Origin of the sequence: Pseudomonas sp. R37(2017) (genome assembly GCF_002113375.1) — a bacterium.
Classification (GTDB): domain Bacteria; phylum Pseudomonadota; class Gammaproteobacteria; order Pseudomonadales; family Pseudomonadaceae; genus Aquipseudomonas.
The window spans coordinates 285,492-341,072 of the sequence record NZ_NEHO01000005.1 but is presented as its reverse complement, the minus strand read 5'-3'; the positions used below and the strand labels follow the sequence as shown (position 1 = coordinate 341,072).

General features: G+C 59.0%; 57 protein-coding genes and 1 pseudogene (2 of these 58 running past the window's edge). 29 read left to right on the top strand and 29 right to left on the bottom strand.

From position 1 onward, the window contains the following. From CAG47_RS11720 to CAG47_RS11705, 4 genes are all read right to left on the bottom strand, one after another. Positions 1-101, bottom strand: partial view of a pseudouridine synthase gene (locus tag CAG47_RS11720; protein WP_085725006.1) — the beginning only. Its footprint begins 790 nt before the window's first position; the window shows 101 of its 891 coding nt (coding positions 1-101); the start codon lies at positions 99-101; its stop codon lies off the left edge, out of view. Between the two features lie 70 nt (positions 102-171). Next, entirely contained in the window at positions 172-489 is a 318-nt protein-coding gene (locus CAG47_RS11715) for a transcriptional regulator (RefSeq protein WP_085725005.1), read from the bottom strand. A 172-nt stretch (positions 490-661) separates the two neighbouring features. After that, positions 662-898 carry a glutaredoxin family protein gene (locus CAG47_RS11710; RefSeq protein WP_085725004.1) on the bottom strand — a complete coding sequence of 79 codons (237 nt, stop codon included), beginning with the start codon at positions 896-898 and terminating at the stop codon, positions 662-664. A 104-nt stretch (positions 899-1,002) separates the two neighbouring features. After that, positions 1,003-2,211 (bottom strand): ammonium transporter, encoded by a 1,209-nt coding sequence (locus CAG47_RS11705; RefSeq protein WP_085725003.1) that lies wholly within the window; start codon positions 2,209-2,211, stop codon positions 1,003-1,005. A 327-nt stretch (positions 2,212-2,538) separates the two neighbouring features. On the opposite strand from CAG47_RS11705, the gene CAG47_RS11700 reads away from it, so the two are divergent. The 8 genes from CAG47_RS11700 to CAG47_RS11665 all read left to right on the top strand — a co-directional run bounded on the left by CAG47_RS11700 (position 2,539) and on the right by CAG47_RS11665 (position 13,177). Beyond that, positions 2,539-2,853: a YqjD family protein gene (locus CAG47_RS11700; RefSeq protein WP_085725002.1), complete on the top strand. Its 315-nt coding sequence runs from the start codon at positions 2,539-2,541 to the stop codon at positions 2,851-2,853. Position 2,854: 1 nt separating this feature from the next. Then, positions 2,855-3,244 (top strand): phage holin family protein, encoded by a 390-nt coding sequence (locus tag CAG47_RS11695; protein ID WP_085725001.1) that lies wholly within the window; start codon positions 2,855-2,857, stop codon positions 3,242-3,244. Beyond that, entirely contained in the window at positions 3,241-3,585 is a 345-nt protein-coding gene (locus CAG47_RS11690) for a hypothetical protein (RefSeq protein WP_085725000.1), read from the top strand. The genes CAG47_RS11695 and CAG47_RS11690 overlap by 4 nt, the downstream gene beginning before the upstream one ends. Before the next feature lie 175 nt (positions 3,586-3,760). Further along, a complete protein-coding gene (locus CAG47_RS11685; protein WP_085724999.1) occupies positions 3,761-5,089 on the top strand; it encodes a deoxyguanosinetriphosphate triphosphohydrolase in 1,329 nt (442 codons plus the stop codon). A 178-nt stretch (positions 5,090-5,267) separates the two neighbouring features. Continuing rightward, complete coding sequence (locus CAG47_RS11680) at positions 5,268-5,654, top strand: response regulator (protein ID WP_085724998.1); 387 nt, start codon at positions 5,268-5,270, stop codon at positions 5,652-5,654. Positions 5,655-5,905: 251 nt separating this feature from the next. Continuing rightward, complete coding sequence (locus CAG47_RS11675; RefSeq protein WP_008002663.1) at positions 5,906-6,532, top strand: response regulator transcription factor; 627 nt, start codon at positions 5,906-5,908, stop codon at positions 6,530-6,532. An 8-nt stretch (positions 6,533-6,540) separates the two neighbouring features. Further along, a complete protein-coding gene (locus CAG47_RS11670) occupies positions 6,541-10,182 on the top strand; it encodes a transporter substrate-binding domain-containing protein (protein WP_085724997.1) in 3,642 nt (1,213 codons plus the stop codon). Positions 10,183-10,231: 49 nt separating this feature from the next. Next, on the top strand, positions 10,232-13,177 hold the full coding sequence (locus CAG47_RS11665) for an HD domain-containing phosphohydrolase (RefSeq protein WP_085724996.1): 2,946 nt from the start codon (positions 10,232-10,234) through the stop codon (positions 13,175-13,177). Here CAG47_RS11665 and CAG47_RS11660 read toward each other — a convergent pair whose 3' ends face one another. Together CAG47_RS11660 and CAG47_RS11655 are read right to left on the bottom strand one after the other, a co-directional pair. Further along, entirely contained in the window at positions 13,178-13,660 is a 483-nt protein-coding gene (locus tag CAG47_RS11660; protein ID WP_085724995.1) for a GAF domain-containing protein, read from the bottom strand. It abuts the gene before it with no gap. Continuing rightward, positions 13,657-14,547, bottom strand: a complete 891-nt coding sequence (locus CAG47_RS11655) for an ATP-binding protein (RefSeq protein ID WP_085724994.1) — start codon at positions 14,545-14,547, stop codon at positions 13,657-13,659. Before CAG47_RS11655 ends, CAG47_RS11660 begins: the two co-directional genes overlap by 4 nt. A gap of 123 nt (positions 14,548-14,670) precedes the next feature. Here CAG47_RS11655 and CAG47_RS11650 point away from each other — a divergent pair, with 123 nt between their 5' ends. Further along, positions 14,671-17,034 carry a response regulator gene (locus CAG47_RS11650; protein WP_085724993.1) on the top strand — a complete coding sequence of 788 codons (2,364 nt, stop codon included), beginning with the start codon at positions 14,671-14,673 and terminating at the stop codon, positions 17,032-17,034. Here CAG47_RS11650 and CAG47_RS11645 read toward each other — a convergent pair. The 3 genes from CAG47_RS11645 to msrB all read right to left on the bottom strand — a co-directional run bounded on the left by CAG47_RS11645 (position 17,018) and on the right by msrB (position 18,461). Further along, positions 17,018-17,479 (bottom strand): MarR family winged helix-turn-helix transcriptional regulator, encoded by a 462-nt coding sequence (locus CAG47_RS11645; RefSeq protein ID WP_085724992.1) that lies wholly within the window; start codon positions 17,477-17,479, stop codon positions 17,018-17,020. The two genes, CAG47_RS11650 and CAG47_RS11645, sit on opposite strands and share 17 nt — an antisense overlap. Beyond that, on the bottom strand, positions 17,476-17,961 hold the full coding sequence (locus tag CAG47_RS11640; protein WP_085724991.1) for a glutathione peroxidase: 486 nt from the start codon (positions 17,959-17,961) through the stop codon (positions 17,476-17,478). Before CAG47_RS11640 ends, CAG47_RS11645 begins: the two co-directional genes overlap by 4 nt. A 104-nt stretch (positions 17,962-18,065) precedes the next feature. Then, positions 18,066-18,461: a peptide-methionine (R)-S-oxide reductase MsrB gene (gene msrB / locus CAG47_RS11635; RefSeq protein WP_085725072.1), complete on the bottom strand. Its 396-nt coding sequence runs from the start codon at positions 18,459-18,461 to the stop codon at positions 18,066-18,068. Between the two features lie 226 nt (positions 18,462-18,687). Between msrB and CAG47_RS11630 the strand changes: the two genes are divergently transcribed. Next, positions 18,688-19,899, top strand: a complete 1,212-nt coding sequence (locus tag CAG47_RS11630; protein WP_008017190.1) for a pyridoxal phosphate-dependent aminotransferase — start codon at positions 18,688-18,690, stop codon at positions 19,897-19,899. Positions 19,900-20,214: 315 nt separating this feature from the next. Beyond that, positions 20,215-21,105 carry a protease HtpX gene (gene htpX / locus CAG47_RS11625; protein WP_007973520.1) on the top strand — a complete coding sequence of 297 codons (891 nt, stop codon included), beginning with the start codon at positions 20,215-20,217 and terminating at the stop codon, positions 21,103-21,105. Between the two features lie 72 nt (positions 21,106-21,177). Here the strand turns inward: htpX and CAG47_RS11620 are convergent, their stop codons facing one another. Further along, complete coding sequence (locus CAG47_RS11620; protein ID WP_085724990.1) at positions 21,178-21,834, bottom strand: thiopurine S-methyltransferase; 657 nt, start codon at positions 21,832-21,834, stop codon at positions 21,178-21,180. A 102-nt stretch (positions 21,835-21,936) separates the two neighbouring features. Here CAG47_RS11620 and CAG47_RS11615 point away from each other — a divergent pair, with 102 nt between their 5' ends. Then, on the top strand, positions 21,937-22,704 hold the full coding sequence (locus CAG47_RS11615; protein WP_085724989.1) for a class III extradiol ring-cleavage dioxygenase: 768 nt from the start codon (positions 21,937-21,939) through the stop codon (positions 22,702-22,704). 207 nt (positions 22,705-22,911) lie between these two features. Here CAG47_RS11615 and CAG47_RS11610 read toward each other — a convergent pair whose 3' ends face one another. Further along, positions 22,912-24,585: a DEAD/DEAH box helicase gene (locus CAG47_RS11610; protein ID WP_085724988.1), complete on the bottom strand. Its 1,674-nt coding sequence runs from the start codon at positions 24,583-24,585 to the stop codon at positions 22,912-22,914. Between the two features lie 422 nt (positions 24,586-25,007). Here CAG47_RS11610 and CAG47_RS11600 point away from each other — a divergent pair, with 422 nt between their 5' ends. Beyond that, complete coding sequence (locus CAG47_RS11600; protein ID WP_085724987.1) at positions 25,008-25,796, top strand: crotonase/enoyl-CoA hydratase family protein; 789 nt, start codon at positions 25,008-25,010, stop codon at positions 25,794-25,796. Positions 25,797-25,943: 147 nt separating this feature from the next. Here the strand turns inward: CAG47_RS11600 and CAG47_RS11595 are convergent, their stop codons facing one another. Then, positions 25,944-26,699 carry a spermidine synthase gene (locus CAG47_RS11595; protein ID WP_085724986.1) on the bottom strand — a complete coding sequence of 252 codons (756 nt, stop codon included), beginning with the start codon at positions 26,697-26,699 and terminating at the stop codon, positions 25,944-25,946. Between the two features lie 151 nt (positions 26,700-26,850). On the opposite strand from CAG47_RS11595, the gene CAG47_RS11590 reads away from it, so the two are divergent. Continuing rightward, on the top strand, positions 26,851-28,197 hold the full coding sequence (locus CAG47_RS11590) for a class II 3-deoxy-7-phosphoheptulonate synthase (protein ID WP_085725071.1): 1,347 nt from the start codon (positions 26,851-26,853) through the stop codon (positions 28,195-28,197). Positions 28,198-28,309: 112 nt separating this feature from the next. Here CAG47_RS11590 and CAG47_RS11585 read toward each other — a convergent pair whose 3' ends face one another. After that, a complete protein-coding gene (locus CAG47_RS11585; protein ID WP_085724985.1) occupies positions 28,310-29,539 on the bottom strand; it encodes a winged helix-turn-helix domain-containing protein in 1,230 nt (409 codons plus the stop codon). Positions 29,540-29,618: 79 nt separating this feature from the next. Next, the gene (locus tag CAG47_RS11580; protein WP_007973532.1) at positions 29,619-29,834 is read right to left on the bottom strand and encodes a DUF1127 domain-containing protein; all 216 of its coding nucleotides are present in this window, start codon (positions 29,832-29,834) and stop codon (positions 29,619-29,621) included. 95 nt (positions 29,835-29,929) lie between these two features. On the opposite strand from CAG47_RS11580, the gene CAG47_RS11575 reads away from it, so the two are divergent. Continuing rightward, a complete protein-coding gene (locus tag CAG47_RS11575) occupies positions 29,930-30,784 on the top strand; it encodes a LysR substrate-binding domain-containing protein (RefSeq protein ID WP_085724984.1) in 855 nt (284 codons plus the stop codon). On the opposite strand, the gene CAG47_RS11570 is transcribed toward CAG47_RS11575, so the two are convergent. Next, a complete protein-coding gene (locus CAG47_RS11570) occupies positions 30,774-31,508 on the bottom strand; it encodes a sulfite exporter TauE/SafE family protein (protein WP_177408964.1) in 735 nt (244 codons plus the stop codon). The genes CAG47_RS11575 and CAG47_RS11570 overlap by 11 nt on opposite strands. A 126-nt stretch (positions 31,509-31,634) precedes the next feature. Between CAG47_RS11570 and CAG47_RS11565 the strand changes: the two genes are divergently transcribed. The 4 genes from CAG47_RS11565 (at position 31,635) to CAG47_RS11550 (ending at position 34,866) form a co-directional block, all read left to right on the top strand. Beyond that, the gene (locus tag CAG47_RS11565) at positions 31,635-32,591 is read left to right on the top strand and encodes a LysR family transcriptional regulator (protein ID WP_085725070.1); all 957 of its coding nucleotides are present in this window, start codon (positions 31,635-31,637) and stop codon (positions 32,589-32,591) included. 67 nt (positions 32,592-32,658) lie between these two features. Next, positions 32,659-33,123 (top strand): MarR family winged helix-turn-helix transcriptional regulator, encoded by a 465-nt coding sequence (locus tag CAG47_RS11560; RefSeq protein WP_085724982.1) that lies wholly within the window; start codon positions 32,659-32,661, stop codon positions 33,121-33,123. 275 nt (positions 33,124-33,398) lie between these two features. Beyond that, on the top strand, positions 33,399-33,818 hold the full coding sequence (locus CAG47_RS11555; RefSeq protein WP_085724981.1) for an organic hydroperoxide resistance protein: 420 nt from the start codon (positions 33,399-33,401) through the stop codon (positions 33,816-33,818). Positions 33,819-33,852: 34 nt separating this feature from the next. Next, entirely contained in the window at positions 33,853-34,866 is a 1,014-nt protein-coding gene (locus CAG47_RS11550; RefSeq protein ID WP_085724980.1) for an alpha/beta hydrolase, read from the top strand. A gap of 167 nt (positions 34,867-35,033) precedes the next feature. On the opposite strand, the gene CAG47_RS11545 is transcribed toward CAG47_RS11550, so the two are convergent. Then, complete coding sequence (locus tag CAG47_RS11545) at positions 35,034-35,603, bottom strand: elongation factor P (RefSeq protein WP_085724979.1); 570 nt, start codon at positions 35,601-35,603, stop codon at positions 35,034-35,036. 48 nt (positions 35,604-35,651) lie between these two features. Beyond that, positions 35,652-36,794, bottom strand: a complete 1,143-nt coding sequence (gene earP / locus CAG47_RS11540; protein WP_085724978.1) for an elongation factor P maturation arginine rhamnosyltransferase EarP — start codon at positions 36,792-36,794, stop codon at positions 35,652-35,654. A 124-nt stretch (positions 36,795-36,918) separates the two neighbouring features. Here earP and CAG47_RS11535 point away from each other — a divergent pair, with 124 nt between their 5' ends. Next, a complete protein-coding gene (locus CAG47_RS11535; RefSeq protein WP_085724977.1) occupies positions 36,919-37,329 on the top strand; it encodes a hypothetical protein in 411 nt (136 codons plus the stop codon). 2 nt (positions 37,330-37,331) lie between these two features. Then, a complete protein-coding gene (locus CAG47_RS11530) occupies positions 37,332-37,814 on the top strand; it encodes a transcription elongation factor GreAB (RefSeq protein WP_085724976.1) in 483 nt (160 codons plus the stop codon). Positions 37,815-37,830: 16 nt separating this feature from the next. Here CAG47_RS11530 and cysB read toward each other — a convergent pair whose 3' ends face one another. The 5 genes from cysB to CAG47_RS11505 all read right to left on the bottom strand — a co-directional run bounded on the left by cysB (position 37,831) and on the right by CAG47_RS11505 (position 41,788). Then, positions 37,831-38,805 carry an HTH-type transcriptional regulator CysB gene (cysB, locus tag CAG47_RS11525; protein ID WP_046043380.1) on the bottom strand — a complete coding sequence of 325 codons (975 nt, stop codon included), beginning with the start codon at positions 38,803-38,805 and terminating at the stop codon, positions 37,831-37,833. A gap of 113 nt (positions 38,806-38,918) precedes the next feature. Further along, entirely contained in the window at positions 38,919-39,422 is a 504-nt protein-coding gene (locus tag CAG47_RS11520; RefSeq protein WP_085724975.1) for a universal stress protein, read from the bottom strand. Positions 39,423-39,517: 95 nt separating this feature from the next. Next, positions 39,518-40,423, bottom strand: a complete 906-nt coding sequence (locus CAG47_RS11515) for a 5'-nucleotidase (RefSeq protein ID WP_085724974.1) — start codon at positions 40,421-40,423, stop codon at positions 39,518-39,520. A gap of 25 nt (positions 40,424-40,448) precedes the next feature. After that, positions 40,449-41,405 (bottom strand): putative 2-dehydropantoate 2-reductase, encoded by a 957-nt coding sequence (locus CAG47_RS11510; RefSeq protein WP_085724973.1) that lies wholly within the window; start codon positions 41,403-41,405, stop codon positions 40,449-40,451. Beyond that, on the bottom strand, positions 41,402-41,788 hold the full coding sequence (locus CAG47_RS11505; RefSeq protein ID WP_085724972.1) for a co-chaperone YbbN: 387 nt from the start codon (positions 41,786-41,788) through the stop codon (positions 41,402-41,404). The genes CAG47_RS11510 and CAG47_RS11505 overlap by 4 nt, the downstream gene beginning before the upstream one ends. Between CAG47_RS11505 and CAG47_RS11500 the strand changes: the two genes are divergently transcribed. Continuing rightward, positions 41,787-42,230, top strand: a complete 444-nt coding sequence (locus CAG47_RS11500; protein WP_085724971.1) for a PilZ domain-containing protein — start codon at positions 41,787-41,789, stop codon at positions 42,228-42,230. The genes CAG47_RS11505 and CAG47_RS11500 overlap by 2 nt on opposite strands. A 187-nt stretch (positions 42,231-42,417) precedes the next feature. Further along, complete coding sequence (locus tag CAG47_RS11495) at positions 42,418-43,494, top strand: 3-deoxy-7-phosphoheptulonate synthase (protein ID WP_007973561.1); 1,077 nt, start codon at positions 42,418-42,420, stop codon at positions 43,492-43,494. Positions 43,495-43,566: 72 nt separating this feature from the next. Here the strand turns inward: CAG47_RS11495 and CAG47_RS11490 are convergent, their stop codons facing one another. After that, complete coding sequence (locus tag CAG47_RS11490; protein ID WP_007973562.1) at positions 43,567-43,854, bottom strand: GNAT family N-acetyltransferase; 288 nt, start codon at positions 43,852-43,854, stop codon at positions 43,567-43,569. A 640-nt stretch (positions 43,855-44,494) separates the two neighbouring features. Between CAG47_RS11490 and oprI the strand changes: the two genes are divergently transcribed. Next, positions 44,495-44,746, top strand: a complete 252-nt coding sequence (oprI, locus tag CAG47_RS11485; protein WP_003199355.1) for an outer membrane lipoprotei OprI — start codon at positions 44,495-44,497, stop codon at positions 44,744-44,746. A 123-nt stretch (positions 44,747-44,869) separates the two neighbouring features. Here the strand turns inward: oprI and CAG47_RS11480 are convergent, their stop codons facing one another. The 3 genes from CAG47_RS11480 to CAG47_RS11470 form a co-directional block, all read right to left on the bottom strand. Then, positions 44,870-45,844 (bottom strand): L,D-transpeptidase family protein, encoded by a 975-nt coding sequence (locus CAG47_RS11480; protein ID WP_085724970.1) that lies wholly within the window; start codon positions 45,842-45,844, stop codon positions 44,870-44,872. Between the two features lie 102 nt (positions 45,845-45,946). After that, a complete protein-coding gene (locus CAG47_RS11475) occupies positions 45,947-46,240 on the bottom strand; it encodes a hypothetical protein (RefSeq protein ID WP_003226812.1) in 294 nt (97 codons plus the stop codon). Between the two features lie 56 nt (positions 46,241-46,296). Beyond that, complete coding sequence (locus CAG47_RS11470; RefSeq protein ID WP_085724969.1) at positions 46,297-46,902, bottom strand: arylesterase; 606 nt, start codon at positions 46,900-46,902, stop codon at positions 46,297-46,299. 10 nt (positions 46,903-46,912) lie between these two features. Here CAG47_RS11470 and CAG47_RS11465 point away from each other — a divergent pair, with 10 nt between their 5' ends. The 5 genes and pseudogenes from CAG47_RS11465 (at position 46,913) to CAG47_RS11445 (ending at position 52,689) form a co-directional block, all read left to right on the top strand. Further along, positions 46,913-47,596 (top strand): ABC transporter ATP-binding protein, encoded by a 684-nt coding sequence (locus CAG47_RS11465; protein ID WP_085724968.1) that lies wholly within the window; start codon positions 46,913-46,915, stop codon positions 47,594-47,596. Further along, positions 47,596-50,100: an ABC transporter permease gene (locus CAG47_RS11460; RefSeq protein WP_085724967.1), complete on the top strand. Its 2,505-nt coding sequence runs from the start codon at positions 47,596-47,598 to the stop codon at positions 50,098-50,100. Before CAG47_RS11465 ends, CAG47_RS11460 begins: the two co-directional genes overlap by 1 nt. Positions 50,101-50,546: 446 nt before the next feature. After that, positions 50,547-51,059 carry a transcription elongation factor GreB gene (gene greB, locus CAG47_RS11450; RefSeq protein ID WP_085724966.1) on the top strand — a complete coding sequence of 171 codons (513 nt, stop codon included), beginning with the start codon at positions 50,547-50,549 and terminating at the stop codon, positions 51,057-51,059. Between the two features lie 231 nt (positions 51,060-51,290). Beyond that, positions 51,291-51,404: pseudogene (locus tag CAG47_RS28670) on the top strand (transposase domain-containing protein); the annotation flags it as partial. Between the two features lie 112 nt (positions 51,405-51,516). Continuing rightward, positions 51,517-52,689, top strand: a complete 1,173-nt coding sequence (locus tag CAG47_RS11445; RefSeq protein WP_085724965.1) for a DUF1624 domain-containing protein — start codon at positions 51,517-51,519, stop codon at positions 52,687-52,689. 136 nt (positions 52,690-52,825) lie between these two features. Here the strand turns inward: CAG47_RS11445 and CAG47_RS11440 are convergent, their stop codons facing one another. The 3 genes in view from CAG47_RS11440 to CAG47_RS11430 are tightly spaced (at most 35 nt apart) and all read right to left on the bottom strand, a layout consistent with a single transcriptional unit that may run on beyond the window. Then, on the bottom strand, positions 52,826-54,208 hold the full coding sequence (locus CAG47_RS11440) for an LLM class flavin-dependent oxidoreductase (RefSeq protein WP_085724964.1): 1,383 nt from the start codon (positions 54,206-54,208) through the stop codon (positions 52,826-52,828). A 35-nt stretch (positions 54,209-54,243) separates the two neighbouring features. Beyond that, entirely contained in the window at positions 54,244-55,089 is an 846-nt protein-coding gene (locus tag CAG47_RS11435; RefSeq protein WP_085724963.1) for an amino acid ABC transporter permease, read from the bottom strand. Continuing rightward, positions 55,086-55,581, bottom strand: the 3' portion of a protein-coding gene (locus CAG47_RS11430; protein ID WP_085724962.1) for an ABC transporter substrate-binding protein. 326 nt of this gene lie beyond the right edge of the window; the window shows 496 of its 822 coding nt (coding positions 327-822); its start codon lies beyond the right edge, outside the window; the stop codon is at positions 55,086-55,088. The genes CAG47_RS11435 and CAG47_RS11430 overlap by 4 nt, the downstream gene beginning before the upstream one ends.

The window sequence follows — 55,581 nt, the reverse complement described above, 5'->3', positions numbered from 1 at the left end:
AAATGCTCACACAGGCAATCGACAACGGTGTGCCACGGGCCAGGTGGCAAGTAGAGCGTACTGGCCTGACTGTGTGCCGCGGAAAAAGAAGAAGTGGACATACGAATGCTTTAACCCTCAGTGCAGGGCGCCATTATCCAACAGTATGGGGAATGAACCTAGGGGGCGTTCTCAAGCCGGGATCAGGGTACGCGCCGCCGCTTCGGTGTACTCCTTGAGCCAGCGCAGTACATCGACCGCTTCCCAGCGAGCGGGGTCATACAGGGCGTACAACAATCCCTGATAGCCCACCACATCGAGTTGCCGGTGATAACCGGCGCGTTGGAACAGGGCTTCGATTTCTGCGAAACAGGTGTTGAAATGCGTTTTGTTGAAGGGCGTTTTCCCCTCGGTCACCAGACCGTCCAGACGCAACTCGTGCACGGCCTCGCGCACGACGTCCGCGGACATCCGGTTCACGCTGTTCTTCAACTGTTCGACATTGACCACGATTCGACCCTCTCACGCCCGGGCTCGCCTGATCTCTCCCGAAAATCAGGACGACAAGGCAGGCACCGCGAATAACTGTATGCGCATACAGTATCCGATCAGCACCGATTAAGCCAAGGGGATCAATCGCAAAGTTCGACAGGCGGGGGCATGCCGCCCGCGCAAAAAGCACTTAACGCAGGAACGCCACCACGTCCTCGGCACTGAACGGCCAGCCCAGTTCAGCGCCAGTGTCGACCCGCCGCAACACGGGAATACGCAGGCTGTAAGCGGCGTACCAGCTTTCATCCTCAGCGATATCCACCAGTTCCACCAGCAGACCGCGCTCGACAAACTCCATCAGCATGGCTTCGGCTACTTCACAGAGATGGCATCCAAGGGTGCCGAACAGCCGACATTCGGGAGGCATGAGTGCTCAACCAAAAAATGAAATGATCATTCTAGGCCGGCCCCGAAAAACCGTCGAGCCATTGCGTCCCTGCCCTGACTCCACCGACGATGAAAAGACCCGAGTCAGTCCTGGCTTACGGCACCGATCTTGTGAATCGACAGGTCCGCGCCGTAATACTCCTCTTCCTGGCTCAGGCGCAATCCATGCAGCGCCTTGATCAATCCATACACGGCAAAACCGCCGATCAGTGCCACGGTCACGCCCAATGCGGTGCCGATCATCTGGCTGATCAGACTGACTCCGCCCAGACCGCCAAAGACACTCTGGCCGAAGATGCCGCAGGCAATGCCGCCCCATGCGCCGCACAAGCCATGCAACGGCCACACACCCAAGACATCGTCGATGCGCCATTTTCCCTGGGCCGCGGTAAAGCACCAGACAAACAGTGCCCCTGCGATGGCACCGGTGACCAGCGCGCCCACGGGATGCATCAGGTCGGACCCGGCACAGATTGCCACGAGCCCCGCCAACGGGCCGTTGTGCAGAAAGCCAGGGTCGTTGCGCCCGACAATCAGTGCCGCGACCGTACCGCCAACCATGGCCATCAGCGAGTTCACTGCCACCAGCCCGCTCACGCCTTGCAGGGTTTGCGCGCTCATGACGTTGAAGCCGAACCAGCCGACGATCAGGATCCACGAGCCCAACGCAAGAAACGGAATGCTCGATGGTGCGAACGCGACCAGTCGACCGTCGCGATACCGACCGTTACGCGGCCCGAGCAACAGCACTGCCGCCAGTGCCAGCCAACCGCCCATCCCATGCACCACCACCGAGCCTGCGAAGTCATGGAAACCGGCGCCAAAGCGCTCGAGCAACCAGGCTTGCATACCCAGGTTGCCATTCCAGACCATGCCTTCGAAGAAGGGATAGATGAACGCGACAATCAAAGCCGTTGCGCACAATTGCGGGACAAACCGGGCGCGTTCGGCAATCCCTCCGGAAATGATCGCCGGGATCGCCGCGGCAAAGGTCAGCAGAAAGAAAAACTTCACCAGTCCATAGCCATGGTCGGCATTGAGCACGGCCGCTGGCTGCATGAACGTCACACCATAGGAAATCCAATAGCCTATAAAGAAATAGGCCAGTGTCGACACGGCGAAGTCGCTGAGGATTTTCGACAATGCATTGACCTGGTTTTTCTGTCGCACGGTTCCGACTTCGAGAAAGGCAAAACCGGCGTGCATGGCCAGAACCATGACCGCACCGATCAGAATGAACAGCGTGTTGGAGCTATGGACCAGGGTGTCCACAGCGCTTTGCAGGTTTTCCATGGGATGGCAGACCTTATGGCAGAAAAAAGCACCAAAGCAGTTCGCTATTTGCATCCATGCACCAAGTTGCGGCCTCGAAAAATCAGCGCACTGATCTTGTTGAACCGCTTTGGGGCACGAACACCGTCCAGGAAAAACGCGCCCGGGACGTCTACGCGAGTTTTTGATTGTTGGTCCTACGGTTTTACTGAAATCATGCCCGGCTGTAGCGCAATGGTGCAGACCGGTGCACCACGACACAGCAAAAGTTGTACCAGTCATTTGTACTGAACCTTCGCCGAAGGCTCATACTCGAACGCATCAGAAAGCCACTAATGGAGATCCACCATGGCCCGCAACCAGGCAAAGACTGCTCAAGAAATCCTGATGAACGACTTTCAGACACTGGTCAGTGACACCGAACGATTGCTGGAGCACACCGCGACCCTGGCCGGGGACCAGGCCGACGAGTTGCGCGAGCAGATCCACGACAGTCTCTTGCGTGCCCGTGAAACCCTGAAACTGACCGAAGACGCCCTGCGCGAACACGGCAAGGCCGCCGTTACCGCCACTGAAGACTATGTCCAGGCCAATCCCTGGCAGTCCGTCGGGATCGCGGCCGGCGTGGGTTTCCTGATTGGCCTGCTGGCCAGCCGGCGCTGATATGGCAATCGGTGAATCCGACCCGTCCGAAGCGGGAACCAGCTCCTCATCGCGGCGCCTGGGCGCCGCCTTCCTTGGGTTGCTGCACAGCCATGTCGAATTGTTCGGCATCGAATTGCAGGAGCAGAAAGCCCGTACCGTCAGCCTGTTGCTGTTTGCCGGCCTGGCGCTGGTGTTTGCGTTGCTGCTGTTGGTGGGGCTGTCGACACTGGTGCTTATCGTGTTCTGGGACACCTATCGCCTGACCGCCATCATCGGGCTCTGTGTGTTCTATACCCTCGCCGCCATCTTCTGTGGAATGCGCTTGAGAGCGGCGATTTTCGATGAGTCCTCGCCCTTCCACGGCACACTGGAAGAGCTGGCCAACGATAGGGAGCGCCTGCTGCCATGAGCCTGCCTGAACTGCCACACAACAGCTCGCGCACGGAAATGCGCAAGGCCCTGATCCGCCTGCGCATGGAAATGCATCGCCAGGAAATCCGCCACGAATCCGCGCAACTGCTGCAGCCTTTGCAACGGGTACGTGGAATGACGCAAAACCTGCAGGACGGTTTCGGCATCAAACACGCACCACTCTGGGGCGTGGCCGCTGTCACCTTGCTGGGTTTTCTGACCGGCAAGGGGGCAAAAAACGGTGGTGGCCTCAGCAGCCTGACCCGACTGATCCGGCTCGGCACCACATTGGGGCCGCTGATCAAACTGATCATGCAAGGCTCTTCACGCAAAGACTGATCAGTTTCTTTCTGGCTGCATTCTCGCGGCGTCTACAGGATGTGCCTCTCAATCGAGGGGCGCGATCCTGTGCGCCTGCCCGGTCAACAGTCACGGCGGAACTGTAGTTCCGCTTGCAGGTCATGGCGCGAAACGGGAAGCTAGGCCATCAGTCACCTGACGGAGGGACCCCGCCTTGGATTGGCACACACTGCTTACCCGCGAACGCCTCGGAAAGCCTCTGCACAGCCCTGAAGAGCTCGGCCGCAGCCCTTTCCACAAAGACCACGACCGCATCATTTTCTCGGGTGCTTTCCGCCGCCTCGGGCGCAAGACCCAGGTCCATCCGGTGTCCAGCAATGATCACATTCACACGCGCCTGACCCACTCGCTGGAAGTCAGTTGCGTGGGTCGCTCACTGGGCATGCGGGTCGGTGAAACCATCCGCAACGCCCTGCCCGACTGGTGCGAACCCAGCGACCTGGGGATGGTGGTGCAATCGGCCTGCCTGGCACACGACATCGGCAACCCCCCTTTCGGCCACTCCGGTGAAGACGCGATCCGTCACTGGTTCCAGCAAGCCGCCGGCCGTGGCTGGCTGGATGCAATGAGTGAAGCCGAGCGCAATGATTTCCTGAACTTCGAAGGCAATGCCCAGGGCTTTCGCGTACTGACTCAACTGGAGTATCACCAGTTCGACGGTGGCACCCGACTGACCTATGCAACGCTGGGCACTTACCTGAAGTATCCATGGACGGCCAGGCACGCCGACTCGCTGGGCTACAAGAAACACAAGTTCGGCTGCTATCAGAGCGAGCTTGCGCTACTGGAGCAGATCGCCCAAAAACTCGGCCTGCCACAACTGGAGGAGCAACGCTGGGCACGGCATCCGCTGGTGTATCTGATGGAGGCCGCCGACGACATCTGCTATGGGCTGATCGACCTGGAAGACGGCCTGGAAATGGAGTTGCTGGAATACGCTGAAGTCGAGTCCCTGCTGCTGGACCTGGTAGGCGATGACTTGCCGGAGACCTATCGCCAGCTCGGTCCCGGCGATTCACGCCGACGCAAACTGGCGATCCTGCGCGGTAAAGCCATCGAGCATTTGACCAATGCCGCGGCCCGCGCCTTCGTCGAGCAACAGGACGCGCTGTTGGCCGGTAGCTTGCCCGGCGATCTGGTGGAACACATGCACGGGCCAGCCAAGCGTTGTGTGCTGAACGCGAAGGATATGGCCCGCAAGAAAATCTTCCAGGACAAGCGCAAGACCCTGCACGAGATCGGCGCGTACACCACGCTGGAAATCCTGCTCAACGCCTTTTGTGGCGCAGCGCTGGAGCAACACAACGGGCGTACACCGTCGTTCAAAAGCCGTCGCATCCTTGATCTGCTTGGCAACAATGCACCCGATCCTCACGGCCCGTTGCACACCTCGTTTTTACGCATGATCGATTTCATCGCGGGAATGACCGACAGCTATGCAAGCGACATGGCCCTGGAAATGACCGGACGCACCAGCCACTGAAGAGTATCGATTGGTCAGCCATTACGGCATACGTTATGGCTGATCCCCCCTTCAACATCCAACAGCGCTCAAGTTTCGTCGAATCGCCCTACAGCACATGACGCGCAAACTGATCGCTTGTCCGACACTCTCGCGAAACAATCGTCCTCCCTTCTGTTAGACAGATGAAGTGCGCCCCATGGTCGAAGACGATCTACGAATCCTCGTGGTGGAGGACCACCCTTTCCAACTGATAGCCACTCAATGTCTGCTGGAAAGTTATGGCTTCACCCGGCTGACGACCACCGACAGCGCCAAAAGCGCCATACAGCAGATGCTCGTGGCCGACCGGCCATTCGATATCCTTTTATGCGATCAATGCCTGCCCGATCTGACAGGATTCGATCTGGTCCGGTTCGCCAGCCAGCGAGGGCTGATCAGACAGGCGATCATTCTGAGCAGCCTGACCATGTCTGAATTGGATGAACTTGTAAAAATGGCCACTGAACACCGGCTGCCATTATTAGGCTACTTGATTAAACCTCTGAAACAATCCGAACTCAGAAGCTTATTGACTTCAGTTTAAATTCAGGGAGAAGACATATGTAAAAGCCAAAAAATACACTACAAACCTTACAAACAACCTCCTGCCAAACTGCATCCGAGCACCGAACTTTCTTAGCCTTCCTAACCGAAAACCCAACTACTGCGTAGTCCTATTCCTTTTAACTTGTAGGATTTCTCCTATATTGCTGCTACAGCTCAGTCAGTTCATGCGCCCCTTCAAATATCTGAGCTAAGGTGCGCGCTTTATTTGAGCTCGCATGGGATTTTATTATGAACTCCGTTTTTATTGTGGACGATCACCCAGTCATACGCCTTGCCGTTCGAATGTTACTGGAACATGAAGGTTACAAAGTCGTCGGTGAAACTGATAATGGGGTCGACGCCATGCAGATGGTTCGCGAATGCATGCCAGACCTGGTCATTCTCGACATCAGCATTCCAAAACTTGACGGCCTGGAAGTACTATCCCGATTCAACGCAATGAGCACCCCTCTTAAAACGCTGGTACTGACAGCACAATGCCCGACACTTTTCGGCATTCGCTGCATGCAGTCCGGAGCATCGGGCTATGTCTGCAAACAAGAGGACATCAGTGAACTGGTCAGCGCCATAAAAGCAGTATTTGCAGGTTACAACTATTTCCCGAGCGAGGCCCTGAACCCGGTTCGGGGAGATGAAACACGCTGTATCGAACTCGAACTGTTCAAATCCGTCAACGACCGGGAGCTGATGGTCTTGCAACTTTTTGCCCAAGGCCGCACAAACAAGGAAATCGCCAAGGGCATGTTTCTGAGCAACAAGACTGTAAGCACCTACAAAAAGCGCCTGATGCAGAAACTCAAAGCCAAGTCCCTGGTTGAACTGATTGAGATGGCAAAACGTAACGCACTCGTGTGAGAACCTGGATGCCCAGCCGTTTGAAGGTCTATCTGATTCAAGTGACCGCAGGTCTATGCGTGAGCACGTCGTTGTTCGGGGCACCGGACAATGAACACTACACGCTGCTCAGCCGTTCGAAGGCCGGGACCCTGGAAATTCGACTGGATGAATCCCAGCGACAATGGATAAAACATAAAAATCAGCTGACGCTCGGTACGTCGGCCCCCGACTACCCCCCTTTCGACCTGACCACCAGCGGTCAGGACTATGAAGGGTTTACCGCCGATTACGCGGGTATTCTGGGAGACGCGATCGGATTACCCGTCAAGGTTCGGCGTTTTGACTCCCGAGGGGCCGCGATCGCCGCGCTGCAGAACGGCGATGTCGATCTGCTCGGCACCGCCAATGGATTCGAAGCGAACAATACCGACATTGCCCTGTCGATACCCTATGCCGTCGACCAACCGGTATTGGTGACCCGCGAAGGAGAAGCCAGATCCCTCACCGATGGCCTCGCAGGATTGCGTCTGAGCATGGTGTATCACTACTTGCCGCTGACGGACGTCAGGGCGTTGTACCCAAAGGCGATCATCACGTCCTATCCGTCCTACCAGAATGCGATCAACGCCGTTGCATTCGATCAGGCGGACGTGTTTCTCGGTGACACCATTTCAACTCACTACATGATCAACAAGGGGTACTTGAACAACATCCGCATGGCCAACTTCGGCAAACATGAGGCCTATGGTTTCAGCTTCGCCGTCAACAGGAACAACCCCGAACTGCTCGGGATCATCAACGCCATGATCAGGGCCATCCCCTCCAGTGAACGAGAAAACATCGCCAAACGCTGGAGCGCCGGCAGCGACATTCTGCTGACCGATCAAAAGTTGCAACTCACTGACCGGGAAGAACGTTGGCTGGCAAACCACCCGATAGTGCGCGTCGTCGTCAACGAAGCCTTTGCGCCACTGACGTTTTTCGATAGCAATGGCAACTTTCGCGGAGTCAGCGCGGACTTGCTCGAGCTGATCAGGTTGCGTACCGGCTTGCGTTTTGACATCCAGCGCAGTCGAAACGATGACGAGATGATCAAACAGATCAAGAATGGACAGGCCGATGTGATCGCGGCGTTGCTCCCCAGCGCCCAACGTCAAACCGAACTGAACTTTACCCGCCCCTTTCTGGAAAACTCCTACGTCCTGCTGACCCGTAAAGCCGCCGACAGCCCGACCAATCTCGAACAGTTGCAAGAAAAACGCCTGGCAATCGCCCGCGGCAATCCACTCATGGATTACCTGCGCAGAGAGTTTCCCCGGATCAGGTTGATTGAAACCCCGGACACTTTCAGAGCCGTAGAGATGCTTGCCGAAGGCCAGGCCGACGGTGCGGTGAGCTCACTGATCATTGCCAACTACTTCATTTCATCGACTCTCATCGAGCACAAGTTGCAAATCAGCACCACCATCGGCACCGAGCAGGCGGCGTTTTCCCTTGCCACCGCCCGGGGTGCCAAGGAGTTGAACGCGATTCTCGACAAGGCGCTTCTGAGTATCTCGCCAGAGGAACTGGGCATCATCAACAGTCGCTGGCGCGGCTATTCGACATCGTCGCAAAGCACCTGGCGCCATTATCAAAGACTGTTCTACCAAATCGTCATCAGTGCTGGTGTGCTGTTGCTGATTTCCGTTGCATGGAACGACTACATGCGACGCCAGATAAAGCAACGCAAGGCTGCCGAACGAGCGTTGAACGATCAGTTCGAGTTCATGCGATCACTGGTCAATGGCACGCCTCATCCGATCTACGTACGTGATCGCCAGGGACTTCTGCAAAGCTGCAATGACAGTTACCTGCAAGCATTCTGCGCCAGGCGTGAAGATGTCATCGGCAAAAGCGTGATGCAGGGATCGATGAGCAATGTGTTCGAAGCCCGGGAGTACCAGGCTGACTACCAGCGCGTGCTGGCCGAGGGCAGACCGCTGATCGTCGATCGCGAACTGCACATTGGTGGCCGACGGATGACGATCTATCACTGGATTCTTCCCTATCGGGATTCCAGCGCAAAGGTGCAAGGCATTATCGGTGGCTGGATCGACATCAGCGAACGGCGGCAACTGCTCGATGATCTGCGTTGCGCGAAAGAACGCGCCGATAACGCCAACCGGGCCAAAAGCACCTTTCTGGCCACGATGAGCCATGAGATCCGCACACCGATGAATGCAATCATTGGCATGCTTGAACTGACGCTCAAGCGTCTCGATCATCAGCACGCTGAGCGACCGGCCATCGATGTCGCCTATAACTCGGCGAAAGGTCTGCTGGAACTGATTGGCGACATCCTCGACATTGCCAGAATCGAATCCGGGCGCTTGAGCCTGAGCCCGGAGCGCGTTAATCCGAACGAACTTGTGGCCTCGGTCGTGCGGATTTTCGATGGTCTGGCTCGACAGAAGGACCTCGAGCTGGTGCTGGCGTTTTCATCGGCCAACCCGGCCTTCGATGTGTTGCTGGACCCTTTGCGCTTCAAACAAGTGCTGTCCAACCTGATCAGCAATGCCATCAAATTTACCGAGCAAGGTCAGGTCCGGGTCATCGTCGACATGCAGCCGGCAACGCAATCCTGTCACGTGCAGATGCGCGTACAGGTTCACGACAGTGGTATCGGGATCAGCGAGCAGGATCAACAGCGCCTGTTCGAACCCTTCGCCCAGGCCGACAACAGCATGCAATCGGCCAGGGGAGGCGCAGGGCTGGGGCTGGTGATCTGCCGCAATCTCTGCGAGATGATGGGCGGCAGCCTGCAATTGCGCAGCGAGCCGGGTGTCGGCACCCAAGTGGAGGTGTTACTGCAACTGGAACGGTTGCCGTTGCAACAGTCAGCCCAGGTGGCCGAAGCGCAAATCGACGTCGCCACAACCCCATTGAATGTACTGGTAGTCGATGATCACTCGGCCAATCGTTTGCTTACCTGCCAGCAACTGGAGTTTCTTGGACATCGATTTGCCGTCGCGGCCGATGGCCAGGAGGGGCTGGAGATATGGAAAGAACAACCATTTGATCTGGTGATTGCCGATTGCAACATGCCACTCATGAATGGTTACGAGCTGGCCCGCGCCATTCGCCAGCATGAACGACACACCCATCGCCCTCCCTGTACCGTTGTCGGCTTTACCGCCAACGCCCAACCGGAAGAGGTTCAACGTTGCAAGCAAGCCGGCATGGACGACTGCCTGTTCAAACCCCTCAGCCTCGGAGCCTTGAGTCTATGGGTAAAAAGCATTGAACCCACCCATGCAACCCCGGCGTTCAGCCTCCGCGGGTTGAAACTGCTGACCGGGGACAACCCGATGTTGAACCGGCGATTGCTCAACGAATTGGTGAACAGCAACCGCCAGGATCTGCAAACGCTGTTGTCTCTATCCGGTTCCGGGGACAGACAGGCACTGCAGGACGTTGCCCACAAAATCAAAGGTGCGGCCCGGATAGTGCAAGCCTCCCGCTTGATCGACCGCTGCGAGGCACTCGAAGCGGCCTGCCATGATGATTTCGATCGCGAAAAAATGGCTGGATGCTGCAAATCCATGGAATCCGCCATGCTTGAGCTGGAGGACGCGTTACTACGCCAGATTGAACATTACGACGACGGCAAAGCGACAGAGCCTTAACTATGCTTGGACCCTCGGCAGTGTGTTGACCACCATGGAGAGACCCGCAATGCCTGGCCCAATGCGCGCTGATCCACGCCGCTTTCCACTGCATGTCCATATCAGCGTGATGTTCACCTTTTTGTTGTTGCTGACCGGCGTAGTGCTGGGGCTTTTCAACTACCGGCAAACCACACAAATCATACTGTCGAGCAGTGAAAAACTCTTCAATCGCATTGAGCAGGATGTCCGACTCGACCTGCAAGCGACCTATGAACCCATTCGTCATCTGTTGAGCCTGCTGGCCCTCAATCCGGCAGGCCAGTCTCCTGATCTGGAACAACGCCTGGCGCTGCTCGAACCGTTCAGCCAATCACTCGAGGACAACCCCAATCTGGCTTCGCTGTACCTGGGTTACGACAATGGGGACTTTTTCATGGTCCGCCCGCTGCGCACCCCGGAAGTCAGAGTCCTGGTCAAGGCGCCGGACACTGCGTCATATCAAGTCTGGAGTATCGAACACGACAGCAGCGGCCAGGTCCGTTCCCGGTCTTTGTTTTTCGACCGCAACCTGGCTCTTGTCAGCCACCAGGACAACCTGAACGACACGTACGACCCGCGCAACCGCGCCTGGTTCATCAGCGCCCGCAGCGACAAAGAACAGATCACGACCGAACCCTATATCTTTTTTTCCACCCACGACATTGGCACGACGCTGGCGCGACGCAGTGGCGACAAGGCAATCCTGGCTGCCGACCTGACCCTGGCCGAACTCAGCGCGACCCTGGCCAAGCACGTAGTGACCCCCCATACCGAAATCGTGCTTTTCGATGCCCAGGGCAACGCCATTGCCTACCCCGACAGCCACAGGCTGATCATCGATGACCAGACATCCCGCCTGATCAAGGCGGCGGATCTCAGCCCCGGCCTGGGTGCGCTGCTCAACAGTCCCCCTCAAGGCAATCGCCTGAATGCCAACGGCCGGCAGTGGATCGTGGCCCGCAGCAGCATGCAGGAAGGCGGCCCCCAAGGCTTGCAACTGGCTCTGCTGGTACCCGAAGACGAGTTGCTCGTCGACGCTTACCGGATGCGCTGGCAAGGCGCGTTCATTACCCTGGCAACGCTGCTGTTATGCATTCCGCTGGGTTGGCTGACGTCAAGAATTCTGGTCAAACCCTTGCGCGCCCTGGTGCAGGAGGCCGATGCGATTCGCAGTTTCGATTTTAACGTCCCGCTTTCCCGTCGCTCGCCGGTGCTTGAAGTCGACCAACTGAGCGTGTCGATGGCTCGAATGAAAGACACGTTGGCCAGCTTCTTCCAGATCACTGACAGCCTCAGCGCCGAAACCCGTTTCGCCCCGCTGCTGGAACGGGTGTTGTTTGAAACCGTGAAAATCGCTCAAGCCCAGGCCGGCCTGATCTATCTGCGCGAAGGTGATGGCCGGCGAATGGATCCCCATGGACTGGTCGTCAACAACACTGCCGAAAACCTGAAATCCTTCGACATCGGCGGGCACTCGCTTGATGATCCGCAAAGCCCCCCATGGCTGCGCCAACTGGCCAAGGTCGACAATGTCGTCAGCGACCTGGGGTTCGAGCAGGCGGGTGATCTGCAGAAAGTCTTGCTCGCGCTGCACAGTCCTCGGGTCCATCTGATCGGAATCCGCCTGCACAATCGTCACAACGAAACCGTGGGCCTGCTGGTGCTGCTGTTGGCCGACAGCGGCGAGCAAAGCGACCTGGACAAACTGCGGCCAGACCGCATCGCGTTTCTCCAGGCGGTGTCCGGCGCGGCGGCCGTGTGCATCGAAAGCCAGCGCCTGCAAGCCCGGCAAAAACAGCTGCTGGACGCCTTCATTCAACTGCTGGCCGGCGCCATCGATGCCAAAAGCCCCTACACCGGCGGTCATTGCCAACGCGTGCCGGAACTGACCCTGATGCTCGCCCGTGCGGCGGCGGCCAGCCAGGAGCCTGCCTTCAGCGCCTATCAGCCGACCGATGATGAATGGGAGGCACTGCACATCGCCGCCTGGCTGCACGATTGCGGCAAGGTCACCACGCCGGAGTACGTGGTCGACAAAGCCACCAAGCTGGAAACCCTGACCGATCGCATCCACGAAATCCGTACCCGCTTCGAGGTACTCAAGCGCGATGTCTGGATCAATTACTGGCAGGCCATTGCCCAGGGCGGTGACGAGCAACCACTGGCAGAGTTGCGCAATGCCAGCCTGGCCGGGCTGGATGAGGATTTCGCCTTCGTTGCCCGCTGCAATCTTGGTGGCGAGGCCATGGCCGACGCGGATCTGCAACGCCTGCGCCGGGTGGCCGAACGTACCTGGATCCGGACCCTGGACGATCGACTGGGCGTGTCCTGGGAAGAAAGCCGGCGTCAGGCCAGAACACCCGCTCCCAACCTGCCCGTCAGTGAACCCTTACTGGCGGACAAACCCGAGCATCTGTTCGAACGCAACGAAAAAGAATGGATACCGCAAGACAATCCCCTGGGCTTCAAACTCGACATTCCACCGCACAAATACAACCGGGGCGAACTGTACAACCTGAGCACTGTCCGGGGAACGCTGACGAGCGAGGAGCGATATGTCATCAATAACCATATCGTCCAGACGATCCTGATGCTCAACCATCTGCCGTTCCCCGCACACTTGCGCAGCGTCGCGGAAATAGCCGGCGGGCATCACGAGAAAATGGACGGCAGCGGTTACCCGAAACGCTTGAAGCGGGAAGAAATGAGTCTGCCGGCGCGGATGATGGCGATCGCCGATATTTTCGAAGCATTGACGGCCGCCGACCGCCCCTACAAGAAAGCCAAGACCTTGAGCGAGGCGCTGGGCATCATGGCGTTCATGTGCCGTGATGCCCACATCGACCCGGAGCTGTTCGGCCTGTTCATCAAGGCACAGATCTATCTGCAGTACGCCAGGCGCTTCCTCGCCCCTGAGCAGATCGATGCGGTGGACGCGTCGGGCCTGCTGGCCAAGGCAGGCCTGGCGTCTTGATCAGCAGTCGGTCAGGCGCAGGAAAATCGCCGCCAGTTGTTCGATTCCGGCCTGGTCCTGCGTGGTAAAACGCGCGAGCTTCGGACTGTCGAGATCGAGCACGCCGATCAATCGTCCATCCTTGACCAGCGGCACCACCAATTCGCTGTTCGATGCACTGTCGCAGGCAATGTGACCGGGGAACGCATGCACATCTTCGACCAACTGAGTCTGCAAGGTGGCGGCCGCTGTTCCGCAGACGCCACGCCCGAACGGAATCCGCACGCAAGCGATCTGCCCCTGGAACGGACCAAGCACCAGTTCCTCATTGCGGTTGAGGTAAAAACCGGCCCAGTTCAAGTCATCGAGCTGATTGAACAGAAACGCCGAGAACTGCGCGGCATTGGCGATGAAATCCCGCTCGTCCGCCAGCAAGGACTCCAGTTGCGCATGCAGCATGCCGTAGCCTTCGAGGCCCTGGCCGCTCTTTTGTAAATCGATCATGCCTTGTGCTCCAACAGTTTCAGCCCGACCCAGTAACGGGCAAATTGATAAGCGCAACGTCCATTGCGATTGCCCCGGCCCGTGGCCCAACGTACCGCCAGAATGTCCAGTTCTTCGCTGCGCTGCCACGCCAGTCCGGCCTTGCCGGCCAACTGGCCTATCCAGTGCTCGACGACGTTGAGGAAGTGCTCCTGGGTAAACGGATAGAACGACAGCCACAAACCGAAGCGGTCCGACAACGCGATCTTGTCTTCCACCGCCTCGCTGGGATGCAATTCGCCGTCGACACGTTTCCAGTTTTCGTTGTCACTTTCCTTCTCCGGCACCAGGTGGCGACGGTTGGACGTGGCGTACAACAAAACGTTGTCCGGTGCTTGCTCCAGCGAGCCATCAAGGACGCTCTTGAGCACTCGGTAATCACCCTCGCCCGATTCAAACGAGAGGTCATCGCAAAACAGCACGAAACGCTGGGGCAGTTTGCCGATCTGTTCGACCACTCGCGGCAGGTCTGCCAGGTGATCGCGTTCAATCTCGATCAAGCGCAATCCGGATTGAGCGTGTTCGGCCAACAAGGCGCGCACCAGCGACGACTTGCCGGTGCCGCGCGAACCCCAGAGCAAGGCGTGGTTGGCGGGCATGCCATCGAGAAACTGTTGGGTATTGCGCCCCAACTGCTCGACTTGCCTGTCGACACCGATCAGGTCAGACAGGCGCATGTCGAGGCTGACCTCCAGCGGCATCAGATAACCGCCGCGCGACTCACGCTGCCAGCGTGCGGCCAGGCAATTGGTCCAGTCGATGGCTGGCCGGGGTGCCGGCAGCAACGGCTCGATACGGGCCAGAACGGCATCGGCGCGTTCAAGAAAAGCATTCAATCGGGAATCCACGACTTCTCCTCGGGCACGTTCACGGTAATGATGGTGATACAGCGACGAAACACAGCGTCAGACTAGTGGCTGCTCCCGCAGTACAGGCCTCACTAGAACATCGGCAGGCAGACATGATCGACTATGCTTGAGCAGCGAAAGGAAACGGAAGTGGTTCACCCCCGCATGGATATCAAATTCACCAACCGGCTGTCATTCAAGCAGGCCCGGCTTACCGTGCTGGTCGGTTTCATTTTGGGCACGCTGCTCAGCCTGCTGCAAATAGGCATCGATTATGCCAGTGAAGACGCCTCCATCAATCGTGAAATCCTTTCATTACTGGAAATCAGCCACAACCCTGCCTCGCGAATCGCCTACAACATCGACGCCGAACTCGCCAAGGAACTGACCCTGGGCCTGCTGCGCTCGCCAGCGATCATCGGCGTAAAACTGACCGACAACAACGGTACCGTACTGGCCAAGGTCAAACGACCCGGCATGCAAAACGACTACCGACTGCTGAGTGACTTCCTGTTCGGCGCCAATCGACAGTTCGAAGACCGACTTTACCTGGATCATTTACCCAACGAGTCCCTGGGAACACTGCGACTGAACGTCGACACTTACGCCTTCGGCAACCGCTTCCTGCGTCGGGCCGAGGTGACCCTGCTCAACGGCTTCGCCCGCAGCCTGCTGCTGTCCGGCATCCTGCTGGCGCTGTTCTATGTGATGCTGACCAAACCCCTGGTGAGGGTTATCCGTGAACTCAGCGGCCGCGACCCGAGCAGTACCGAACCGGCGTCGCTGGAGTGTCCCGCCGGGCACGCCAACGATGAGATCGGCGTGCTGGTCAAGGTTGCCAACCAGCAATTCAAAAACATCGCCACCGAAATCCAGCAGCGACGCAACGCGGAAAACCGCCTGACCGATTACCTCGGCCAACTGGAAAACATCGTCTCGGCCCGCACCGCCGAACTCAAGGCGATCAACGCCCGGCTGAGCCAATCCAATGAAGAACTGGAAGCCGCCCGCAGTACCGCCCTCGACATGGCCGAGGCCCGCTCGGTGTTCCTGGCCAACATGAGCCATGAAATTCGCACGCCCCTCAATGGTTTGCTGGGGATGATCGCGCTGTCCCTCGACGGGCCTCTGAATGCCGAACAACAGCAGCAACTGTCGATCGCCCATGACTCGGGCAAAGTGCTGGTGGAACTGCTCAACGATATTCTCGACCTTTCGAAGTTCGATGCAGGTCAACTGGAACTCGAACACATCCCCTTCGACCTCGGTTCGCTGATCGAGGACACTGCCAACCTGTTATCGCAGAACGCCGCCCCCAGCGTCGAACTGACCTGCCTGATCGATCCGCATTTCCCGGCACTGGTGCTCGGCGATCCGACCCGGGTGCGGCAGATCGTCAGTAATCTGCTGTCCAACGCCCTCAAGTTCACCCGTTTCGGGCGGGTCGACGTGCGCCTGTCGACCTTCGGCGACGGCGTCAGGATCGAGGTCTGCGATACCGGCATTGGCATTCCCCGGGATGCCCAGGTCAAGATTTTCCAGCCTTTCACCCAGGCCGGTGCCGGTATCACCCGCCAATTTGGTGGTACCGGGCTGGGCCTGGCGCTGACCTACAATCTATGCGAAGCCATGCAAGGGCGCCTGACGATCAACTCCGAGCCGGGTTTTGGCAGCCAGTTCTGCGCAGATTTGCCATTACCCAGCCACACCCGCGTAGCCCCCGTCGTTTTGCTCAAGGGCAAAGTCATCGCCATCACGGCCGCCAGCAGTGGCCTGGGCGAATTGTTGAACAGTCTGTTGCCAGGCTGGGGGCTGGACTATGAACGCCGCTCCATGGACGACCCACTGTTTGGCCTGGCAGCCGATGTGCTCATCACTGACTGCCCTGAATGCCTGTTCAATTTGCGCCCGGCCCTCAGCGCGCCGATCCTGCTGATCACCGCTTACGGCAACTTCATGCCCGGCGAAGAGGTCAACACCCTCGCGCCCCTGCAACAACAGGCCCGCCCTCTGGCCCGCAATACGCTGTATCAGTCCTTGCGGCGAATCCTGCAACCGCAAACCCACCCGATCAACGATGCCCCGCCCGACGCGCAATCCCCGCAACGCCACGCGCGCGTGCTGTTGGTGGAAGACAACCCGGTCAACCAGTTGGTGGCAAAGGGCATGCTCGGCAAACTCGGCTGTGAGGTGACCACCGCGGCTCACGGTGGCGAGGCCCTGGATCAACTTGAGCAACGGGATTTCGACCTGGTGCTGATGGACTGCAACATGCCGGTGATGGATGGCTACGAAGCCAGCCGGCAAATCCGCCGCAGCGGTCGCTGGCCCCAGTTGCCGATCGTCGCCCTGACGGCCAACGCCATGTCCGAGGAACGCGAACGCTGTCGTGCCGCCGGCATGAGCGACTACCTGGCCAAACCCTTCCGGCGCGAAGAACTGGCCGCCCTGCTGGATTTGTGGATTCCCTCTACGCCAGCGCCTTGATCTGCCCCAACAGGTGGTCCAGACCGTCGCGCAAGTCGTTGAGACGATTCAGATCGACCCCGCTGTCGCACAACAGACGCGCCTTTAGCGGCCCGACCTGATCGCGCAAGGCCATGCCGGTCGGCGACAGGCTCAAATGCACCTCACGCTCATCACGCGCCGAGCGCTGACGCTGCACCAGTTGCAGTTGTTCGAGGCGCTTGAGCAAGGGTGTCAGCGTGCCGGAATCCAGGGCCAGACGCTCGCCCAGCGCCTTCACGGTCGGTTGTTCCGGGGCTGCTTCCTGCCACTCCCACAGCACCAGCATCGCCAGGTATTGAGGGTACGTCAGGCCCAGTTGATCGAGCATTGGCTTATAGGCGCGAATCACTGCCCGGGAAGCCGCGTACAGCTTGAAACACAGTTGGCTGTCGAGTTTGAGGGAATCGACTGACAAGGTATTCATTTGAGCAGGGCTTCGATCTCGCGGGTCAGGTCCTGGGGTTTGGTCGCCGGGGCGAAGCGCTTGACCAACTGCCCGTCCTTGCCGATCAGGAATTTGGTGAAATTCCATTTGATGCCCTGGGAGCCCAGTACACCCGGAGCGCGTTTTTTCAACTGCACGAACAAAGGATGGGCGCCGGCACCGTTGACCTCGATCTTTTTGAACAGCGGGAAGCTGACACCGAAGTTCAACTCGCAGAATTCCGAGATCGCCCCTTCGTTGCCCGGCTCTTGCTTGCCGAACTGATTGCAGGGAAAACCGAGCACGACCAGGCCCTGGTCCTTGTAGGTCTGCCACAGTTCTTCCAGGCCTTTGTACTGCGGAGTGAAACCACACTTGCTGGCCGTGTTGACCACCAGCACGGCTTTGCCGGCGAAATCCGCCAGAGTCTTTTGCTCTCCCTCGATCGTGGTGCAAGGGATGCTCAGCAGGTTGTCGCTCATATTCGAGGTTCCGAGTGAATGCCAGAGCCAACAAAATAGCGAGCAATTGAATTGTGTGCAATTTAAATATCCGGAAAGCGATCATCGGATCGCTTCGGGGGGACTTACCCGCGGGGCACCAGGTCCAGGCAGACCGAATTGATGCAATAACGCAGGCCCGTCGGCGGTGGACCATCGGGGAAAACGTGACCCAGGTGCGCATCGCATCTGGCGCAGACCACTTCGGTGCGGATCATGCCATGGCTGACATCACGGATTTCGGTCATGGCGCTGTCATCGATCGGCGCGTAGAAGCTCGGCCAGCCGCAGCCGGAATCGAACTTGGTCGTAGAGTCGAACAGCGGCTCGTTACAGCAGATGCAGTGGTAGACACCATCGGTCCTGGTGGCGTTGTACTTGCCGGAAAACGGTCGTTCGGTGCCCTTGAGACGGCACACGTTGTACTGCTCTGGGTCGAGCATCGCCTTCCATTCTTCCAGGGTTTTTTCCAACTTTTCCATCATCACACCTCAGCGGCTGAAAAAGCCCGATCTGTACCTTTTCCACGGATCGGGCGGCACGTATGATTGCGCCTCGTCAAACGCCAGTCTGGCAGCCAGGCCACGCGCATTCAAACGGAAATATGGGTGCTGCATCTCAAGGCGTCAGGCCTGTGTGAATACGCAGGATTCCCAGCACGGCTGCCCAAACGCCGTCTGGATCGTTCATTTTCGGGAACACATCGCCATGCAGGTCAGCAAATCGAACAAGCTCGCCAACGTCTGCTACGACATTCGCGGCCCGGTGCTCAAGCACGCCAAGCGCCTGGAAGAGGAAGGCCATCGCATCCTCAAGCTGAACATCGGCAACCCGGCGCCCTTTGGTTTCGAAGCACCGGATGAAATCCTCCAGGACGTGATCCGCAACCTGCCGACCGCCCAGGGCTATAGCGACTCCAAGGGCCTGTTCAGCGCGCGCAAGGCCGTGATGCAGTATTACCAGCAAAAGCAGGTAGAGGGCGTCGGCATTGAAGACATCTACCTGGGCAACGGCGTTTCCGAACTGATCGTGATGTCGATGCAGGCCCTGCTCAACAATGGCGACGAAGTGCTGGTGCCTGCGCCCGACTATCCGCTGTGGACGGCAGCCGTGAGCCTGTCCGGCGGCAACCCGGTGCACTACCTGTGCGACGAGCAGGCCAACTGGTGGCCGGACCTGGCCGACATCAAGGCCAAGATTACTCCGAACACCAAGGCGCTGGTGATCATCAACCCGAACAACCCGACCGGCGCGGTGTATTCGAAGGAAGTGCTGCTGGGCATGCTGGAACTGGCTCGCCAGCACAATCTGGTGGTGTTCTCCGACGAGATCTACGACAAGATCCTCTACGATGATGCCGTGCATATCTGCACGGCCTCCCTGGCGCCGGACCTGCTGTGCCTGACTTTCAACGGCCTGTCCAAGTCCTATCGCGTGGCCGGCTTCCGTTCCGGCTGGATCGCCATCTCCGGTCCGAAGCACCATGCCCAGAGCTACATCGAAGGCATCGACATGCTGGCGAACATGCGACTGTGCGCCAACGTGCCGAGCCAGCACGCGATCCAGACCGCCCTGGGCGGCTATCAGAGCATCAATGACCTGGTGCTGCCGCCGGGCCGCTTGCTGGAACAGCGCAACCGCACCTGGGAACTGCTCAACGACATTCCGGGCGTGAGCTGCGTCAAGCCAATGGGTGCGCTGTATGCATTCCCGCGGATCGACCCCAAGGTCTGCCCGATCCACAACGACGAAAAATTCGTCCTCGACCTGCTGCTTTCCGAAAAGCTGTTGGTGGTTCAAGGCACCGCATTCAACTGGCCATGGCCGGACCACTTCCGTGTCGTGACCTTGCCACGTGTCGATGACCTTGAGATGGCCATCGGACGCATTGGCGGCTTCCTCAAGTCCTACCGCCAGTAAGCGGCCATTCACCGTGCGACGCTCCTGCACGTCGTACGGTGATTTATCCGGCAACACTTGATTGCATCCATCCCTGGCTGCCGCCTTGCCCGCTGCCGGATAACGCTTTGCCCGCTCGCACCGAACAAAGGCGCGGGTCTTCGACATGATTTGACTACAAACACTTCCCGCAAATTCGTCGGAAAAGCCCTGCAAGCAGCTAGACTGTTGCCGTAGGACACAGTTTGAAATAGTCACCCGGTTGAATCCCCCGGTGCAGCACCTTATATACCCCGCAGTACGCTACATCTTAAGCATGAGGAGATTTCTACAACCATGATGCGCATCCTGCTGTTCTTGGCCACTAACCTGGCGGTCGTGCTGATTGCCAGCATCACCCTGAGCCTTTTCGGCTTCAACGGGTTCATGGCGGCCAACGGGGTTGACCTCAACCTCAATCAGCTGCTGATTTTCTGTGCAGTCTTTGGTTTCGCCGGCTCGCTGTTCTCGCTGTTCATCTCCAAGTGGATGGCGAAGATGAGCACCAGCACCCAGATCATCACCCAGCCACGCACCCGTCACGAGCAATGGCTGCTGCAAACCGTCGAGCAACTGTCCCGCGAAGCCGGGATCAAGATGCCCGAAGTCGGTATCTTCCCGGCCTACGAAGCGAACGCCTTCGCCACCGGCTGGAACAAGAACGACGCGCTGGTCGCCGTGAGCCAGGGCCTGCTCGAGCGTTTCTCTCCGGATGAAGTGAAAGCCGTTCTGGCCCACGAAATCGGCCACGTGGCCAATGGCGACATGGTGACCCTGGCACTGATCCAGGGCGTGGTGAACACCTTCGTGATGTTCTTCGCACGGATCATCGGCAATTTCGTCGACAAGGTGATCTTCAAGAACGAAGAAGGCCAGGGCATTGCCTACTACGTGGCGACCATTTTCGCCGAACTGGTTCTCGGCATCCTGGCCAGCGCCATCGTCATGTGGTTCTCGCGCAAGCGCGAATTCCGTGCCGACGAAGCGGGTGCAAACCTGGCTGGCACCGCTGCGATGATTGGCGCCCTGCAACGCCTGCGGGCGGAACAAGGCCTGCCGGTGCACATGCCCGACACCCTGAACGCCTTCGGCATCAATGGTGGCATCAAGCAAGGGTTCGCTCGCATGTTCATGAGCCACCCGCCACTGGAAGAGCGCATCGACGCACTGGCTCGTCGCCGGGGCTGACAGGCTTCTCGGCAAATCAAAAGGCCCGCAGTGATGCGGGCCTTTTTTGTCTGCGCATGACTGACAACTCAATTATCGACTGGAAACTCGATACACACGCTCCTCAAGCCGCGTTACACCCGCCTCCAGAAACTTCCCGCTCTCATTCAACACATCCTGATCTTCCAGGATCTTCAGCGCCCATGAATCCCCTAACAGCCGCCGCACCTCATCATCGAGAACCGCAAACGGCGGGCCAGGCATTTGCGACTGGTCATAGTCCAGCGTAATCAGCAGTCCAAGGGACTCCTGCGGCAGGATCCGCTTCAAATGGGCGGCATAGCGTTCTCGCATTTCCGCCGGCAGCGCGATCAACGCGGCACGATCATAAAGCGCGGAGCAATCGGCAACATCGCCTGCCGTCAGCTCGAAGAAATCGCCGCACCACAGTTCAATCGAACCTGCCCGATAAACATTGAACGGCCCCTGCTCGCTGACGGCCGGATCAAAGCCATGTTCGCTGAAAAACTCCTCGACAGCTTTTTCCGACAGTTCGACCCCCAGGACTTCATGACCTTGATGGGCGAGCCACAGCAAATCCAGGCTTTTTCCACATAGTGGCACCAGCACGCGTGCGCCGTCTTCAAGGCTCAGCGCTGGCCAGAACCGTTTCAGATGAGGGTTCACTTGCGGCAAATGAAAGCCGATCTGATTCGACGCCCACTTTTTGTGCCAAAACTCCGGCTGCATAAATAACCCCGAAAATTCGATCAAAACGCCCTAAAACTTATATTAGATTTAGATCAATGATCTGACTGAAGATGTTGCATCTTAACCCCCAGGAGCTCATTCATGTTCCCCAGCCTGTACATATCCCACGGCTCCCCCATGCTCGCCCTGGAACCCGGCGCCAGTGGCCCCGCACTCGCGCGCCTGGCCGCCGATATACCCAAGCCCAAGGCCATCGTGATCGTGTCTGCGCACTGGGAAAGCAATGAACTGTTGGTCAGCGCAAATCCACAACCGGAAACCTGGCATGATTTCGGTGGCTTCCCCAAAGCCCTGTTCGAGGTCCAGTACCCGGCTCCCGGCGATCCACGACTCGCCGCAGAGGTTTGCCAGTTATTGAAAGACGATGGCCTTCCTGCCCGTATCGACAGCAACCGGCCTTTCGACCATGGCGTCTGGGTACCCTTGTCACTGATGTATCCGCAAGCGGATGTCCCGATTGTGCAAGTCTCTCTGCCGACTCGTGGCGGCCCTGCCCTGCAGACTCGCGTTGGCCACGCGCTGGCCAGCCTGCGCGAACACGGCACCCTGCTGATCGGTTCCGGCAGCATCACTCACAACCTGCGGGAACTCGACTGGCATGCCGGTCCCGAGAGCGTTGAGCCCTGGGCCATGGCGTTCCGCGACTGGATGATCGAGAAACTCGCAGCGAACGACGAAGCCGCGCTGCACGACTATCGCGCACAAGCACCGAATGCGGTGCGCAATCATCCCAGCGACGAACACTTGCTGCCGCTGTACTTTGCCCGCGCTGCCGGTGGGCAGTTCAGCATTGCCCATCAGGGGTTCACCATGGGTGCGTTGGGCATGGACATCTACCGCTTCGGCTGACAGACAGACCGAGTCGCGCCCTTCGCGAGCAAGCCCGCTCCCACAGACGACCGTGTTCCTTCAGAAGGAATGCGTTCAAATGTGGGAGCGGGCTTGCTCGCGAATGGCAGAGACACAAATCCAACGCCGAACACAAATCAGCAGGCAAAAAAAATCCCCGAACCAGTCGGGGATTTTTCATGTTCGATCAATCAGCCCGAAAGCGGATCAATCTTCGCGGTAGCGACGCAGCTTCAACTGCTTGCCGGCAACGCGAGTGTCCTTCAGCTTGGTCAGCAACTTCTCAAGACCATCTTCCGGCAGCTCGACGAGGCTGAAGCTGTCACGCACCTGGATACGACCGATCGCTTCGCGTGCCAGACCACCTTCGTTGAGGATGGCGCCCAGCAGGTTCTTGGCGGCGATACCGTCACGCGCACCCAGTGCGGTACGGCAACGGGCACGGCCTTCAGCCAGCGGCATCGGAGCACGACGCTCGCGGTCACCACGCTCAGGACGATCACCGGAACGCTCTGGACGATCGCCACGCGGTGCACTGTTCGGCACCAGTGGACGCTCCTTCTCGATAGCGGCCAGGTTCAGCGCTTGACCGTTGGTAGCCTTGCGCAGCAGGGCTGCGGCCAGGGCACGCGGGCTGCAGCCGATGTCGGCAGTCAGGCGATCGAGAAGATCACCGTGAGTCGACTCAGCATCGGCCACCAGTGGCGACAGGCTGTTGGTCAGTTTCTTGATGCGCGCATCCAGAACAGCTTGAGCGTCTGGCAGGCGAACTTCAGCAACCTTTTGACCGGTTACACGCTCGATCACTTGCAGCATGCGGCGCTCACGCGGAGTCACCAGCAGCAGTGCACGACCTTCGCGACCGGCACGGCCGGTACGACCGATACGGTGAACGTAGGACTCCGGATCGTACGGCATGTCAACGTTGAACACGTGAGTGATGCGCGGAACGTCCAGGCCACGAGCGGCAACGTCGGTCGCCACAACGATGTCCAGACGGCCATCCTTGAGGGAGTCGATCACGCGCTCACGCTGGTTCTGGGCGATGTCACCGTTCAGCGCGGCGGCTTTGTAGCCTTTGGCTTCCAGGGCACTGGCCAGATCCAGGGTCGCTTGCTTGGTGCGCACGAACATGATCAGGGCGTCGAAATCTTCCACTTCCAGCAAGCTGAGAACGGCCGAAGTCTTCTGGTCAGCGTGAACCAGCAGGTGAGCCTGCTCGATCGCGGTAACGGTCTGGGTCTTGCTCTGAATCTTGACGTGCTTCGGATCGCGCAGGTGGCGCTCGGCGATGGCACGGATCGATTGAGGCAAGGTTGCCGAGAACAGTACGGTCTGACGGGTTTCCGGCATGGCCTTGAAGATAACTTCCAGGTCGTCCATGAAGCCCAGCTTGAGCATTTCGTCGGCTTCGTCGAGAACCAGGTGGTTCACGGTCGCCAGTACTTTTTCGTCGCGACGCAGGTGGTCGCACAGACGGCCCGGAGTGGCGACAACGATTTGTGCGCCATTACGGATTGCTTTCAGTTGCGGGCCCATCGGCGCGCCGCCGTAGACAGCCACAACAGTCACGCCCGGCATTTGCTTGGCGTAGGTTTCGAAAGCGGTTGCAACTTGTAGCGCCAACTCACGAGTTGGGGCCAGGATCAGAGCTTGCGGCTCGCGCTTGGACGGATCAATGCGGTGCAGAATCGGCAGGGCAAAGGCAGCGGTTTTACCGGTACCGGTTTGCGCCTGACCAATCATATCGTGACCGGCGAGAATGATCGGGATCGACTGCTGCTGAATGGCCGAAGGCTCTTCATAGCCGGTAGCGACTACTGCAGCGACAATGCTTGGATGAAGTTCAAGAGCGGCGAAGCCGCCGATTTCCTGGGTCATGGGTCTGCCTCAAAGTGCATCCGCAAAGACCCATGCTCCAAAGCTGCACATGCCGTGTTGAGACTCAAGAGTCGCCCTGGCAGCTTTGTCGGCGGGGATTTGCGAAAACGAATGAATGAAAAGAATCGTCAAGGAAGAGTCCGCTGGGCGGACATGCAGCCGAAGCTGGCTTCGGGGAATTGCGCTACCTAAACGCGGCCCGGCTAAAGGCCGGCGCGCACTATACCGGAATTCGCCAAAAAAGGGAGCTTTTTTTATCGAAAATCCACCGGGTACACAGTTGTGTCACAGGCTTTGCGAAGAATCGATCAGCCGTCTATTTTTCAAAGGCCCGGCCTTGCGGGTGATGGCGCTAAAACGGTTCACCCTTTACCGTGCAGACCGCAGGTCCGGCACGCCTTTCCCACCCCGAGGATCGCTCCATGAATCAGCCCTGCTCCCGAGTCAGCCGCGAACGGCATGGTCATGTGTTCCTGATCGGTCTGGATCGGGTGGCCAAGCGCAACGCCTTCGATCTCGACCTGCTCAACGCCTTGAGCCTGGCCTATGGCGAATTCGAGGCCGACAGCGAGGCGCGCGTGGCGGTGGTGTTCGCTCATGGCGAGCACTTCACCGCCGGACTCGATCTGGTCAATGCCAGCGTCGCACTTGCAGATGGCTGGCAGGTGCCACCCGGTGGTTGTGATCCGTGGGGGGTGTTCGCTGGCCCCAGGGTCAGCAAACCGGTGATCGTCGCTGCACAAGGTTATTGCCTGACCATTGGCATCGAACTGATGCTGGCCGCCGACATTAACTTGTGTGCCAGCAATACCCGGTTCGCGCAGATGGAAGTGCAACGCGGGCTCTTCCCGTTCGGCGGCGCCACCCTGCGCCTGCATCAGGTATCCGGTTGGGGCAATGCCATGCGCTGGTTGTTGACCGGTGATGAGTTCGACGCCCGCGACGCCTTGCACCTGGGCCTGGTGCAGGAGGTCATGGCCAGCGAGGACTTGCTGCCCCGGGCGATTGAACTGGCCGAGCGGATCGCCCGGCAGGCGCCGCTGGGGGTGCAGGCGACATTGATGTCCGCGCGACAGGCTCGCTACGAAGGGGAAACCGCGGCGGCACAGGCGTTGCCGTCGCTGGTCAAGAAGTTGATGGCTAGCGAGGATGTAAAGGAGGGTGTGCGGTCGATGGTGGAGCGGCGGCCCGGCGTATTCAAAGGGCTTTAGCTTTTGCAGTGGCTTTGAAGGCCCCTTCGCGGGCAAGTCGGATCGCCGCACCGCCGCTCCCACAATGACCGCGTCAGTCACCAATCATGCGTACGACGCGAACCCTGTGGGAGCGGGCTTGCCCGCGAAGGGGCCAGCAGAGACAACTCAGGTCGCCGGGCGAATGCACTTGATCAACGATTCCAGCGAGTACCCCAACCGTGGCGCCAGCGCTTCGGCGCGGGCGGTCAGACCGTCCATGTCCAGTTCCTGGTCCAGCTCCGACGGCACGATCAGAATCACATTGCCCTCCTTCACCGGCAGTTCCCAGTAATGTCGGTGGTACAAACCACGCAACAACGCAGCCCCCAGGGGCTTGCCATCGTCGGTAGCCCACTGATTGATGACCAGCCAGCCACCCGGATTCAATCGCTTCTGGCAGTTTTCCAGAAAGCTCCAGGCCAGATGCCCGACACCCGGCCCGACGTCGGTGTACAGGTCGACGAAAATCAGGTCGGCCGACTCGGCGGTGTCCAACAACTCCAGCGCATCGCCAACGCGGATGTACAGGCGCGGATCGTCATCCAGCCCCAGGTACTCGATGGCCAGGCGCGGCACGTCCGGGCGCAACTCGATGGCTTCGACATCTTCCAGCGGCAGGAACTTGAGGCAGGCCTGGGTCAGTGTCCCGGCACCGAGGCCGAGAAACAGCGCACTTTCCGGTTGCTCGTGGCACAGCGCGCCGATCAGCATCGCCCGGGTGTAGTCGTATTCGAGCCAGCTCGGATCGGCCGTGAACACACAGCTTTGCTCGATGGCATCACCGAACTCGAGAAAACGGTAATCGGCCACTTCCAGCACACGAATCACACCGAACTCGTCCTGCACCTCGGCGAGCAGATGCTCGACGCGCTCCTCAGTCATTTCGTCTCCTGATCGTCACCGGGGGCCGGCAACGCAATAACACCGCGTGTAGAAAGCGGCAAAGGCGAGATTGTCGACGAAGCAACGGGAACAGGTCACGCACTAATTTGCTGATAACATGGACGTCCAAGCGAAAACACTCGAGACCGTGATGAGCCAATCCTGGAGCCCTGACAGCTGGCGTGCCCTGCCGATCCAGCAACAACCCCAATACCCCGACGCCGCACATTTGCAGCAGGTCGAGCAGACCCTGGCCAGCTATCCGCCGCTGGTGTTTGCCGGTGAAGCCCGGGAGTTGCGCCGTCAGTTTGCCGAGGTGACCCAGGGCCGCGCGTTTCTGTTGCAGGGTGGCGACTGCGCCGAAAGCTTCGCCGAATTTTCCGCCGCGAAGATCCGCGACACCTTCAAGGTGTTGTTGCAGATGGCCATCGTGATGACCTTTGCCGCCGGCTGCCCGGTGGTCAAGGTCGGGCGCATGGCCGGGCAGTTCGCCAAGCCGCGCTCGGCCAACGACGAAACCATCGATGGCGTGACCCTGCCCGCCTACCGTGGCGACATCGTCAATGGCATCGGCTTCGACGAAAAAAGCCGCGTGCCGGACCCGGAGCGCCTGCTGCAGTCCTATCACCAGTCCACCGCCACCCTGAATCTGTTGCGCGCGTTCGCCCAGGGCGGTTTTGCCGATCTGCATCAGGTACACAAGTGGAACCTGGATTTCATTGCCAACTCGGCGCTGGCGGAAAAATACAGCCACCTGGCCGACCGCATCGACGAAACCCTGGCGTTCATGCGCGCCTGCGGCATGGACAGTTCGCCGCAGCTACGCGAAACCAGCTTCTTCACCGCCCACGAGGCGCTGCTGCTGAACTACGAAGAAGCTTTCGTGCGTCGCGACAGCCTGACCAACGATTACTACGACTGCTCGGCCCACATGTTGTGGATCGGTGATCGCACCCGCCAGCTCGACGGCGCCCATGTCGAATTCCTGCGCGGTGTGAACAACCCGATCGGGGTCAAGGTTGGCCCGAGCATGAACCCCGACGACCTGATTCGCCTGATCGACATACTCAACCCGGCCAACGACCCGGGTCGCCTGAACCTGATCGCGCGGATGGGCGCGAACAAGGTCGGCGATCACTTGCCGCAACTGATCCGTGCCGTCCAGCGCGAAGGCAAGCAGGTGCTGTGGAGTTCCGACCCGATGCACGGCAACACCATCAAGGCCAGCAGCGGCTACAAGACCCGTGACTTCGCGCAGATTCTCGGCGAGGTGAAGCAGTTCTTCCAGGTGCATGAAGCCGAGGGCAGTTATGCCGGTGGCATCCATATCGAGATGACCGGGCAGAACGTGACCGAGTGCATCGGTGGTGCACGGCCAATCACCGAGGATGGCCTGTCGGATCGCTACCATACCCATTGCGACCCGCGGATGAATGCCGATCAGTCGCTGGAGCTGGCGTTTTTGATTGCTGAAACACTGAAACAGGTTCGGCGCTAGATAGCGTCGCGCCCTTCGTCGGAACGCCGCCCGGAGCAAGCCCGCTCCCACATGGGGTCTGTGTCGTTCACAAATCCAATGTGGGAGCGGGCTTGCCCGCGAAGAGGCCAGGTCAAACACCGCCAATCTGCGAGAATGCCACCCGCAACCTTGCCGCACTCGCCCGCGGGCAATTCAACTGAACCTGCGCCAACCCCAGCCAATCCGCCATCTGACGCAGATTGACCGCCAACGCCAACACGCCTTCGTCATCCAGCCCCCTCTCCTCTTCATGCACCGCATGCACTGCCAATCGTCCAGCCACCCGCTCGGCGCGCAGATCGACCCGTGCGGCAATCCGTTCGTTGTGCAGGAACGGCAGGACGTAATAGCCGTAAACGCGCTTGTCCTGAGGCGTGTAGATCTCCAGCCGATAGCGGAAATCAAACAGCCGCTCGGTCCGGCTGCGCTCCCAGATCAGCGAATCGAATGGCGAGAGCAAGGCACTGGCCGCGACTTTGCGCGGCACCTTTGGTTCGGGCAGACAATAGGCCGGCTGTCGCCAGCCCTGGACTTCACAGGTCAGCAATTCACCGGCCTCGACCAACTCGGCCAATCGCGGACGACTGTCCGCGGGGTTCAAGCGGAAATAGTCGCGCAAGTCCTTCTCCGTACCGACACCCAAGGCCGTGGCTGCATGCAGCAACAGGCCACGCTGGGCGTCGCCTTCACTCAGGCTGGATTGTGCGAGTATCGCGCAGGGAATCACCCGCTCCGGCAAATCGTAGAGCCTTTCAAAACCGCGCCGTCCGGCAACGGTCACTTCACCGGCAGCGAACAACCACTCCAGCGCATGCTTTTCCGCACTCCAGTCCCACCAGGGCCCGGCCCGCTCCCGACGAGTCGACAAGCTCCCAGCGCCAAGCGCGCCCTGTTCCTCGACCGAAGCCAGCACCCGACGAATCGTGTCTTGCTGTTCACGCCCAAAACGCGCCAATTGCTGGTAGATGTCTTCGCCACGACTCGCACGCTGCATGCGCCAACGCATCAACGGGTACAGGGAAAGGGGAAGCAACGAGGCTTCATGGCCCCAATATTCGAATAGTGTTCGTCGGCGGCCCTGACTCCAGGCAGCCTGGTCGAGCAAATCGGAAGAATAGTGACCGAGGCGGGAAAACAGTGGGAGGTAGTGCGATCGCACCAGTGCATTGACCGAATCGATCTGCAAAATGCCCAGCCGCTCGATCATTCGGTTGAGCGCAACAGCCTTGATCGGCGCTGGCCACTGCCGCCCGTTGAACCCTTGGGCGGCCAGCGCCAGACGTCGAGCCTGTTTGAGGGTAAAGGACAATGTTGCGGGCATGGGCATCTCCTTGTCTGCTCGCAACCTACCTCACCGGTAAGGGGTTTGTGTAGCGTGGCATTCATCATTTGCAGATGGGTCATTTATGCATCGGGTCGCTCCAGAACGGCTTGATCGACTCGTTCTCCACATCCGCACGGCTCATGCCGATGTCCTTGAGTGCTTCGTCGCTCAAGCTCGCCAGCAGTTCGCGCTCGCGATGCAGTTCGTACCAGCGACCGACCTTGTGCAGCAGATCGGATATCAGGTGAATCGAGTGTTTTTCCGCACCATGAAACTCATGTTGACCTTTCATCTTGTTGCCCTCCGTTTGGATGGCTCCAGTCTCGCGCCGGGTCTAAGATCAATCCAACGAATGTTTCTGATGTCACATATCTCGGAGATTGATGGATGTCAGCCTACCCGAGCATCGATACCGAAGTGCTGCGCACCTTCGTCGCCATTGCCGACCAGGGCGGCTTTACGCGCGCGGGCGAATTGGTCAACCGTACCCAGTCAGCCGTCAGCATGCAGATGAAACGATTGGAAGAGGACGTGCTGCAGCGTCAGTTGTTCCAGCGCGACGGGCGGCAGGTGCGACTGACGGCCGAAGGCCAGGTGTTGCTTGGCTATGCGCGGCGAATCCTCAAGTTGCACAGTGAGGTTTTCAATACCTTGCGTGAGCCCGACATGGTCGGCACGGTGCGCATCGGTACGCCGGATGATTATGTGATGCGATTCCTCCCGGGAATTCTACGCCGGTTTGCCCAGTCCTACCCGTTGATCCAGATCGAAGTGCACTGCGAATCATCAAAACAACTGCTGATGCGCCAGGATCTGGACCTGTCCATCGTCACCCGCGAACCGGGCAGCGAAGTCGGCCAGTTGTTGCGCAAGGAACGTTTTGTCTGGGCCGAGGCGCAATGCTACAGCGCCCACGAGCAGACGCCGCTGCCGCTGGCAATGTTCAACAGCGATTGCTTCTGCCGCCAGTGGGCCTGCAATGCCCTGGATGCCCAGGGGCGCGATTACCGGGTGGCGTACAACAGCGACAGTCTGTCGGCGATCATGGCGGTAGTGAGCGCCGGGCTGGCGGTCACCGCGCAGCTTGAAAGCCTGATCACCGCGGACATGCGCATCCTCGGCGAGGCCGAAGATCTGCCTCTATTGCCCGAGGCCAGCATCATGCTCGTGCGTAACCTGCATAACCCGTCGCCGATCACCGAGTGCCTGGCCGAGCACATCATTGAAGGTTTCAAACCTTGAGGGCGAGCATCACCGCACAGAACACCAGGAACCCGCAGAACAGCCCACGCAGCAGTCGTTCCGGCAATGCGTGGGCAACCTTCACCCCCCAACTGATGCTCATCAGCCCACCGACCGCCAAGGGCAAGCCGATCACCCAGTCGACCTGATGGTGCATGGCATAAGTCACCAGCGTCACCCCCGTGCTCGGCAGGGCCAGCGCCAACGACAACCCCTGCGCAACCACCTGGCTGGTGCCGAACAGGCTGGTCAGCACCGGTGTCGCCACCACCGCGCCCCCTACGCCGAACAACCCGCCCATTGTGCCTGAGGCAGCGCCGAGCACGCCCAGCCAGGGCCATGGGTAGTTCATCTGCGAAGCCGCCGGGGCGTTGGTGGCGAACAGGCGAACGAGGTTGTACGCCGATAGCGCGATCAGAAACGCGACAAAGCCAATACGCATGGTTTGCGCATCGATGCCTACCGCCCAGATCGATCCGAGCCAGGCGAAGCAGAACCCCATGACGGCCAGCGGTAACGCGTGGCTCAATTCAATCCGGTTGCGCTGATGGTAGCGCCACAGCGCCAGCATCACATTCGGCACCACCATCACCAATGCCGTGCCCTGGGCAATCTGCTGATCGAGCCCGAACAGCACGCCCAACAGCGGAATGGCAATCAGGCCGCCGCCGATGCCAAACAATCCGCCAAGCGTGCCCAAGGCAGCGCCGAACATTAGATACATCAAAAACTCAATCACAGTTTTTTCCCCGTAGCCGCCAGGTCTTTGATCCTACGCAGTTGCTTCTGGCGCGGAAACGCACAGCAACGCACAATGGCTATGCCAAACTCGCACAAGCACAAACCTGCCATGAACCCCAATCAACTGACCGACCAACTGGTTTTGTTCCTCGACGTGCTGGAAACCGGCAGTTTTTCCGCCGCCTCGCGCCGTCATCCGCTGACCCCTTCGGCCGTGGCACGGCGTATCGACAACCTGGAAAACGCGGTCGCCAGTCAGCTGTTCATCCGCAGCACCCATGCGGTACGCGCCACCCCGGCGGGATTGGCCTTTGCCGAACGAGCACGGCGGATCGTCGCCGAACTGCGCCTGGCCCGGGCCGAGGCAGTGTCTTTGAGTAGTGCGCCGGAAGGTCTGATCCGTCTCGATGCGCCTGCCGCCTTCGGGCGCCGGCACCTGGCACCGGTGATCGCCGACTTCCTCATGCTCTATCCGGGACTCGATGTGCAACTGCACCTGATCGACAGCTTCGTCGACATGCAGGGCCAGAACCTCGGCAAGGTCGATCTGGTGTTGCGCGCCGGACAATTGGCCGACACCCGCCTGGTGGCCACGCCACTGGCGAGCATGGTGCGTATCGCCTGCGCCAGCCCTGATTATTTGCGGCGCCGTGGCGTGCCGACCGAGCCGTCACAACTGGCAGAACACGACGGGCTCGACTGGGACGGCCTGGCCCCGCCCTTCGCCTGGCGTTTCGAACAGGATGGGCAAATGCAGTTGCACCGCCCGGCGCGGGTCCGCATGAGCGCCAACAATGCCGAGGCACTGGTATGCGGCGCATTGGCCGGGCTGGGTATCGCGCACCTGCCGACATGGCTGGCCAGCGAGTACCTGTTGCGGGGTGAATTGCTGCCACTGTTCTGCGACAGCGGCCTGCCAAAACCGGAAAGCGCCGGCATCTATGCCTTGCGCCTGGAGCAGCAACCCAACTCCCGCAGTCGTTTACTGCTGGAATACCTGAAAACCCGCTTCAGCCCGGTGCCGCCCTGGGATCTGCTGCTGCAAACGCATTTACAACGGCACTGATCAAAATTATCTGGCGCATTAAAGATTTGCCCGCTAGATTCCAGAGATCACAGATCAAGGCTTCGACATGACCACCGAGCGCAACACCCCGGACTACTGCGACAACCTGCTGCTGGATAACCAGGCCTGCTTCGCCCTGCATTCCACTTCGCTGATGATGACCAAGGTCTACAAACCCTTGCTGCAAGCGCTGGGCCTGACCTACCCGCAATACCTGGCGATGATGGTGTTGTGGGAGCGCGACGGCTTGACCGTAGGTGAAATCAGCACGCGATTGCTGACCGATCCCGGTTCATTGACGCCATTGCTCAAGCGCCTGGAAGCCGAAGGCCTGCTCAGCCGTACCCGCAGCCGCGAGGATGAGCGGGTGGTGATCGTCGAACTCACCGAACAAGGCCGGGCCTTGCGCGACAAGGCCCGGGATATTCCCCAATGTATCCTCGGCGCCAGCGGGATGACCCTGGAGCGCCTGAAAAACCTGCAAATGGAGTTGCAAGCGCTGCGCAGCCATCTGCAAGACAGCCTGATCTGAAATGCATCATCCATTCCTGTGGGAGCGGGCTTGCTCCCACATTTGTTTTGCGGCGTACCGCTTCTCCTGAAAAAAATTTCCGCTGAAAAAAATCCCTCTCGAAAGCTCTAGCTCAGCCCTTTCACCCAAGAAGCTCCTTCCCACCCTGTAGTTTTTCCGAATTTCTTCAGATTTTTATCTTGCGCACTAATTATTTGCGCGATACATTCATCTCGTACTTACTTAGCGCGCAAACATTTAGCGCAAATACACAAACCCGGAACGAGGCTTCCGCCATGCAAACTCTCTACACCGCAATCGCAACTTCCACCGGTGGCCGTGACGGTCGTGCGGTTTCCAACGACAACATCCTCGACGTCAAGCTCGCCACACCGAAAGAACTCGGCGGTGCTGGCGGTGCAGCCACCAACCCTGAGCAACTGTTTGCCGCCGGTTACTCCGCCTGCTTCATCGGCGCCCTGAAATTCGTGGCCAGCCAGACCAAACGCAGCATTCCCAACGACGCTTCGATCACCGCCCATGTCGGCATCGGTCAGATCCCTGGCGGTTTTGGTCTGGATATCGACCTGCACATCAGCCTGCCGGGTCTTGAACAAGCCGATGCACAAGCGCTGGTCGACGCGGCCCACCAGGTGTGCCCGTACTCCAACGCCACCCGTGGCAACGTCGATGTGCGTCTGCACGTAACCGTCTAAGCGCTGACTACTCAGGCCCGAACAGGAAACGAACATGAACACTTTCAGCAAAGTCTTGACCGGCACCCTTCTCGCCTTGTCCATCAGCAACGCGTTTGCAGGAACCGGGGTTGAACACAACACCCAGGCATTCCTCGACGTTCTGAACGCCGGTACCGGCAAGCCGATGGAACAAATGACACCCGCCGAGGCCCGCGCTGTTCTGGCAGGCGCCCAGGCCGGGGTGAAGCTGACGCTGCCAAAAGCCGATGTCAGCCAGAAGACCATTGAAGTGGATGGCCAGCCGATCAGCCTGACCATCGTCCGGCCGGCGGGGGTCAAGGGCGAGCTGCCGGTGTTCATGTTCTTCCACGGCGGTGGCTGGGTGCTGGGGGACTTCCCGACCCACGAGCGGCTGGTGCGTGACCTGGTGACGGGTTCGGGTGCCGCGGCGGTGTTCGTGAACTACACGCCGTCGCCGGAGGCGCATTACCCGGTGGCGATCAACCAGGCTTATGCCGCAACCCGATGGGTGGCCGAGCACGGTAAAGAGATCAACGTCGACGGCAAGCGTCTGGCGGTAGCCGGCAACAGTGTCGGCGGCAACATGGCGGCAGTGGTTGCGCTGATGGCCAAGAACAAGGGCACACCGGCGATCAGGCTCCAGGTGCTGTTGTGGCCGGTGACTGATGCCAACTTCGAAACGGCGTCCTACAACCAGTTCGCCGAAGGACACTTCCTCACCAAAAACATGATGAAGTGGTTCTGGGACAACTACACCACCGACGCCAATCAGCGCAACGAGATCTACGCCTCGCCCCTGCGTGCGACCACCGCCCAGTTGAAAGGATTGCCTCCGGCGCTGGTGCAGACCGCCAGTGCCGACGTGCTGCGCGATGAAGGCGAAGCCTACGCCCGCAAACTGGATGAGGCCGGTGTGCCGGTGACCTCGGTTCGCTACAACGGCATGATCCACGACTACGGTTTGCTCAACGTGGTGAGCCAGGTGCCAGCGGTGCGCTCGGCGATGTTGCAGGCTTCCGAAGAGCTCAAGCAACACCTGAAATAACATCAACCCCTCCCTGTAGGAGCGAGCATGCTCGCGATGGGCGTCAACGATAACGCGGGCAGTCTGAATGCCAGCGTTGTCCGGACCTCCATCGCGAGCATGCTCGCTCCTACAGGCACAAAAAAGCCCGACTCAATGGTCGGGCTTTTTCATTCCTCAAGCAGTGCTTATTTGGCACGGCCTTTGTAGGAACCGCCATCGCGGGTATCGATTTCGATCATGTCGTCGATTTCGATGAAGTCGGCAACCGACAGCTCGGTACCGTTCTTCAGTTTGGCAGGCTTCATCACCTTGCCGGAAGTGTCACCGCGAGCGGAACCTTCGGTGTAGGCAACCTGACGCACGATGGTGGTCGGCAGCTCTACGGAAACCAGGCGGCCTTCGAAGAACACGGCTTCGCAAACGTCGGTCATGCCTTCTTCGATGAACGGCAGAACGGCTTCGATGTCTTCAGCGTTCAGCTCGTACATGGTGTAGTCGGTGGTGTCCATGAACGTGTAGGAGTCACCGCTGATGAACGACAGGGTCGCTTCTTTGCGATCCAGGATCACGTCGTCCAGCTTGTCGTCCGCACCGTATACGGTTTCGGTCTTGTAGCCGGTCAGCAGGTTCTTCAGCTTGGTCTTCATGATCGCGCTGTTACGGCCCGACTTGGTGAATTCAGCTTTCTGAACCAGCCAAGGATCGTTGTCGATACGCAGCACGGTACCGGGTTTGAGTTCTTTACCAGTTTTCATTGCGAATATCCGAATTTGGATGGGATTTACAAAAATCTAGGCCGCGTATCATATCCAATTTCCATAAAACTGTACCAGCGCCGTGGCAAGATCGGCCTGCAAGGCCTGTTCCAGACACCACGTCTCGGCGTGTTTTTCCAGCTCTGGCCAGTGTTTACGGGTGGATTGCCAGTGGTCGGGCATTTTTTCGCCGGCGTTCCACGCCCGCCAAAGACCGCTGATCGCCTCCCGCGCGGGCGCAGACAACCCCTTTACATAGAGTTCGAGGAAAGCCTCGAGCTTGTCCAGGTGGATGTCTTCCTCCTGCCGGTAGATGTGCCAGAGAAATGGTCGACCCGCCCACTGGGCGCGCACGAAAGAATCTTCGCCGCGCACGGCATTGAAATCGCAGCACCACAGCAACAAATCGTATTGATCCTGGCGGACGAACGGCAGCACTTGCACGGTCAAGGCATCACGCACATACACCGCGCCAGCCGCCAGCCCCTGCACACCGAGCCAACGTTCCACATCGCCCAGAATCCGCCCTTCCGGCACCAGCAGATGAGTGGCGGTCGAGTCGCCGGCCATCCCATCGAGCCAACTGGCCAGCCCGGTGTTTTCATAGGCAAACAATGAGATCAACCTAGCGCCAGGGGCCCGATCAATCCCGAGCCCGTGCAGGAACTCTCTTTGAGCCTGGGGGTTTTGCTGAAACTGCCGACGACGCTCAAGCAACCCGTGCTCACGCAGCAACCCGCCCGTGCCCTTCTGGAACCCCGGAAAGAAAAAGAACTTCTGCACGTTTTTGTATTTCACCGAGGGCAAACCGTGGCAACCGATCACCCAGCCCTCGGCGCTCAGGTAATCCAGGTTCATCCACAGCGGTGGCTGCTCCCGCTCGGCCATGGCGTCCATATAGGCGCTGGGCAACTGGCAGGCAAAAGCGGCAATCACCACGTCGGCGGCTGGCGTCGGCTGCCACTCGACTGGCCATTGACGCACGTCGACGCCTTGCTGGTATTGCTGCGCAGCGCCAGGGTCGATTTGCGGACATATACGCTCGAACGCTCGCAGATCATCAACCCATAGACGCACCGCCAGTCCATGCTCGGCCACCAATTGCCGGGCCAGTCGCCAAGTGACGCCGATGTCGCCGAAGTTGTCGACCACGGTGCAAAAAATATCCCAGCGGGTTTTCATTTCAGGCATTGCAGGCTCCCGTTGGCAAAGGCGCCGATTGTCCGCATAAATTACCCCGTGCAGAAGAGCCGACGGCGATTATTCTTCATGCGACAATCGCCACTCGCCAGTGAACTTTCGCCAGGAGGCAAGCATGCCCCACCGTCCCACGCCGCGCCGATCCTTTCCAGTCAACCTCAGCGCCCTGCAACTGACCGGCAGCATCGCCCTCGGCATGTGGCTGGGATTCATTGCCATTGTGCTGACCTGCTGGCTCGTCTCGCGCCTGCTGTTCAGCGAGCAACTGGCCCCCATCACAGCGGCGGTAGAGCAACTGGCCAAACCACCGGTGGCAGCACAACCGGTCCCGGACATCCCGCCACAAAGCCCGTTGTTCGAACAATACGAAGAAAACCTGCGCAAGTACGAACAACAGCAACGCCTCGATCAGGCACGCAGCAGCAGTCGCAACCTGTCCAACCCACGCTGTCAGTTCTGGCTGCAGCAGGACCGCACTGCACCCAGCGAAAAAAGCCGCGCCAACGTTCTGAATTTCTGCGATTGATCATGAATAAGCACACCGTCCACCAATTGATTCTCGACAAGCTGCGGATCGATCTCGATATCGCCGAGCGAGCCGCTCAAACCGCCTACGAAACGGCGACCCACGAAGAAAACATCGCCGAAAACAAGTACGACACCCTGGGGCTGGAGGCTTCGTATCTCGCGGCCGGACAAGCCAGGCGGGTCGAGGAAATTCGCCAGTCATTGGCCCTTTGCCAAAACCTCGTTCTGCGTCCGTATGACGATCGACGGGGCATCGAAGTGGGCGCGTTGCTGGGGCTCGAGGACGAAAAGGGGCGCGAACAATGGCTGTTTCTTGCCCCCGATGCGGCCGGGCTGAAGGTCGACCTGGTGGGACAACTGATTACCGTCATCACCCCGCGCTCACCGCTGGGCAAAAGCCTGTTGGGCAAGTTCGAAGGCGATGAGCTGGAGATTCTGGTGGCGGGAGCTCGGCAACAGTTCGCTGTCACCGAGGTGATCTGATCGGCAGGAAACGCTATCAGTGAACGGGCAGTTCGACACCTTCGAACAGTTCTTCCAGTTCCTGCTTGTTGTGACATTGAATGGCCTTGGCCATGACTTCGCGGGTCAGGTGCGGCGCGAACTTCTCGATGAAGTCGCACATGAAACCACGCAGGAAGGTGCCGCGGCGGAAGCCGATCTTGGTCACGCTGGACTCGAACAACTCACTGGCATCAAGCACCACCAGGTCGCTGTCGAGTTTGCTGTCGACGGCCATTTTCGCCACGATGCCCACGCCCAGGCCCAGGCGAACATAGGTCTTGATCACGTCGGCGTCGGCAGCGGTGAATACCACCTTCGGCGTCAGGCCGCGATGGCTGAAGGCCTCGTCGAGTTTCGAGCGGCCGGTAAAACCGAACACGTACGTCACGATCGGATATTCGGCCAGCGCTTCGAGGGTCAGTTTCGACAGCTTGGTAAGCGGATGGCCCTGAGGCACGACCACACAGCGGTTCCAGCGGTAGCACGGCATCATCACCAGATCGCCGAACAATTCGAGCGCTTCGGTGGCAATGGCGAAATCCACGGTGCCATCAGCCGCCATTTCAGCGATTTGCATCGGCGAACCCTGGTGCATGTGCAGGGCAACATCCGGGTATTGCTTGATGAAATTGCTGATCACCGGCGGCAACGCATAACGCGCCTGGGTGTGAGTGGTGGCAATCGACAGGGTGCCCTTCTTCTCATTGGAGAATTCCTGGGCGATCTGCTTGATGCTTTCAACTTTGCGCAGAATCTCGCCAGCGGTGGTGATGATGCGCTCGCCGGCCGGGGTAACGCGGGTCAGGTGCTTGCCGCTGCGGGCGAAAACCTCGACGCCCAGTTCATCCTCAAGCAGACGGATCTGTTTACTGATGCCCGGTTGAGAGGTGTAAAGACTTTGGGCTGTAGCGGAAACGTTGAGGTCGTGGTGCGCCACTTCCCAGATGTAGCGCAATTGTTGAAGCTTCATATGAATCCCTCAAAGCAGGTAGACGCCACGGGCATCAGCGACGATATATAACTATATTAATGGCGCGAAGAATAAATCTAGAACTTTTTTATCAGATTGCCACTATTCGTGTTCTAGCGATCCCCTTGACGGCGACGTTGCACCAGCGGCACCAGGTAGACCGGCACCTTGGACAGTTGCAACACACGGGCGGCGGTTCGCCCCAGAGGCGTTTCCGCACCAGCTCCATGGCTGTGACTACCTACGATCAATAAATCCACGGAGAGTTTCTGCGCCTGATCCAGAATCACCTGCGACGGGTCCCCTTGCAGCACCCGCACCGCCTGAATTCGCTCCAGGTCGTGCTCCCCCTCATCCCCCAACTCCTCACGAAAACTGTCGAGCACTCGCTGCTCGATATTGGCGATCACCGTATTCAGACCCTGGCTGTGAAACTCGTTCAGTGCCTGTTCGTCGAGATAACTTTGCAGCACCGATTCGGCAAACAATCCCATGGGTTCAACCGCATGCACGACATACAAATTGGCATTGAAGGTCCGGGCCAGTTCCAGGGCATGCTGCATCACCACGGGCGCGTACAGGCCAAGGTCAGTGGCGTACAGCATCGAACGAATCATATGACCTCCTCGACTGCCAACATGGCGGAGATTTGATTCAGCTTAGCAGTGCCTTGGCGACTGCGACGTCCGGCGCAACACATTGAACGGCGGGCTCAAGCCTTTTGCTCGTTGCTTATGCCATGGGGCACATGACCGGTGGCGACGAATTCGCGGGCCAATTCACAGTGGCCGGCCTGATCGTCAAAAAACACATCGGCCGCAAAGGCTTCGAGAAAGGCTGACTTGGTCAGGCCGCCGAGGAACAACGACTCATCGAGACGGATGTCCCATTCGCGCAACGTGCGAATCACCCGTTCATGGGCCGGCGCCGATCGCGCCGTGACCAGCGCGGTACGGATCGGACAGGCGTCCTGCGCAAACTCACGCTGCAACAGATTGAGGGCCGCGAGAAAACCCTTGAACGGCCCACCACGCAGCGGCTCGCGGGCAGCTTCACGCTCACTGGCCTGGAACGCTTCCAGGCCGCCAGCCTGATAAACGCGCTCCGATTCATCGGAAAACAGCACGGCGTCTCCGTCGAAGGCGATGCGCAATTCGTCGCTGGCGGCACGGCTGGCGCCGCCCGACAGAATGGTCGCCGCGGCAAACCCTGCGTCCAGTGCATTGCGTACGTCTTCGGCGTGGGTCGAGAGAAACAGGTCGCAGCCAAAGGCCTTGAGGTAGGGATACGGACTGCGCCCACCGACAAACGCCGCACGGGAAATCGCCAGTCCGTAGTGATCAATCGAATTGAATACCCGCAACCCGGTGTCGGCGCTGTTGCGCGACACCAGAATCACCTCGACCCGGGCGCGGCCAAGGCTACTGTTGAGGTTCAGGAGTTTTTGCACCAACGGGAAGGCATCGCCGGGCTCGAGAATTTCGTCTTCGTGCTCGATCTGATATTGCCGGTAGGCTTCGACGCCGCTCGACAAATAGACCATGTGGCTTTCGCTCAGGTCGAACAGCGCACGCGAAGAAATCGCCAGCACCAGCTTGTCGTCAATCGTCTTTGGCATGTCCTTCCCCCTCAGGTCGGTCGACTCAGGTGTTGCGTCGATCAATGAAACTCAAGCTGCGATACAAAGCCTCGATGCGTGGCATTTCACAGCCCGCGGCCCTGGCCGCCGCCAGTGGCCGGGCGTAGATCGCGGCCAGCTCCAGCGGCCGCTTGTGCAGGAAGTCGTGGTACATGCTTGGCCAGTAGTCGGGCATTTTTTCGGTCACCATGAACAAATGCTCGGCATACCCCGCCGGCACGTCATGCCCACAGGCAATAGCACCTTGCACCACTTCAGCCATCAGCGTCTTGATCAGCTCGCGGCAGTCGCTATCAGCCATCAACGGTGTGGTGCTCGCCCCCAACAAAACCGAGAGACCGTTGTAAGGGATATTCCAGACCAGTTTTTGCCAGCGCGCCTGCTGCAGATTCGCCATGGCCTGGGAGTCGAGGCCGGCGCCGCGGAACAAGCCGACACCTTCCTCGACAATCGCAGCGCGTGTCGGCCCATCGACGGCGGGACCGCTGTGATAACCGACATGCACCGCGCCCAGCGCCTGATGGGTAATGACACCCGGCGCCTCGCGATGGACGCAGATGTAGCAGAGCCCGCCAAGTACATGCAGCGAATCGGGGAGCAACTCACGCAGGCTGTCTTCGACGTCCAGGCCATTTTGCAACAGCAGCACTTTGGCGTTCGGTGCCGCCGCTTGCAGGATCGCGGGCGCCAGATCGGCATTGCCGGTGGTTTTCGCACCCACCAGCAGCCAGTCGCAGGGCGGCATGTCTTCAGCGCTCGAGTAAGCCTGCACCGGGTTCAACTTCAGCACACCATGGGGCGCGCTATCGACTTGCAACCCGTGCTCGGCCACGGCGAAAAACTCGCTGCGCAGCAGAAAATGCACATCAAAACCGGCGCGTGCCAGCATCACCCCGTAGAAACCGCCGATTGCACCGGTTCCGATAATGCCGATCGTCGGCCTGGCAACTGTCCCCATCATGGCAACTCCTCTGCTGTTCGATTCAGCGCCTGGCGCACGGCCCGATTGAGCTCGGTGTCGGTCAGGCGCGATTTCAGTGCTCCAAAGAACTCGCCGTCGCGAACGACAAACAGCGCCGGCAAGTGAAAGACCTGATAACGCTCGACCACCCCGCCGTTGTTGCCGGCATCGATCCAGCACAGTCGATCGATCACCAGGTCGAGTGCCGGCAACCGCTCGCGGGCAAAACGGCAACTGGTGCAGCCGACACTGGTGAAAACAACCAGTGATACACCGCTCATCGCCAGCAGCCGTTGGTCGGCGTCAAAATCGGTCAGTTCCAATTCGACCACTATACTGGGGGGAACAATGTCAGATGGCCGACACATGGAGTCTGTGTTCATGGGACGCTTTATTCCTCACCCTGACGATGTGCCCGTCGAATTAACGTTGCTGAAACCCGAGTGTATTTCGCGACGACAGCTGCACACTATCAGTCTCGGGGGCATGGCTTGCAATTATCACCGTGCATGGCGCCACGGCACTGCGCTGGAAGTCCGCATGCCGACCGTGAACCCGGATATGCGCTATCTGGGGTATGTGGCCTGGTGCCTGCGGCGCAAACACGGTTATCTGGTGGGCATCGCCTTCGTTGATGAACAAACGCTGTTCAGCGCCCGAATGGGCGAGCAGGTGTGCCAGATCGAACGCTACTGCCGCCTGCATGACGCCCACGACGATTTGCAGGATATCCAGGCCCTGGCCCTCGAATGGGTTGAGGAGCATGCCGACGAGTTCTCTCACGATACGGTGCGCAAGGCTTTTGCCCAGCCTGTAGCGGATTAGCGGCATTCCCGCCGACTTTAACGTTCACGATGGGGAAAGTCACTGCGAAAGGCCCTCGAAGCGGTGTTTGCCCATTGTCGAGCCACGGTGTAACGCGCTAAGGTTCGGCTCCCCGACGCGCTTAATTTGCTGTGCTCCGCCGCGCGGGTTCGCTGGCGGCCGGCACCCGTGACCTGACGAGTAAACGATGGCTGATTTACCGATCAACGACCTAAACGTCGCCTCCAACGAGACCCTGATCACTCCAGATCAGCTCAAGCGCGATATTCCCCTGAGCGACGCCGCACTGCGCACCGTCACCAAGGGCCGCGAAGTCATCCGCAACATTCTGGATGGCACCGACCACCGCCTGTTCGTCGTCATCGGGCCTTGCTCGATCCACGACATCAAGGCCGCCCACGAATATGCCGAGCGCCTGAAGGTTCTCGCTGCCGAAGTGTCCGATACCCTGTATCTGGTCATGCGCGTGTATTTCGAGAAGCCACGTACCACCGTCGGCTGGAAAGGCTTGATCAACGACCCGTATCTGGACGACTCGTTCAAGATCCAGGACGGCTTGCATATCGGTCGTCAGTTGCTGCTGGACCTGGCCGAAAAAGGCCTGCCAACCGCCACCGAAGCGCTCGACCCGATCTCCCCGCAATACCTGCAGGACCTGATCAGCTGGTCAGCCATCGGTGCGCGCACCACCGAATCCCAGACTCACCGTGAAATGGCGTCCGGCCTGTCCTCGGCCGTCGGCTTCAAGAACGGCACCGATGGCGGCCTGACCGTGGCGATCAACGCCCTGCAGTCGGTTTCCAGCCCGCACCGCTTCCTTGGCATCAACCAGGAAGGTGGCGTGTCGATCGTGACCACCAAGGGCAATGCCTACGGTCACGTGGTGCTGCGTGGCGGCAACGGCAAGCCGAACTACGATTCGGTCAGCGTTGCGCTCTGCGAGCAGGCGCTGAACAAGGCGAAGATCAAGCCGAACATCATGGTCGATTGCAGCCACGCCAACTCCAACAAGGATCCGGCGCTGCAACCGCTGGTGATGGAAAACGTCGCCAACCAGATCCTCGAAGGCAACAAGTCGATCATTGGCCTGATGGTCGAAAGCCACCTGAACTGGGGTGCCCAGGCGATCCCGAAAGACCTCGCCGACCTGCAATACGGCGTATCGATCACCGACGCCTGCATCGACTGGACCGCAACCGAAAACACCTTGCGCAGCATGCATGCCAAGCTCAAGGATGTGCTGCCCAAACGCGATCGCAGCTGATCACCTGATTGGCCGCATAAAAAAACGCCGGGCTGAACCCGGCGTTTTTTTATGCGTTCGTTTTATCGAAGGTCACTGACTCAGCTTGGCCGCATGCCGCTGGTGACGCTCCATGTAGCGCTCGACGTAGGAGCACGATGGAATGACGGTGTAGCCCATTTCGTCAGCGTACTCCAGCGCCTTCTCGGTCAAGGCTGCCGCAATACCGCGACCACGCAATGCGTTGGGCACGAAGGTACGATAGATATCCAGGGTCTGCTTCCCCAGATCCATATAGGTCAGATAGGCACGATGACCGTCCACATTGGTCTCGAACTGATGACCAGCCTGGTCATGGTGGATGGACAACGCCTCGCTCATCACTACTCCTCGCGGGTCTGGAATTTTGACCCCTACCTTACCGATGTTTTTCCGGCGAAGGAACATCTACGCCACCCCGTGCCTGAATGGACACCGAGAAGAGCTGCACCGATCTCGCGCTACCGAGCACGTACAAATAGTAGGCACCATTGACAGAAATGCTCAAGGTGCGGTCGTCATCATGCAGATTGGCGGGTGCCGCTCCGGATCACGCAGGAATGGCTCGACCGAAGATCACTTCGGGTCGTTAGCCTGAACATTGCCGGATGTTGAGACTTAAGACGAGCGCCCGTTGTTAAAGTCACCTGAACATCGAGAAAGATATTGAGAGGTGCTGCGCAAAAGCCGAACAAAAGTGTAGACGAATCCATATAGCCGGCCTTTAGCCTGATCGGGGGAAAGAGCGCGGTGCCGAAGGAACTTTTTCGCGTCGGTTCGCTCAGCCACGGGCCTTGCAGCTGGATATTTTTTAATCAATTCAGTTAAAAGTTGCTCGAAAAAGAATCAACGCCTACAATTTTTTTTGCTTCTTGCCTCACGTCAGTTTTACTTACTACAAGTAATGGGTAGTATGTACGCCGGCTATTTCCTCAATCGGAGGAGATAGCTACTTAATAGAAAGTCCTTGAAGGGGAACACGATGAACAACGTTCTGAAATTCTCTGCTCTGGCTCTGGCCGCAGTTCTGGCTACCGGTTGCAGCAGCGCATCGAAAGAAACCGAAGCACGTCTGACCGCTACTGAAGACGCAGCTGCTCGCTCCCAGGCTCGTGCAGACGAAGCTTACCGTAAAGCTGATGAAGCTCTGGCTGCTGCTCAAAAAGCACAACAGACTGCTGACGAAGCTAACGAGCGTGCTCTGCGCATGCTGGACAAAGCTAGCCGCAAGTAATAATCCTTCGGGATTGTTATCAAGCCGATCCATTTTTTGGGTCGGCTTTTTTATTGCCCGGCGTTTCTCCAGGCAATAAAAAACCCGTCGACGCGGCCTGCGTCGACGGGCTCTTTGCAAATGTTACTGCATCGGGTCGATCGGGGTGCTCGACACCATCGGTGCGGCGCCGTTGCCTGGCACCGCGATCTCGACCGGCAGGCCGTCTTCAGCGGCAACCACATCACGCACCACATCCCAGTTCATGCGCAGGTTGTTGGTGATGTCTTCACGCTTGAGCATCGCATTGATGACCGCCGTGTGCTTGTCGACCACCGACGGGTTGCCCTTGTCGTCCAGCGGCGTATGCGCCTCCAGATAGACCTTGCCGCCACTGACGCCGAACTTGTACGGGTCGTTGATGATCCGCACCGACGTCCCCACCGGCACCATGCCTGCCATCTCCAGCACGTTGTTGTTGAACATGCGGAAGCAGCCGTGGCTGGTGCGCATGCCAATGCCGAACTTCTTGTTCGAACCGTGGATCAGGTAGCCCGGCGTTCCCAGGGTGAACTTGAACGGCCCCAGAGGGTTGTCAGGGCCGGCCGGCACGACGTTGGGCAGCGGGTCACCGTCTGCTGCGTGCTCGGCCTTGATCGACGCCGGAGGCGTCCAGGTCGGGTTATGCGTCTTGGCAGTAATGCTGGTGTGGGCAATTGGCGAGCCCCAGCCTTCACGACCGATACCCAGCGGGAACGTGTACACCACGTTCTTGCCTTTCGGGTAGTAGTAGAGGCGGTACTCGGCCAGGTTGATCACGATGCCTTCACGCGGGCCTGGCGGCAGGATGAAGCGGGTCGGCAGAATGATTTCCGTACCAACGCCTGGCAACCAGGCGTCGACACCCGGGTTGGCCGCGACCATTTCCGTGTAGCCCAGATCGTAGGCGGTACCAAGGTCGGCGAAGGTGTCTTCGTACTTGGCCTTGATCACCTGCACCTGGCCGATGATGTCCTCACCGGGCGGTGGCAGGGGAAACTCCAATGCTGCAACAGGACCGGCCACAAAAAGTGCGGCAAGAGTCAGGCAGCGGGTGACGGCAGGAAAGCGCGGCAACATCCGAAAAATCCTTCGCATGATCAACTGAGGGTATAAGAACGCGATTGTACACTGCCGCCCGGAATTTCGGGGAGTTGGCCGATAGCAAGCTATCTTTGGCGATTAAAGTTCGAAACGCAGTTCCGGCCAGATCGGCGAAGTGCCGCGCTTCTGCGATTCGAGGATTGCCCGGCACAACGAACACAGCCGCTGATCCTGAAACACCCGGCGATCAACACTCGACCAGCGCGGTTGTGCCGGCAACAGACTGCCACACAAGGTGCGGTCCGCCGAGCCGCCCAGCTCCAATTGACGGGTCACCAGATGCACCCGTACCTCCTGGCAGGCGAACAGATCCAGCTGTTCGTCAGGCTCGATCAGTTGGTAGGCAAAAAGTGACCAGGCGGGACGCGGCATCGGGGGCTCCAAATCGGGGGCGCCACCTTAGCCGAAAGCCTGCCTCTAGAAAAGTGTCATAACAGCGGTTTTAGAGTAGGCCAGACATTTTCCAGCAACTTGTCCTGGGCCCCGGCCGCCGGGTGTATGCCGTCCGCCTGCATCAAGTCCGGATGACCACCCACGCCATCGAGGAAAAACGGCACCAGCGGGATTTTTTTCTCTTCGGCCAGGTTGCGATAGACCTCGGTGAAGGCCTTTGTGTAGCGAGCGCCATAATTGGGTGGCAGTTGCATGCCGAGCAACAACACCTTTGCCCCGCTGGCCCGGGAGCTGTCGATCATCGAAGCAAGATTTTGTTGCAATTGAGTTGGCTGCAAGCCGCGCAGGCCGTCGTTGCCGCCCAACTCAAGGATCACCACTTGCGGCTTATGCTCTGCAAGCAGCGTCGGCAGGCGCGCCTGGCCTCCAGCGCTGGTATCGCCACTGATGGACGCATTGATCACTTTATCGTCAAAACCTTCGCGCTTGAGCCGCTGCTCAAGCAGTGACACCCACCCCAACCGGGTATCCAGCCCGAAACCGGCGCTGATACTATCGCCAACGATCAGGACCGTACCCGCCGCTGCGTTTTGGGCCATGCACATCAAGGCCAGGCCAGCACTCAAAAACCAGACACGCATCGGACTCTCCATGGGCTCAAGCATTCTCATCGCGAAGGACCTTAGCAAAGTGGTTCCCAGCGCGGAAGGTGAACTGACCATCCTGCACCAACTCAGCCTGGAACTGAACCAGGGCGACAGCCTGGCCATCGTCGGCGCTTCGGGCTCCGGCAAATCCACCCTGCTGGGCCTGCTCGCCGGCCTGGACCTGCCGAGCAGTGGCGAAGTCACTCTCGCCGGACAAGGCCTGAGCAACCTCGATGAAGACCAGCGTGCGCGCATCCGTGCCGAGCACGTGGGTTTTGTGTTCCAGTCATTCCAGCTGCTCGACAGCCTCAATGCCCTGGAAAACGTCATGCTGCCACTGGAGCTCGATGGCCGCAAAGACGCCCGCGAACGCGCCACCGAACTGCTGCAACGCGTGGGGTTGGGCCAACGCCTGACTCACTCTCCGCGCCAGCTCTCCGGGGGCGAGCAACAACGCGTGGCGATTGCTCGCGCGTTTGCCGCCGAACCCGGCGTACTGTTCGCCGACGAACCAACCGGCAACCTCGACAGCCACACCGGCGAGCGCATCAGCGACTTGCTGTTCGAACTCAACAAGGAGCGCGGCACGACCCTGGTGCTGGTGACTCACGATGAACGCCTGGCCCATCGCTGCCGGCGCCTGATCCGTCTTGAAGCCGGCCTGCTGGTCGCCCCTCTGGAGCCTTGATGGCACGTCTGCCGCTGTTGCGCCTGTTCAGCCTCGCCATCCGCCAATTGCTGCGCGACGCCCGCGCCGGTGAATTGCGCGTGTTGTTTTTTGCCTTGCTGGTGGCCGTGGCCGCCAGCACCGCCATCGGCTACTTTGGCGCACGCCTGAACGGCGCCATGATGCTGCGCGCCACCGAATTCCTCGGTGCCGACCTGCTGCTCGAAGGCAGTTCGCCCGCGCGCCCCGAACAGATAAGAAGCGGCGTCGAACTGGGACTGGAACATGCGCAGGTGGTGGAGTTTTCCAGCGTCATCGCTACCGACAACGGCATCCAGTTATCCAGTATCAAGGCGGCCGATGACACCTACCCACTGCGGGGCGAACTGAAGAGCGCACCCGCACCGTTCGCCAAAGAAACAACTGGCGGCGGACCAAAACCCGGTGAAGCCTGGGTCGAGACTCGCCTGCTCACGGCGCTGGACCTGAAGATCGGCGACAGCATCGACGTGGGCATGAAAACCCTGACGCTGGCACGAGTGCTGACGTATGAGCCCGACCGCGCAGGCAACTTCTATAGCCTGACGCCCCGCGTGCTGATCAACCTCAGCGACCTCGCAGCGACCGGCGTGGTGCAACCCGGCAGTCGAGTCAGCTATCGAGAGCTCTGGCGCGGCAATGCCCAGGCATTGGAAACCTATCGCCAACTGGTCAAGCCCGGACTTGCCGCCAACCAGCGCTTGCAGGATGCCCGCGACGGCAACCGGCAAATTGGCGGAGCCCTGGGCAAGGCCGAGCGTTACCTGAACATGGCCAGTCTCGTGGCGGTGTTGCTGTCCGGGGTGGCGGTGGCGTTGTCGGCGACCCGCTTCGCCACCCGCCGATTCGATGCCAGTGCCTTGCTGCGCTGCCTTGGGCTGTCACGCCGGGAAACCCTGGTGTTGTTCAGCCTGCAACTGACCGTTCTCGGATTGCTGGCCAGCGTCAGCGGCGCCCTCCTCGGCTGGCTTGCACAGCTGGGATTGTTTGCCCTGCTGCATGACCTGCTGCCGGCCGACGTGCCTGCGGGCGGGCTGTTTCCCGCCGTTGCCGGGATCGGCACCGGACTGGTCGCGCTGGCCGGTTTCGCCTTGCCGCCACTGGCGGCACTGGGTCGGGTTCCGCCGTTACGTGTATTGCGTCGGGACATGCTGCCGATCCCATCCAGCACCTGGATGGTCTACGGCGCGGCGCTGGGCGCCCTCGGCTTGATCATGTGGCGCCTGAGCCTGGACCTGGTACTGACCTTTGCCCTGCTTGGCGGCGGTGTGATTGCCGCGCTGGTGCTGGGCGGTTTGTTGCTGCTGCTGTTGAAGAGTCTGCGGCGCATGCTTGCGCGTGCATCCCTGCCCTGGCGCCTGGGACTCGGCCAATTGCTGCGTCATCCCCTCGCCGCCGCGGGCCAGTCCCTGGCGTTCGGCCTGATCCTGCTGTCAATGGCGCTGATTGCGTTGCTGCGCGGCGAGTTGCTGGACACCTGGCAGAACCAGTTGCCGAAAAATGCCCCGAATTACTTTGCCCTGAACATCCTGCCCGCGGATAAACAGGCCTTCACCGATCACCTGATCACCGTATCGGCGAAATCGGCACCGTTGTACCCGGTGGTGCCGGGACGCCTGATCAGCATCAACGGCGAACCGGTGCAGCAAATCGTCACTAAAGAGTCGGCCGGCGATCGGGCAATCCAGCGCGACCTGAGCCTGACCTGGGCGGCGGACCTTCCGGCAGGCAACAAGCTCACGGCGGGCAACTGGTGGAACGATCTGACGCCAGACGATGTGCCCGGCGTGTCGGTGGAAGGCAAGGTCGCCGAAAGCCTGAAGCTCAAGCTTGGCGACCATATGGTTTTCAGCGTTGGCGGAGTCAATCGCGAGGCGAAAGTCACCAGCCTGAGGGAGATCAACTGGGACAACTTCCAGCCGAATTTCTTCATGATCTTCCAGCCCGGCACCTTGAAGGATCTGCCGGCGACTTATCTGACCAGCTTCTATCTGGCACCGGGTCATGACCAACAGATCGTCGACCTGTCCCGCACCTTCCCGGCGGTGACGATCCTGCAGGTCGAAGCCTTGCTGGAACAACTGCGCAGCATCCTCGCCCAGGTCACCCTGGCGGTGGAGTATGTGTTGTTGTTCGTATTGGCGGCGGGAATGGCGGTGCTGTTTTCCGGCCTGCAATCGACGCTGGATGAACGCATTCGCCAGGGTGCGCTGCTGCGCGCACTGGGCTCGGAACGGCAATTGCTGGTCAAGGCGCGGCGGATCGAGTTCGGCTTGCTCGGCGCAGTCAGTGGTTTACTGGCGGCATTGGGATCGGAATTGGTGAGCCTGGTGCTCTACCGCTACGCGCTTGACCTGCCGTGGCATCCGCATCCATGGCTGCTGTTGCTGCCACTGGTGGGTGCCGTGCTGATTGGTGGAGCCGGAGTATACGGCACCCGTCGGGCATTGAACGCAAGCCCGCTGACAGTCCTGCGCGAGGGTTGATAGGCTCCAGCCGTCTCCGCCACTAGAAGTTGCAATGAGCCGTTACCCCCCTCCCCGTACCGCCGGCACCGCGCCGATCACCCCGGAAGGTGAAGCGCGGATGCGCGCCGAGTTTCACGAGCTGTGGCATGTACGGCGACCCCGGCTATCCAGGCTGTCACCGAACAGAACCTCAAAAAGCATCCTGTTGGATTGCCACCAAATGCATGAGGCGATTTTCTGACAGCCCTACATGTTCTACCACGAGTCTACGCGCGTGACAGGACTGATCCGCCCCTTCTGTCGCGAGATAGGCAATCTTGCCCCTCCCCATACGAGGAAAAATGTCCACATGGTAGGCTCTGAACACCAACTGGGGCGCAGTCCAAAGCATTCAAGAAATACAGACTGCAGCTTCACCCTGCACATCCATTGATCAGTAGCACAATCTTCAACAGGAGGCCGCTTTGGCCACAAACATCATCACTCGCGGTGGCTACGACACCCTCAAGGCGGAGCTCGATCACTTGTGGCGAGTGTACCGCCCGGAGATCACCCAAAAAGTCACCTGGGCCGCCTCACTTGGAGATCGCAGTGAAAATGCGGACTACCAATACAACAAAAAACTGCTGCGGGAGATTGATCGAAGGGTCAGGTATCTGCGCAAACGGTTGGAGGACGTCAAGGTCGTCGACTACTCCCCCGAGCAGGAGGGGAAGGTATTTTTCGGCGCCTGGGTTGAAGTTGAAAATGACGATGGTGAGCTCAAGAAATTCCGGATCGTGGGCTACGACGAGATCTATGGGCGCAACGACTATATCTCGATCGACTCGCCTATGGCTCGGGCACTACTCAAGAAGGAGGTAGGTGACGAAGCAACGGTACAAACCCCAACGGGTGAAGCCATGTGGTACATCAACAGCATTTCCTACGAGAGTCCGGCAGATAACGAGAACACTAGGCACCTAACAATCGAATGACGCTGTCGCCAATTGCCAACCACAATCAACCAGCTCGACCGCTGGCTGAAACCGAGCCCGTACCGGCCAACCTCACGAGCTTCGACAACGAATCATGGTGATTTGATCCAGCGTCAAGCCGAGCAAGTCTTTTGACAACAAAGAGAAAGAGCCGGGCCAACTGGCCCGAAGTCGCGATGGCAAGAGTCAATTAGACGTCCTGCCTAACTGCACCTGAATGGCCAACGTAATCGGGCGTCGGCGATCATGAATTTGATCCAGTTTGCGCAGCTGAATGGACATGATCCGTATGCTTACTTAAAGGACGATCTCACGCGCCTGGGTTTGCTAATGACACCGCGATGAGTAGACACATTCGAATGTCTTCGAGATCGGCAAACGATATGTTATAACAAATACTCACTTGAACTGTCGGCTGTCGTTGGCAGAATCATCCACTCCCAGCTTGCGACATTCGATGAATACATCTATTCACATCCCGCCCATTACAAGCCTGAACCAGCGCCTACTGTCCATCGATGCCCTAAGGGGATTGGTAATCCTCCTTATGCTGCTGGATCACGTACGCGAAACGTTCTTTTTGCACCGCCAAGTAACAGATCCGATGGACGTCGATAGCACTGAACCGGCGCTTTTTATCAGCCGTACACTCGCCCATTTATGTGCGCCAGTGTTCGTACTGCTGACTGGACTCTCCGCTTGCCTGTATGGCCAAAAGCATCAGGGCAAGCACGATGTGTCGGCCTTTTTATTCAAGCGCGGTCTATTCCTGGTGCTACTGGAGTTCACCCTGGTGAATTTCGCCTGGACGTTTCAACTCCCACCTACAGTAATTTACCTGCAGGTGATCTGGGCCATTGGTGTATGCATGATTGCCCTGGCCGGATTGGTTTGGTTGCCTAAAGCCATTCTTTGCGCTCTGGGTCTGGTGATCGTGGGAGGGCACAATCTGTTGGATAATGTGCACTTCTCGACAGACTCGCCAATGCACATACCTTGGGCGATTCTGCATGATCGCGGCTGGATCGATTTCTCCGACAGCTTGCGTCTGCGCACCTCCTATCCGGTGCTTCCGTGGATCGGTGTGATCGCCCTCGGATACAGTATCGGCCCTTGGTTTGCCCGCGAGGTCTTGGCCCAAAACCGTCAGCGCACTCTGCTACTTGCAGGGGTCGGGACATTGATCGGATTTGTCGCACTGCGAGCAGTCAACGGTTATGGCGAGGTGCATCGGGTAGCCCATGAAGGCATCACACAAACCCTCATGAGTTACTTCAACATTACAAAATACCCGCCCTCCCTGCTGTTCCTTTGTCTGACTCTAGGGGTTGGTCTGTTACTGCTTCGTGCCCTGGAACGGGCTCAACGACGCAAGTGGGTCAGTGCATTGGCAGTATTTGGTGCGGTGCCGATGTTCTTCTACCTGCTCCACCTTTACGTGCTGAAAGTGCTGTATCTGATCAGCACTGCATTGTTCGGATTGAACCAGGGCAAATTTTTCGGTTACGACAGCATTTGGGCTGTGTGGCTGACAGCGGGCTGCTTGGCTTCAGCTCTGTATTTACCAGTGCATTGGTTCTGCGCATTGAAGGCGCGTCGTCGCGATATCGGATGGCTCAAATACTTCTGAGGGCCCTGTCCTGATCTGGACAAGCATTCCGACTGCCTGGTTATCCGCACACGCAGGACCAGATCTCACCGACCAGGAACGCATGTCCCGTTGAGTCGCCCCTCTAGTGGCGACTCAACGGGACAGGCACTCCTTCCTAAAAACCCTTATCAAAGCGGAACGAGGCCCCGTAAGCTGAATCCGGCAAGTGGTTTGCACCATCGGCCCGTAACCGCGAACGGAAAGTACCGCTCTGTGGTTGGGTACGATACAAGCCTCGTTTTTGCAGTTCAGGAATGATCAGTTCAACGAAGTCTTCGAGACTGCCTGGGCTGATCAGCGGGTTGAGCATGTAGCCGCTGGTACCGGAAATACGGGCGTGCTCCTCAATCCGCTCGGCCACTTGTTGCGGTGTCCCCACCAGAATCAGATCACTGCCCCGGGTGACGTTGGCAAAGCGCTGTTTGACATCACCAGCGGTCAAAGGCTTGCCACTGCCATCGGGACGCATCACGTAGGAGGTCATGCCTTCGGTATGAGTTGAAAGTGCGTCGCTGTCCGCGTAGCGACTGATGTCGATACCGGTATCGCCGGCATAACTGACCAGTTGCGCCTGCAAGTGGTAGTTGCTTTGCAGTTCGTCATATTTGCGTTGGGCTTCGATCTCGGTCTTGGCCGTGACGATTCGAAGTACCGTCAGTGATTTAACATCCTCGGCGAGACGGCCTCGTGCCCTGGCCTGCGTCCAGATATCTTCCAGACCTTGGCGAATCTCCAGCGGGTTGGACTTGGCGATGAAAATCAGTTCGGCGTGCTTGGCCGCAAACTCACGACCACGGCCTGACCAACCGGCCTGGATCAACAGCGGTGTGCGTTGCGGTGAGGGAGACGTCAAATGCGGCCCGGCCACCCGGTAGTGCTCGCCAACATGGTTGATCGATCGCACGCGATCGCCCTTGGCATAGACCTGGCGAGACTTGTCGGCAATCACGGCATCGTTCGCCCAGCTACCTTCCCAGAGCTTGTAAACGACATCGAGAAACTCTTCGGCGCGTTCATAACGATCATCGTGCTTGATCATCTGTGCCAGGCCGAAGTTGCGAGCGGCGCTTGTCAGGTAGGAGGTGACGATGTTCCATCCGACCCGGCCATTGGTCAGGTGATCCAGCGTGCTGAAGCGCCGGGCGTGGGTAAAAGGATGTTCGTAACTGGTGGTGACAGTGACACCGAAGGCCAGGTTTTCCGTCACTGCTGCCAATGCCGGGATGATCATCAGCGGATCGTTGGCCGGCGCTTCCACAGCCCACTTCATGGCCGCATCGGCATTGCCACCGAACACGTCGTAGAAGCCCAGCACATCACCGAAAAACAACATATCGAGATGTGCCTGATCGGCAATGCGTGCCAGGTTCGACCAGTAGCCCAGAGAGTTGATGGTCAGTCGCTCGTCAGCCGGGTGCGTCCAGAGGCTGGGCGCACCACCACAGCCAACGCTCGCTTGCTCATACAGTGCAAACAACAGAGGTTTTGGTTCGGACATCGTAGTTCCTGTTGAAAATCGTTGAACGGGGCGGGTCATCGCTGATTCTTGAAACCTTTGCCGTAGTGGCGTTCAAGTCGGTTCTGTATCAACTCCAATCCAATGGAAAGGAGCCAATAGATAACGGCTGCGGTGGTGAGCATTTCGATGTAGCGGTAAGAGGAGCGTCCATAGGACTGCGCCAGGAACATCACTTCCCAAACGCCCATCACTGATATCAACGATGAGTCCTTGAGCATTGAAATGAACTGGCTGGTCGTCGGGGGAATGATCGTGCGCATGGCTTGCGGCAGGACGATATGCAGAAACGTTGCCGCCGGCCCTAGACCCAACGCCATCGCCGCTTCGCGCTGTCCAGGTGCTATAGCCATGATGCCGGCACGAAAAATCTCGCTGAGGTAGGCACCATAATTGAGCGAGAGCGCGATGATCCCCGCACTGATCGCGCCAGGAACAACACCCAACTGCGGCAGACCCAGGTAGATCAGCAGGATCTGGATCAGCAGCGGAGTACCGCGAAAAAAAGACGCGTAGAAACTGGCAATGCCGAAAGCCACCGCGCTGCGCGATAGACGTGCAAGCGCCGTCGCGAAGCCAAGAAACAATGAAAGCCAGATCGAGCAGAAGCATAGAAACAACGTCAGCGCGGCGCCTTGCAGGAAACCGTCAGGGCCCAAATGCAGGCCAACCAGATTGGGCAACTTCTCCAGAATTATCGAGAGCTTGAGATCGAAGCTCATGAAAAACATGACGCACAATCCAAACAGCGCCGCCCAGGTCATATACAGGCGAGCGCGAAAACCAGGTAGCAGGCTGAAACGACGCGTCTCGGGCTCGGAGGCGACAGTCGCCTTGGCTGGGTGTGGATTGAGAGCTGTCATTGGCTGATGTCGGCACCGATCCACTTCTGTGAAATCTTGCTCAATGTGCCGTCGGCCTTGAGCTGGGTGATGACCTCAGTGACTTTGGCATTCCATTGCGGATCGCCCTTTTCGATCGCGACCACATTGGGCTCTGCATACAGCGTGTCGCCGGCAATTTTGAAGCGAGGATCCTGGGCGATGCGTTCGCGAGCAGTGATGAGGTTGGTGACCATGGCATCCAGGCGCACGCCCGTGCCCAGGGCCAGATCCTGGAAGGCTACCGTTTCGTTGTCGTAGGGTGCGACCTGGACGCTATCGAATGGATAGCTCAACGGCTTGTCCTCGGCGCCCTCGATCACCAGGTCCTTGTTCAAATAGGCTTCATAGGTCGACGCACTGATCACACCGACTTTTTTACCTGACAGATCCTTGCCCGTGACAATGTCCTTGTCTTTGGCATTCACTACAATCACGGCCGGCGACTGGTAATACTCCACCGGGAAGTCGAAC

What these genes read in the sequence shown, in the direction of transcription:
- CAG47_RS11710 (WP_085725004.1), bottom strand. Translation starts at nt 898, where the DNA reads ATGCCTCCCGAATGTCGGCTGTTCGGCACCCTTGGATGCCATCTCTGT.
- CAG47_RS11705 (WP_085725003.1), bottom strand. Translation starts at nt 2,211, where the DNA reads ATGGAAAACCTGCAAAGCGCTGTGGACACCCTGGTCCATAGCTCCAAC.
- CAG47_RS11700 (WP_085725002.1), top strand. Translation starts at nt 2,539, where the DNA reads ATGGCCCGCAACCAGGCAAAGACTGCTCAAGAAATCCTGATGAACGAC.
- CAG47_RS11695 (WP_085725001.1), top strand. Translation starts at nt 2,855, where the DNA reads ATGGCAATCGGTGAATCCGACCCGTCCGAAGCGGGAACCAGCTCCTCA.
- CAG47_RS11690 (WP_085725000.1), top strand. Translation starts at nt 3,241, where the DNA reads ATGAGCCTGCCTGAACTGCCACACAACAGCTCGCGCACGGAAATGCGC.
- CAG47_RS11680 (WP_085724998.1), top strand. Translation starts at nt 5,268, where the DNA reads ATGGTCGAAGACGATCTACGAATCCTCGTGGTGGAGGACCACCCTTTC.
- CAG47_RS11675 (WP_008002663.1), top strand. Translation starts at nt 5,906, where the DNA reads ATGAACTCCGTTTTTATTGTGGACGATCACCCAGTCATACGCCTTGCC.
- CAG47_RS11670 (WP_085724997.1), top strand. Translation starts at nt 6,541, where the DNA reads ATGCCCAGCCGTTTGAAGGTCTATCTGATTCAAGTGACCGCAGGTCTA.
- CAG47_RS11665 (WP_085724996.1), top strand. Translation starts at nt 10,232, where the DNA reads ATGCCTGGCCCAATGCGCGCTGATCCACGCCGCTTTCCACTGCATGTC.
- CAG47_RS11660 (WP_085724995.1), bottom strand. Translation starts at nt 13,660, where the DNA reads ATGATCGATTTACAAAAGAGCGGCCAGGGCCTCGAAGGCTACGGCATG.
- CAG47_RS11650 (WP_085724993.1), top strand. Translation starts at nt 14,671, where the DNA reads ATGCTTGAGCAGCGAAAGGAAACGGAAGTGGTTCACCCCCGCATGGAT.
- CAG47_RS11645 (WP_085724992.1), bottom strand. Translation starts at nt 17,479, where the DNA reads ATGAATACCTTGTCAGTCGATTCCCTCAAACTCGACAGCCAACTGTGT.
- CAG47_RS11640 (WP_085724991.1), bottom strand. Translation starts at nt 17,961, where the DNA reads ATGAGCGACAACCTGCTGAGCATCCCTTGCACCACGATCGAGGGAGAG.
- msrB (WP_085725072.1), bottom strand. Translation starts at nt 18,461, where the DNA reads ATGGAAAAGTTGGAAAAAACCCTGGAAGAATGGAAGGCGATGCTCGAC.
- CAG47_RS11630 (WP_008017190.1), top strand. Translation starts at nt 18,688, where the DNA reads ATGCAGGTCAGCAAATCGAACAAGCTCGCCAACGTCTGCTACGACATT.
- htpX (WP_007973520.1), top strand. Translation starts at nt 20,215, where the DNA reads ATGATGCGCATCCTGCTGTTCTTGGCCACTAACCTGGCGGTCGTGCTG.
- CAG47_RS11620 (WP_085724990.1), bottom strand. Translation starts at nt 21,834, where the DNA reads ATGCAGCCGGAGTTTTGGCACAAAAAGTGGGCGTCGAATCAGATCGGC.
- CAG47_RS11615 (WP_085724989.1), top strand. Translation starts at nt 21,937, where the DNA reads ATGTTCCCCAGCCTGTACATATCCCACGGCTCCCCCATGCTCGCCCTG.
- CAG47_RS11610 (WP_085724988.1), bottom strand. Translation starts at nt 24,585, where the DNA reads ATGACCCAGGAAATCGGCGGCTTCGCCGCTCTTGAACTTCATCCAAGC.
- CAG47_RS11600 (WP_085724987.1), top strand. Translation starts at nt 25,008, where the DNA reads ATGAATCAGCCCTGCTCCCGAGTCAGCCGCGAACGGCATGGTCATGTG.
- CAG47_RS11595 (WP_085724986.1), bottom strand. Translation starts at nt 26,699, where the DNA reads ATGACTGAGGAGCGCGTCGAGCATCTGCTCGCCGAGGTGCAGGACGAG.
- CAG47_RS11590 (WP_085725071.1), top strand. Translation starts at nt 26,851, where the DNA reads ATGAGCCAATCCTGGAGCCCTGACAGCTGGCGTGCCCTGCCGATCCAG.
- CAG47_RS11585 (WP_085724985.1), bottom strand. Translation starts at nt 29,539, where the DNA reads ATGCCCGCAACATTGTCCTTTACCCTCAAACAGGCTCGACGTCTGGCG.
- CAG47_RS11580 (WP_007973532.1), bottom strand. Translation starts at nt 29,834, where the DNA reads ATGAAAGGTCAACATGAGTTTCATGGTGCGGAAAAACACTCGATTCAC.
- CAG47_RS11575 (WP_085724984.1), top strand. Translation starts at nt 29,930, where the DNA reads ATGTCAGCCTACCCGAGCATCGATACCGAAGTGCTGCGCACCTTCGTC.
- CAG47_RS11570 (WP_177408964.1), bottom strand. Translation starts at nt 31,508, where the DNA reads ATGTATCTAATGTTCGGCGCTGCCTTGGGCACGCTTGGCGGATTGTTT.
- CAG47_RS11565 (WP_085725070.1), top strand. Translation starts at nt 31,635, where the DNA reads ATGAACCCCAATCAACTGACCGACCAACTGGTTTTGTTCCTCGACGTG.
- CAG47_RS11560 (WP_085724982.1), top strand. Translation starts at nt 32,659, where the DNA reads ATGACCACCGAGCGCAACACCCCGGACTACTGCGACAACCTGCTGCTG.
- CAG47_RS11555 (WP_085724981.1), top strand. Translation starts at nt 33,399, where the DNA reads ATGCAAACTCTCTACACCGCAATCGCAACTTCCACCGGTGGCCGTGAC.
- CAG47_RS11550 (WP_085724980.1), top strand. Translation starts at nt 33,853, where the DNA reads ATGAACACTTTCAGCAAAGTCTTGACCGGCACCCTTCTCGCCTTGTCC.
- CAG47_RS11545 (WP_085724979.1), bottom strand. Translation starts at nt 35,603, where the DNA reads ATGAAAACTGGTAAAGAACTCAAACCCGGTACCGTGCTGCGTATCGAC.
- earP (WP_085724978.1), bottom strand. Translation starts at nt 36,794, where the DNA reads ATGCCTGAAATGAAAACCCGCTGGGATATTTTTTGCACCGTGGTCGAC.
- CAG47_RS11535 (WP_085724977.1), top strand. Translation starts at nt 36,919, where the DNA reads ATGCCCCACCGTCCCACGCCGCGCCGATCCTTTCCAGTCAACCTCAGC.
- CAG47_RS11530 (WP_085724976.1), top strand. Translation starts at nt 37,332, where the DNA reads ATGAATAAGCACACCGTCCACCAATTGATTCTCGACAAGCTGCGGATC.
- cysB (WP_046043380.1), bottom strand. Translation starts at nt 38,805, where the DNA reads ATGAAGCTTCAACAATTGCGCTACATCTGGGAAGTGGCGCACCACGAC.
- CAG47_RS11520 (WP_085724975.1), bottom strand. Translation starts at nt 39,422, where the DNA reads ATGATTCGTTCGATGCTGTACGCCACTGACCTTGGCCTGTACGCGCCC.
- CAG47_RS11515 (WP_085724974.1), bottom strand. Translation starts at nt 40,423, where the DNA reads ATGCCAAAGACGATTGACGACAAGCTGGTGCTGGCGATTTCTTCGCGT.
- CAG47_RS11510 (WP_085724973.1), bottom strand. Translation starts at nt 41,405, where the DNA reads ATGATGGGGACAGTTGCCAGGCCGACGATCGGCATTATCGGAACCGGT.
- CAG47_RS11500 (WP_085724971.1), top strand. Translation starts at nt 41,787, where the DNA reads ATGGGACGCTTTATTCCTCACCCTGACGATGTGCCCGTCGAATTAACG.
- CAG47_RS11505 (WP_085724972.1), bottom strand. Translation starts at nt 41,788, where the DNA reads ATGAACACAGACTCCATGTGTCGGCCATCTGACATTGTTCCCCCCAGT.
- CAG47_RS11495 (WP_007973561.1), top strand. Translation starts at nt 42,418, where the DNA reads ATGGCTGATTTACCGATCAACGACCTAAACGTCGCCTCCAACGAGACC.
- CAG47_RS11490 (WP_007973562.1), bottom strand. Translation starts at nt 43,854, where the DNA reads ATGAGCGAGGCGTTGTCCATCCACCATGACCAGGCTGGTCATCAGTTC.
- oprI (WP_003199355.1), top strand. Translation starts at nt 44,495, where the DNA reads ATGAACAACGTTCTGAAATTCTCTGCTCTGGCTCTGGCCGCAGTTCTG.
- CAG47_RS11480 (WP_085724970.1), bottom strand. Translation starts at nt 45,844, where the DNA reads ATGTTGCCGCGCTTTCCTGCCGTCACCCGCTGCCTGACTCTTGCCGCA.
- CAG47_RS11475 (WP_003226812.1), bottom strand. Translation starts at nt 46,240, where the DNA reads ATGCCGCGTCCCGCCTGGTCACTTTTTGCCTACCAACTGATCGAGCCT.
- CAG47_RS11470 (WP_085724969.1), bottom strand. Translation starts at nt 46,902, where the DNA reads ATGCGTGTCTGGTTTTTGAGTGCTGGCCTGGCCTTGATGTGCATGGCC.
- CAG47_RS11465 (WP_085724968.1), top strand. Translation starts at nt 46,913, where the DNA reads ATGGGCTCAAGCATTCTCATCGCGAAGGACCTTAGCAAAGTGGTTCCC.
- CAG47_RS11460 (WP_085724967.1), top strand. Translation starts at nt 47,596, where the DNA reads ATGGCACGTCTGCCGCTGTTGCGCCTGTTCAGCCTCGCCATCCGCCAA.
- CAG47_RS11445 (WP_085724965.1), top strand. Translation starts at nt 51,517, where the DNA reads ATGAATACATCTATTCACATCCCGCCCATTACAAGCCTGAACCAGCGC.
- CAG47_RS11440 (WP_085724964.1), bottom strand. Translation starts at nt 54,208, where the DNA reads ATGTCCGAACCAAAACCTCTGTTGTTTGCACTGTATGAGCAAGCGAGC.
- CAG47_RS11435 (WP_085724963.1), bottom strand. Translation starts at nt 55,089, where the DNA reads ATGACAGCTCTCAATCCACACCCAGCCAAGGCGACTGTCGCCTCCGAG.